The 57,671-nt window shown below is 48.6% G+C and carries 59 protein-coding genes and 4 tRNA genes (2 of these 63 running past the window's edge); 38 read left to right on the top strand and 25 right to left on the bottom strand.

The window, feature by feature from the left end; translation table 11 throughout:
- The 13 genes from H1A11_RS13475 to H1A11_RS13535 all read left to right on the top strand — a co-directional run.
- On the top strand, positions 1–305 hold the 3' portion of the coding sequence (locus H1A11_RS13475; RefSeq protein ID WP_025833211.1) for a malate dehydrogenase. Its footprint begins 697 nt before the window's first position; only the last 305 of its 1,002 coding nucleotides appear in the window; the start codon falls outside the window, past its left edge; its stop codon occupies positions 303–305.
- A 135-nt stretch (positions 306–440) separates the two neighbouring features.
- Positions 441–513: transfer RNA gene (locus H1A11_RS13480), tRNA-Phe, on the top strand.
- Positions 514–528: 15 nt separating this feature from the next.
- Positions 529–601: transfer RNA gene (locus tag H1A11_RS13485), tRNA-Pro, on the top strand.
- A gap of 403 nt (positions 602–1,004) precedes the next feature.
- A complete protein-coding gene (gene argR, locus H1A11_RS13490) occupies positions 1,005–1,478 on the top strand; it encodes an arginine repressor (RefSeq protein ID WP_005825113.1) in 474 nt (157 codons plus the stop codon).
- A 35-nt stretch (positions 1,479–1,513) separates the two neighbouring features.
- Positions 1,514–2,071 carry a GNAT family N-acetyltransferase gene (locus H1A11_RS13495; protein WP_005825115.1) on the top strand — a complete coding sequence of 186 codons (558 nt, stop codon included), beginning with the start codon at positions 1,514–1,516 and terminating at the stop codon, positions 2,069–2,071.
- A gap of 13 nt (positions 2,072–2,084) precedes the next feature.
- Positions 2,085–3,290 (top strand): argininosuccinate synthase, encoded by a 1,206-nt coding sequence (locus H1A11_RS13500; RefSeq protein ID WP_181757337.1) that lies wholly within the window; start codon positions 2,085–2,087, stop codon positions 3,288–3,290.
- Positions 3,291–3,509: a PspC domain-containing protein gene (locus H1A11_RS13505; RefSeq protein WP_138344618.1), complete on the top strand. Its 219-nt coding sequence runs from the start codon at positions 3,291–3,293 to the stop codon at positions 3,507–3,509.
- Positions 3,502–4,470, top strand: coding sequence for an N-acetyl-gamma-glutamyl-phosphate reductase (argC, locus tag H1A11_RS13510; RefSeq protein ID WP_005825122.1), 969 nt, complete (start codon positions 3,502–3,504; stop codon positions 4,468–4,470). Before H1A11_RS13505 ends, argC begins: the two co-directional genes overlap by 8 nt.
- Positions 4,471–4,476: 6 nt before the next feature.
- The gene (locus H1A11_RS13515; RefSeq protein WP_117600277.1) at positions 4,477–5,598 is read left to right on the top strand and encodes an aspartate aminotransferase family protein; all 1,122 of its coding nucleotides are present in this window, start codon (positions 4,477–4,479) and stop codon (positions 5,596–5,598) included.
- Between the two features lie 46 nt (positions 5,599–5,644).
- Complete coding sequence (gene proC / locus H1A11_RS13520; RefSeq protein WP_181757338.1) at positions 5,645–6,418, top strand: pyrroline-5-carboxylate reductase; 774 nt, start codon at positions 5,645–5,647, stop codon at positions 6,416–6,418.
- A gap of 72 nt (positions 6,419–6,490) precedes the next feature.
- A complete protein-coding gene (locus tag H1A11_RS13525; protein ID WP_016272528.1) occupies positions 6,491–7,045 on the top strand; it encodes a helix-turn-helix domain-containing protein in 555 nt (184 codons plus the stop codon).
- A gap of 7 nt (positions 7,046–7,052) precedes the next feature.
- On the top strand, positions 7,053–8,708 hold the full coding sequence (locus tag H1A11_RS13530) for an AMP-binding protein (protein WP_138344620.1): 1,656 nt from the start codon (positions 7,053–7,055) through the stop codon (positions 8,706–8,708).
- A 219-nt stretch (positions 8,709–8,927) separates the two neighbouring features.
- A complete protein-coding gene (locus H1A11_RS13535) occupies positions 8,928–10,178 on the top strand; it encodes an acyloxyacyl hydrolase (protein WP_181757339.1) in 1,251 nt (416 codons plus the stop codon).
- 348 nt (positions 10,179–10,526) lie between these two features.
- Here the strand turns inward: H1A11_RS13535 and H1A11_RS13540 are convergent.
- The 7 genes from H1A11_RS13540 to prmC form a co-directional block, all read right to left on the bottom strand.
- Positions 10,527–10,610, bottom strand: a tRNA-Leu gene (locus tag H1A11_RS13540).
- Positions 10,611–10,630: 20 nt separating this feature from the next.
- Positions 10,631–10,703: transfer RNA gene (locus tag H1A11_RS13545), tRNA-Gly, on the bottom strand.
- A 102-nt stretch (positions 10,704–10,805) separates the two neighbouring features.
- The gene (gene argH / locus H1A11_RS13550; protein ID WP_131225538.1) at positions 10,806–12,146 is read right to left on the bottom strand and encodes an argininosuccinate lyase; all 1,341 of its coding nucleotides are present in this window, start codon (positions 12,144–12,146) and stop codon (positions 10,806–10,808) included.
- Between the two features lie 28 nt (positions 12,147–12,174).
- Positions 12,175–12,585 (bottom strand): SRPBCC family protein, encoded by a 411-nt coding sequence (locus H1A11_RS13555; protein WP_117958816.1) that lies wholly within the window; start codon positions 12,583–12,585, stop codon positions 12,175–12,177.
- A 93-nt stretch (positions 12,586–12,678) separates the two neighbouring features.
- On the bottom strand, positions 12,679–13,317 hold the full coding sequence (gene pyrE / locus H1A11_RS13560; RefSeq protein WP_057258820.1) for an orotate phosphoribosyltransferase: 639 nt from the start codon (positions 13,315–13,317) through the stop codon (positions 12,679–12,681).
- A gap of 82 nt (positions 13,318–13,399) precedes the next feature.
- Positions 13,400–13,879 (bottom strand): regulatory protein RecX, encoded by a 480-nt coding sequence (locus H1A11_RS13565; protein ID WP_181757340.1) that lies wholly within the window; start codon positions 13,877–13,879, stop codon positions 13,400–13,402.
- Positions 13,876–14,712 carry a peptide chain release factor N(5)-glutamine methyltransferase gene (gene prmC, locus H1A11_RS13570; RefSeq protein WP_131225539.1) on the bottom strand — a complete coding sequence of 279 codons (837 nt, stop codon included), beginning with the start codon at positions 14,710–14,712 and terminating at the stop codon, positions 13,876–13,878. The genes H1A11_RS13565 and prmC overlap by 4 nt, the downstream gene beginning before the upstream one ends.
- Positions 14,713–14,786: 74 nt before the next feature.
- On the opposite strand from prmC, the gene ribD reads away from it, so the two are divergent.
- The 11 genes from ribD to H1A11_RS13625 all read left to right on the top strand — a co-directional run bounded on the left by ribD (position 14,787) and on the right by H1A11_RS13625 (position 26,618).
- Positions 14,787–15,842, top strand: a complete 1,056-nt coding sequence (ribD, locus tag H1A11_RS13575; protein ID WP_057258828.1) for a bifunctional diaminohydroxyphosphoribosylaminopyrimidine deaminase/5-amino-6-(5-phosphoribosylamino)uracil reductase RibD — start codon at positions 14,787–14,789, stop codon at positions 15,840–15,842.
- A 134-nt stretch (positions 15,843–15,976) separates the two neighbouring features.
- Positions 15,977–17,341 carry a DUF6242 domain-containing protein gene (locus H1A11_RS13580; RefSeq protein ID WP_119961423.1) on the top strand — a complete coding sequence of 455 codons (1,365 nt, stop codon included), beginning with the start codon at positions 15,977–15,979 and terminating at the stop codon, positions 17,339–17,341.
- A 5-nt stretch (positions 17,342–17,346) separates the two neighbouring features.
- Positions 17,347–18,081, top strand: a complete 735-nt coding sequence (locus tag H1A11_RS13585; RefSeq protein ID WP_138344702.1) for an isoprenyl transferase — start codon at positions 17,347–17,349, stop codon at positions 18,079–18,081.
- A 52-nt stretch (positions 18,082–18,133) separates the two neighbouring features.
- Positions 18,134–20,773 carry an outer membrane protein assembly factor BamA gene (gene bamA / locus H1A11_RS13590; protein ID WP_131225540.1) on the top strand — a complete coding sequence of 880 codons (2,640 nt, stop codon included), beginning with the start codon at positions 18,134–18,136 and terminating at the stop codon, positions 20,771–20,773.
- Between the two features lie 48 nt (positions 20,774–20,821).
- The gene (locus tag H1A11_RS13595; protein ID WP_005834752.1) at positions 20,822–21,337 is read left to right on the top strand and encodes an OmpH family outer membrane protein; all 516 of its coding nucleotides are present in this window, start codon (positions 20,822–20,824) and stop codon (positions 21,335–21,337) included.
- A 128-nt stretch (positions 21,338–21,465) separates the two neighbouring features.
- Positions 21,466–21,972 (top strand): OmpH family outer membrane protein, encoded by a 507-nt coding sequence (locus tag H1A11_RS13600; protein ID WP_005834750.1) that lies wholly within the window; start codon positions 21,466–21,468, stop codon positions 21,970–21,972.
- Positions 21,973–22,081: 109 nt separating this feature from the next.
- Entirely contained in the window at positions 22,082–22,921 is an 840-nt protein-coding gene (murI, locus tag H1A11_RS13605; protein WP_005834749.1) for a glutamate racemase, read from the top strand.
- A 75-nt stretch (positions 22,922–22,996) separates the two neighbouring features.
- Positions 22,997–23,236 (top strand): DUF2007-related protein, encoded by a 240-nt coding sequence (locus H1A11_RS13610; protein WP_005825154.1) that lies wholly within the window; start codon positions 22,997–22,999, stop codon positions 23,234–23,236.
- The gene (gene proB / locus H1A11_RS13615) at positions 23,226–24,305 is read left to right on the top strand and encodes a glutamate 5-kinase (protein ID WP_087332249.1); all 1,080 of its coding nucleotides are present in this window, start codon (positions 23,226–23,228) and stop codon (positions 24,303–24,305) included. Before H1A11_RS13610 ends, proB begins: the two co-directional genes overlap by 11 nt.
- Positions 24,306–24,372: 67 nt before the next feature.
- A complete protein-coding gene (locus tag H1A11_RS13620) occupies positions 24,373–25,620 on the top strand; it encodes a glutamate-5-semialdehyde dehydrogenase (RefSeq protein WP_117965568.1) in 1,248 nt (415 codons plus the stop codon).
- A gap of 44 nt (positions 25,621–25,664) precedes the next feature.
- Complete coding sequence (locus H1A11_RS13625) at positions 25,665–26,618, top strand: acetylornithine carbamoyltransferase (protein ID WP_138344622.1); 954 nt, start codon at positions 25,665–25,667, stop codon at positions 26,616–26,618.
- A gap of 140 nt (positions 26,619–26,758) precedes the next feature.
- On the opposite strand, the gene H1A11_RS13630 is transcribed toward H1A11_RS13625, so the two are convergent.
- From H1A11_RS13630 to rpmH, 7 genes are all read right to left on the bottom strand, one after another.
- Positions 26,759–27,145, bottom strand: a complete 387-nt coding sequence (locus H1A11_RS13630; RefSeq protein WP_117965661.1) for a rhodanese-like domain-containing protein — start codon at positions 27,143–27,145, stop codon at positions 26,759–26,761.
- A 13-nt stretch (positions 27,146–27,158) separates the two neighbouring features.
- Positions 27,159–27,827: a NigD-like C-terminal domain-containing protein gene (locus H1A11_RS13635; protein ID WP_117965571.1), complete on the bottom strand. Its 669-nt coding sequence runs from the start codon at positions 27,825–27,827 to the stop codon at positions 27,159–27,161.
- Between the two features lie 4 nt (positions 27,828–27,831).
- Positions 27,832–28,986 carry a 1-acyl-sn-glycerol-3-phosphate acyltransferase gene (locus H1A11_RS13640; RefSeq protein ID WP_181757341.1) on the bottom strand — a complete coding sequence of 385 codons (1,155 nt, stop codon included), beginning with the start codon at positions 28,984–28,986 and terminating at the stop codon, positions 27,832–27,834.
- A 12-nt stretch (positions 28,987–28,998) separates the two neighbouring features.
- Positions 28,999–29,979 (bottom strand): D-alanine--D-alanine ligase, encoded by a 981-nt coding sequence (locus H1A11_RS13645; RefSeq protein WP_117965576.1) that lies wholly within the window; start codon positions 29,977–29,979, stop codon positions 28,999–29,001.
- Positions 29,976–31,046 carry an RluA family pseudouridine synthase gene (locus tag H1A11_RS13650; protein WP_005834741.1) on the bottom strand — a complete coding sequence of 357 codons (1,071 nt, stop codon included), beginning with the start codon at positions 31,044–31,046 and terminating at the stop codon, positions 29,976–29,978. The genes H1A11_RS13645 and H1A11_RS13650 overlap by 4 nt, the downstream gene beginning before the upstream one ends.
- Before the next feature lie 53 nt (positions 31,047–31,099).
- Entirely contained in the window at positions 31,100–31,747 is a 648-nt protein-coding gene (locus H1A11_RS13655) for a PASTA domain-containing protein (protein WP_117600267.1), read from the bottom strand.
- Between the two features lie 169 nt (positions 31,748–31,916).
- Complete coding sequence (gene rpmH / locus H1A11_RS13660; protein ID WP_004292199.1) at positions 31,917–32,078, bottom strand: 50S ribosomal protein L34; 162 nt, start codon at positions 32,076–32,078, stop codon at positions 31,917–31,919.
- Between the two features lie 194 nt (positions 32,079–32,272).
- On the opposite strand from rpmH, the gene efp reads away from it, so the two are divergent.
- From efp to H1A11_RS13695, 7 genes are all read left to right on the top strand, one after another.
- On the top strand, positions 32,273–32,839 hold the full coding sequence (gene efp, locus H1A11_RS13665) for an elongation factor P (RefSeq protein ID WP_005825176.1): 567 nt from the start codon (positions 32,273–32,275) through the stop codon (positions 32,837–32,839).
- Positions 32,840–32,984: 145 nt separating this feature from the next.
- Positions 32,985–33,974, top strand: a complete 990-nt coding sequence (locus H1A11_RS13670) for a glycosyltransferase family 2 protein (RefSeq protein WP_138344623.1) — start codon at positions 32,985–32,987, stop codon at positions 33,972–33,974.
- Between the two features lie 31 nt (positions 33,975–34,005).
- Complete coding sequence (gene radC, locus H1A11_RS13675) at positions 34,006–34,692, top strand: DNA repair protein RadC (protein ID WP_022401073.1); 687 nt, start codon at positions 34,006–34,008, stop codon at positions 34,690–34,692.
- A 349-nt stretch (positions 34,693–35,041) separates the two neighbouring features.
- Positions 35,042–35,353, top strand: a complete 312-nt coding sequence (locus tag H1A11_RS13680) for a metal-sulfur cluster assembly factor (RefSeq protein WP_117965579.1) — start codon at positions 35,042–35,044, stop codon at positions 35,351–35,353.
- 39 nt (positions 35,354–35,392) lie between these two features.
- Positions 35,393–36,157: a UDP-2,3-diacylglucosamine diphosphatase gene (locus H1A11_RS13685; RefSeq protein WP_005824878.1), complete on the top strand. Its 765-nt coding sequence runs from the start codon at positions 35,393–35,395 to the stop codon at positions 36,155–36,157.
- A gap of 41 nt (positions 36,158–36,198) precedes the next feature.
- Positions 36,199–38,055 (top strand): ChbG/HpnK family deacetylase, encoded by a 1,857-nt coding sequence (locus tag H1A11_RS13690; RefSeq protein WP_181757342.1) that lies wholly within the window; start codon positions 36,199–36,201, stop codon positions 38,053–38,055.
- Between the two features lie 99 nt (positions 38,056–38,154).
- Positions 38,155–38,367 (top strand): hypothetical protein, encoded by a 213-nt coding sequence (locus tag H1A11_RS13695; protein ID WP_008662841.1) that lies wholly within the window; start codon positions 38,155–38,157, stop codon positions 38,365–38,367.
- Between the two features lie 106 nt (positions 38,368–38,473).
- On the opposite strand, the gene H1A11_RS13700 is transcribed toward H1A11_RS13695, so the two are convergent.
- The 3 genes from H1A11_RS13700 to pta form a co-directional block, all read right to left on the bottom strand.
- Positions 38,474–39,874 (bottom strand): alkaline phosphatase, encoded by a 1,401-nt coding sequence (locus H1A11_RS13700; RefSeq protein ID WP_117965585.1) that lies wholly within the window; start codon positions 39,872–39,874, stop codon positions 38,474–38,476.
- A gap of 180 nt (positions 39,875–40,054) precedes the next feature.
- Complete coding sequence (locus tag H1A11_RS13705) at positions 40,055–41,251, bottom strand: acetate/propionate family kinase (protein WP_117965588.1); 1,197 nt, start codon at positions 41,249–41,251, stop codon at positions 40,055–40,057.
- A 21-nt stretch (positions 41,252–41,272) separates the two neighbouring features.
- Positions 41,273–42,292, bottom strand: a complete 1,020-nt coding sequence (pta, locus tag H1A11_RS13710; protein WP_117600262.1) for a phosphate acetyltransferase — start codon at positions 42,290–42,292, stop codon at positions 41,273–41,275.
- Positions 42,293–42,614: 322 nt separating this feature from the next.
- Between pta and H1A11_RS13715 the strand changes: the two genes are divergently transcribed.
- Genes H1A11_RS13715 through H1A11_RS13730 form a run of 4 tightly spaced genes read left to right on the top strand, consistent with a single transcriptional unit; the run spans position 42,615 to position 45,664 of the window.
- Positions 42,615–42,953, top strand: coding sequence for a CidA/LrgA family protein (locus H1A11_RS13715; RefSeq protein WP_117600260.1), 339 nt, complete (start codon positions 42,615–42,617; stop codon positions 42,951–42,953).
- Positions 42,950–43,645, top strand: coding sequence for an LrgB family protein (locus H1A11_RS13720; protein WP_005824898.1), 696 nt, complete (start codon positions 42,950–42,952; stop codon positions 43,643–43,645). The genes H1A11_RS13715 and H1A11_RS13720 overlap by 4 nt, the downstream gene beginning before the upstream one ends.
- 52 nt (positions 43,646–43,697) lie before the next feature.
- On the top strand, positions 43,698–44,612 hold the full coding sequence (locus H1A11_RS13725; protein WP_117600259.1) for a DUF2156 domain-containing protein: 915 nt from the start codon (positions 43,698–43,700) through the stop codon (positions 44,610–44,612).
- Between the two features lie 35 nt (positions 44,613–44,647).
- Positions 44,648–45,664, top strand: a complete 1,017-nt coding sequence (locus H1A11_RS13730) for a GNAT family N-acetyltransferase (RefSeq protein ID WP_138344625.1) — start codon at positions 44,648–44,650, stop codon at positions 45,662–45,664.
- 2 nt (positions 45,665–45,666) lie between these two features.
- Here the strand turns inward: H1A11_RS13730 and H1A11_RS13735 are convergent, their stop codons facing one another.
- The 4 genes from H1A11_RS13735 to folP form a co-directional block, all read right to left on the bottom strand.
- Positions 45,667–46,986: a TldD/PmbA family protein gene (locus H1A11_RS13735; protein ID WP_117965594.1), complete on the bottom strand. Its 1,320-nt coding sequence runs from the start codon at positions 46,984–46,986 to the stop codon at positions 45,667–45,669.
- A gap of 22 nt (positions 46,987–47,008) precedes the next feature.
- Positions 47,009–48,547, bottom strand: a complete 1,539-nt coding sequence (locus H1A11_RS13740; protein WP_117965597.1) for a TldD/PmbA family protein — start codon at positions 48,545–48,547, stop codon at positions 47,009–47,011.
- Between the two features lie 79 nt (positions 48,548–48,626).
- Positions 48,627–49,391, bottom strand: a complete 765-nt coding sequence (cdaA, locus tag H1A11_RS13745; protein ID WP_005824908.1) for a diadenylate cyclase CdaA — start codon at positions 49,389–49,391, stop codon at positions 48,627–48,629.
- Between the two features lie 26 nt (positions 49,392–49,417).
- Entirely contained in the window at positions 49,418–50,269 is an 852-nt protein-coding gene (folP, locus tag H1A11_RS13750) for a dihydropteroate synthase (protein ID WP_117965599.1), read from the bottom strand.
- A gap of 184 nt (positions 50,270–50,453) precedes the next feature.
- On the opposite strand from folP, the gene murF reads away from it, so the two are divergent.
- The gene (gene murF / locus H1A11_RS13755) at positions 50,454–51,752 is read left to right on the top strand and encodes a UDP-N-acetylmuramoyl-tripeptide--D-alanyl-D-alanine ligase (RefSeq protein WP_117600254.1); all 1,299 of its coding nucleotides are present in this window, start codon (positions 50,454–50,456) and stop codon (positions 51,750–51,752) included.
- Positions 51,753–51,754: 2 nt separating this feature from the next.
- Here the strand turns inward: murF and H1A11_RS13760 are convergent, their stop codons facing one another.
- Entirely contained in the window at positions 51,755–52,138 is a 384-nt protein-coding gene (locus H1A11_RS13760) for a VanZ family protein (RefSeq protein ID WP_005824913.1), read from the bottom strand.
- A 103-nt stretch (positions 52,139–52,241) separates the two neighbouring features.
- Here H1A11_RS13760 and H1A11_RS13765 point away from each other — a divergent pair, with 103 nt between their 5' ends.
- Together H1A11_RS13765 and H1A11_RS13770 are read left to right on the top strand one after the other, a co-directional pair.
- A complete protein-coding gene (locus H1A11_RS13765) occupies positions 52,242–53,609 on the top strand; it encodes a sodium-dependent transporter (protein WP_117600253.1) in 1,368 nt (455 codons plus the stop codon).
- 6 nt (positions 53,610–53,615) lie between these two features.
- The gene (locus H1A11_RS13770) at positions 53,616–54,566 is read left to right on the top strand and encodes a helix-hairpin-helix domain-containing protein (protein ID WP_117965602.1); all 951 of its coding nucleotides are present in this window, start codon (positions 53,616–53,618) and stop codon (positions 54,564–54,566) included.
- 62 nt (positions 54,567–54,628) lie between these two features.
- On the opposite strand, the gene H1A11_RS13775 is transcribed toward H1A11_RS13770, so the two are convergent.
- From H1A11_RS13775 to H1A11_RS13785, 3 genes are all read right to left on the bottom strand, one after another.
- Complete coding sequence (locus H1A11_RS13775) at positions 54,629–55,288, bottom strand: ABC transporter ATP-binding protein (RefSeq protein ID WP_117600251.1); 660 nt, start codon at positions 55,286–55,288, stop codon at positions 54,629–54,631.
- Between the two features lie 64 nt (positions 55,289–55,352).
- Entirely contained in the window at positions 55,353–56,063 is a 711-nt protein-coding gene (locus H1A11_RS13780; protein WP_117600250.1) for a ThiF family adenylyltransferase, read from the bottom strand.
- 1 nt (position 56,064) lies between these two features.
- Positions 56,065–57,671, bottom strand: partial view of a cation:proton antiporter gene (locus H1A11_RS13785; protein ID WP_117965605.1) — the 3' portion only. It continues 523 nt past the right edge of the window; only the last 1,607 of its 2,130 coding nucleotides appear in the window; its start codon lies beyond the right edge, outside the window — the gene reads right to left on this strand; its stop codon occupies positions 56,065–56,067.

Consider the following 57,671-nt stretch of genomic DNA (forward strand, 5'->3'; position numbering starts at 1 on the left):
CTTCCTTCCAGAGTCCGGCATACGTCTCTATCGAAATGATAGCTGCAGCGATGGGTGGCAAACCGTTCCGCTGGCCTGCCGGTACATATGTACACAGCCACGGCTTCGACCACATCATGATGGCAATGGAAACTGAAATTACCAAAGACGGTGTACACTACAAGGAACTGAACGGCACACCCGAAGAAGAAGCCAAACTGAAAGAAAGCTATGCCCACCTCTGCAAACTTCGTGACGAAGTGATAGAAATGGGAGTACTGCCTGCCATCAAAGACTGGCACAGCATCAATCCGAATATCGACTGATTTCTTCGATAGCAAGTGATTCTCAAAAGTAAGATGCCTCGCTCTATGGAGCGAGGCACCTTTTTAAGATATTTTTCCTCAAAAAGCCTTGCGGTATAAAAAAAACTCTTTATCTTTGCACCCGCAAACGAAAAAGGTGCCATAGCTCAGTTGGTAGAGCAAAGGACTGAAAATCCTTGTGTCCCCGGTTCGATTCCTGGTGGCACCACTTTTCAAAAACAATCGGAATGTAGCGCAGTTGGTAGCGCACTACGTTCGGGACGTAGGGGTCGGGCGTTCGAGTCGCCTCATTCCGACAGAAAAGGCTTAGCTTTTAGAAGTTAAGCCTTTTTTATTTCATCCCTCCTCTCCTCCGGTTTCCCGACCATAAGAGAGAGGGGGGCAACGTAACAATCTGAGACCAACGTAAAAACCTGAGGGATTTTATTTCTATGCATATAATTTTTGTACAGTTTTTGATTGAAAGGGTGTCAGATTTGACAATTGCATATCTATTCTATATTATATCAACATTTACCAAAGACATACGGAAACAATCTCCAATAACGTAAAAGAACAAACAAGACTCCAACAAAGAGAACAAAAACAACATATACAGTACGCCCGATGTATAAAAAGAATAAAAAAGCTCTCATTTTTGCATATTATTTCCGAAATAATCCCTAATTTTGCACTACTCTTAGAATAATTATACAGAAAATGAAGAAAAAAGCCAATCGGTTAGACGCCATCAAGATGATTATCTCAAGCAAAGACGTCAGTTCTCAGGAAGAACTGTTGCAAGCTTTGAGCAAGGAAGGCTTTGAACTGACACAAGCCACCTTGTCACGCGACTTGAAACAGCTGAAAGTAGCGAAAGCAGCGAACATGAACGGTAAATACGTATATGTGCTGCCCAACAACATCATGTATAAACGTTCGAACGACCAGAGTGCAAGTGAAATGCTGATGACAAGCGGATTCGTTTCACTTCAATTTTCGGGCAATATTGCCGTCATCCGTACCCGGCCCGGATATGCCAGCAGCATGGCCTACGACATCGACAACCGAGAGTGTCCCGCCATTCTGGGTACCATTGCCGGAGATGACACCATCATGCTGGTGGTGCACGAAGCAGCGTCACATGACGAGGTACGCAGCTTCCTATCGCAAATCATCCCGAACATTAAATGATAGATAACAACAAAAAACAAGAAATTAAATAAGAAATGGATTCGAAACAAATTGATGTGATGGTGGCTGACGCCTCACATGAAGTTTACGTAGACAAGATTTTGGATACCATCCGGGAAGCTGCCAAGGTACGCGGAACGGGCATCGCAGAACGCACACACGAATACGTAGCTACTAAAATGAAAGAAGGAAAGGCCATCATAGCCTTGTGTGGAGATGATTTTGCCGGTTTCACCTACATAGAGAGCTGGGGTAACAAGCAATATGTAGCAACCTCCGGTTTGATAGTACACCCCAAATATCGGGGACTGGGGCTGGCAAAACGTATCAAGACCGCTTCTTTCCGCCTGGCACGCCTACGCTGGCCTAATGCTAAAGTTTTCAGTCTCACCAGCGGAGCTGCCGTCATGAAAATGAATACCGAGCTGGGATATGTGCCCGTCACCTTCAACGAACTGACCGATGACGAATCGTTCTGGAAAGGTTGCGAAGGCTGTATAAACCATGATATATTGGTAGCTAAGAACCGTAAATTCTGCATTTGCACAGCAATGCTTTACGACCCGAAGCTGCACGAAGAGGATAAAATATAAAAATACTAAGGATATGGAAAAGAAGAAGAAAGTAGTAGTCGCATTCAGCGGAGGTTTGGATACCTCGTTTACGGTGATGTATCTTACCAAAGAAAAAGGGTACGAAGTATATGCAGCTTGTGCCAATACGGGCGGTTTCAGTGCTGAACAGTTGAAGACAAACGAAGAAAATGCCTACAAGCTGGGCGCCAAAGAATACGTCACCCTCGACGTGACGCAGGAATACTATGAGAAAAGCTTGAAATACATGGTATTCGGCAATGTTTTGCGTAACGGCACCTATCCTATCTCTGTAAGTTCCGAACGTATCTTCCAAGCATTGGCCATTGCACGCTATGCCAACGAAATCGGCGCGGATGCCATCGCCCACGGTTCTACAGGTGCGGGTAACGACCAGATTCGTTTCGACATGACTTTCCTCGTCATGGCTCCGGGCGTGGAAATCATCACGCTGACACGCGACATGGCACTGAGCCGTCAGGAAGAGATTGATTATCTGAACAAACACGGCTTTGCCGCCGACTTCACCAAACTGAAATACTCCTATAACGTAGGTTTGTGGGGCACTTCCATCTGTGGTGGCGAGATTCTGGATTCCGCGCAGGGATTGCCCGAAAGCGCCTATCTGAAACACTGCACCAAAGAGGGCAGCGAGCTGTTGCGCCTCACTTTTGAAAAAGGTGAGCTGAAAGCCGTGAACGACGAGACATTCGACGACCCCATCAAAGCCATCCAGAAGGTAGAAGAGATTGGTGCGGCATACGGTATCGGCCGCGACATGCACGTAGGCGACACGATTATCGGTATCAAAGGCCGCGTAGGTTTCGAAGCTGCCGCACCTATGCTGATTATCGGAGCACACAAGTTCCTCGAGAAGTACACTTTGAGCAAATGGCAACAATACTGGAAGGACCAGGTAGCCAACTGGTATGGCATGTTCCTGCACGAAAGCCAATATCTGGAACCAGTAATGCGCGACATCGAAGCCATGCTGGAATCCTCGCAACGCAACGTAAACGGTACGGCTATCCTCGAACTTCACCCGCTCTGCTTTTCTACCGTAGGTGTAGAAAGCAAAGATGACCTTATGAAAAACAAGTTTGGTGAATACGGTGAGATGCAGAAAGGATGGACGGCAGAAGATGCCAAGGGCTTCATCAAAGTAACCTCCACAGCACTGCGTGCTTATTATTCAAATCATAAAGACGAGAAAATCTAAATGACCGGCAGGAAGCAAAAACTGACACGTCCCCGGACTGGAAGGATGCTTTCAGGCATATGTGCAGGACTGGCAAACTTTTTCGGACTCGATGTCTCATTGGTGCGTATCGTCTATACGTTCGCCACGATCTTTACTGCATTTGCAGGCATACCCATATACATTATAATGCTAATTGTTATACCACAAGAACCAAATAGATATTATCGAAATGATTAAAGTAGGAATCATCGGCGGAGCCGGATACACGGCAGGCGAACTGATACGTTTGCTGCTCAACCATCCGGAAGCGGAAATCGTTTTCATAAACAGCTCAAGCAACGCCGGCAACAAAATTACCGACGTACACGAAGGACTGTACGGCGAAACAGACTTGGTATTTACCGACCAGCTCCCGCTGGAAGAAATCGACGTACTCTTTTTCTGTACGGCACATGGCGACACGAAGAAGTTCCTCGAAAGCCACAACGTGCCCGAGGAACTGAGAATCATCGACCTCTCCATGGACTACCGCATAGCCTCTCCCGAACACGACTTCATCTACGGCCTGCCGGAGCTGAACCGCCGTGCCACCTGCAAAGCGAAGCACGTAGCCAATCCGGGCTGCTTTGCCACCTGCATACAGCTGGGGCTGCTACCGCTTGCCAAACATCTGATGCTGAATGATGATATCATGGTGAACGCCATTACCGGAAGTACCGGCGCCGGTGTGAAACCGGGCGCCACGAGCCACTTCAGCTGGCGCAACAACAACATGAGTGTCTACAAAGCTTTCGAGCACCAGCATGTGCCCGAAATCAAGCAATCGCTCAAACAGCTGCAGAACAGCTTTGATGCGGACATTGACTTCATCCCCTACCGCGGCGACTTCCCGCGCGGCATCTTCACCACCATTGTGGTGAAGACCAAAGTGGCCCTGGAAGAAATCGTCCGCATGTACGAAGAATATTACGCCAAAGATTCCTTTACCCACATCGTGGAGAAGAATATCGACCTGAAGCAAGTGGTAAACACCAACAAGTGCCTCATCCATCTGGAGAAGCACGGCGACAAACTGCTTATCATTTCCTGCATCGATAACCTCCTGAAAGGCGCCAGCGGACAAGCTGTCCATAACATGAATTTAATGTTTAACCTGGAAGAGACCGTAGGTTTACGGTTGAAACCTTCTGCATTCTAAAAAAAAATGAATTTATTCGACGTATACCCTCTCTTTGACATCAACATCGTCAAAGGAAAAGGCTGCCATGTATGGGACGAGAACGGTACCGAATATCTCGACCTCTACGGTGGCCATGCAGTCATCTCAATCGGACATGCACATCCACATTATGTAGAGATGGTGAGCAATCAAGTTGCTACGTTAGGATTCTACTCAAACTCAGTAATCAACAAGCTGCAACAGCAAGTGGCAGAGCGTTTGGGAAAGGTCTGCGGCTATGATGATTACTCACTCTTCCTCATCAACAGCGGTGCCGAAGCCAATGAAAACGCCTTGAAACTCGCCTCTTTCTACAATGGCCGTACCCGTGTGATATCCTTCTCAAAAGCATTCCACGGACGTACCTCACTGGCGGTGGAAGTAACGAACAATCCTAAAATCATCGCTCCCATCAACAACTGCGGGCACGTCACCTACCTCCCGTTGAACGACATCGAAGCCATGAAGGCCGAATTGTCCAAAGGAGATGTCTGCGCAGTGATTATCGAAGGCATACAAGGTGTAGGCGGCATCCAACTGCCGACAGACGAATTCATGCAGGCTCTCCGCCAGACTTGTACGGAACACAACACGGTCTTGATTCTCGATGAAATCCAAAGCGGCTACGGACGCAGCGGCAAGTTCTTCGCCCATCAGTACAACGGCATCAAAGCCGACATCGTCACCGTGGCAAAAGGCATCGGCAATGGTTTCCCGATGGCAGGCGTACTCATCAGCCCGATGTTTACACCGGTATACGGGCAACTTGGAACCACTTTCGGTGGAAACCACCTGGCTTGCAGTGCCGCCCTTGCCGTACTGGACGTCATAGAGCAAGAAAAACTGATAGAAAATGCAGCGCAAGTCGGTGACTTCCTGATGACAGAACTGAGAAAGTTCCCGCAAATCAAGGACGTTCGAGGACGAGGACTGATGATAGGACTGGAATTTGAAGCCCCCATCAAGGTACTGCGCCTAAGACTGCTGAAAGAGCAACATGTATTCACCGGCGTAAGCGGTACGAATGTGCTCCGCCTGCTGCCGCCTCTGTGCCTCAGCATGGACGAAGCAAAGGAATTCTTGAAACGCTTCAAGAAAGTTCTTTAATTTATCTACCTTTGCCAACAGACAACTCTTTTAACAACAAGAAAATATGAAAATAGCAATTATCGGTGCCGGAAATATGGGAGGCTCCATCGCCCGCGGGCTGGCAAAAGGAACAATCATCCCTGCCGGTGACATCATTGTCTCCAACCCCACCCAGAACAAGCTGGACAAACTGAAGGCAGAATTCCCCGCTTTGCAAGTGACTAACGACAATCAGGAAGCAGTGACCGGTGCAGATATGATAATCTTTGCCGTGAAGCCATGGCTGATGAAACTTGTGGTAAAGGAATTGAAACTGAGAGGCACACAGATTCTTATCTCCATTGCAGCCGGTATTCCCTTCGAAGAACTGACACACTATGTAGCAGACAAGGAAATGACCATGTTCCGCCTTATTCCCAATACAGCCATCAGCGAAATGGAAAGTATGACACTCATCGCCAGCCGCAATGCCACCAAGGAGCAGGAGCAGCTGATGCTGGACATTTTCAACCAGATGGGACTTGCCATGCTCATTCCCGAGGAAAAGATTGCGGCAACCACCGCCATGACTTCCTGTGGCATCGCCTATGTGCTGAAGTACATCCAGGCAGCCATGCAAGCCGGCATTGAAATGGGTATCTACCCCAAAGACGGCATGCGCATGGTGGCACAGTCCGTGAAGGGAGCAGCCGAGCTGATTCTGAACAGTAACACACACCCCAGTGTTGAGATTGACAAGGTGTGTACTCCCGGAGGAATTACCATCAAGGGAATCAACGAACTGGAACACGAAGGATTCACCTCCACTGTGATTAAAGCTATCAAAGCGAGTATTTAATGTGCCAATATGCCAATGCCCTGCGGCGTAACGGTGTATTTCAATAACAACCCATTTAAAACAAATATAATTATGGACGAACAAATCAGACAAATAGCCGAACGCCTGCGCGGACTGCGTGACGTATTGGAACTGACTGCCGACGATATCGCCCGCGACTGTGACATCTCTGCAGAAGAGTACCGCCTGGCCGAAACCGGAGAATTCGACATCTCGGTCAGCATGCTGCAGAAGATAGCACGGCACTACGGCATATCACTGGACGCACTGATGTTTGGGCAAGAGCCCAAAATGAGCTCCTACTTCCTGACACGTGCCGGAAAAGGAACCAGTATAGAACGTACCAAGGCATATAAATACCAATCACTGGCAGCCGGTTTCATCAACCGCACGGCAGACCCGTTCATCGTGACCGTAGAACCGAAACCGGACAGCGAGCCGATACATTACAACAGCCATGCCGGTCAGGAGTTCAACCTCGTACTGGAAGGCCGTATGATGGTCAGCATCGACGGCAAAGACTTAATCTTAAATGAAGGAGACAGTCTGTACTTCAACTCCAAACTGCCGCACGGCATGAAGGCGCTTGACGGAAAGACTGTAAAATTCCTGGCAGTAATTATGTAATAAAGTTATGGTAGAAAGATTTTTATCTCAAACATCCTTCACCTCACAGGAGGACTTCATCAAGAACTTGAAGATAAACGTACCGGAGAATTTCAACTTCGGCTACGACGTAGTGGATGCCTGGGCCGCCGAGCAACCCGACAAACCCGCACTGTTGTGGACCAATGACCAGGGCGAATGCCGGCAATTTACCTTTGCCGACATGAAACGGTACACAGACATGACGGCTTCCTATTTCCAAAGCCTCGGCATCGGCCACGGAGACATGGTGATGCTGATACTAAAGCGCCGTTACGAATTCTGGTTCAGCATCGTGGCACTACACAAACTCGGTGCAGTGGTGATTCCCGCCACCCACCTGCTGACGAAGAAAGACATCGTATACCGTTGCAACGCCGCAGACATCAAGATGATAGTCTGCGCCGGCGAAAGCGTCATCACCGACCATATCACGGCAGCCATGCCGGAGTCTCCTTCTGTGAAACGCCTCGTAAGCGTCGGGCCGGAAGTTCCCGAAGGATTCGAAGACTTTCACAAAGGTATCGAGGTTGCCGCTCCTTTCGTGAAACCTGAACATCCGAATACGAACGATGACATCTCCCTGATGTACTTCACCAGCGGCACTACCGGAGAGCCCAAAATGGTGGCCCACGACTTCACCTATCCGTTGGGACACATCGTCACCGGCAGCTTCTGGCACAACCTGAAAGAGAGCAGCCTACACCTCACCATTGCCGACACCGGTTGGGGAAAAGCCGTGTGGGGCAAGCTCTACGGACAATGGATTGCCGGCGCCAACGTATTTGTATACGACCACGAGAAATTCACTCCCGCAGCCATACTGGAGAAGATACAAGATTATCACGTCACGTCGCTTTGTGCGCCGCCCACCATCTTCCGATTCCTCATCCACGAAGACCTCACGAAGTACGACCTATCCAGTCTGGAATACTGCACCATCGCCGGAGAAGCATTGAACCCCGCCGTATTCGAGACCTTCAAGAAGTTGACGGGCATCAAGCTGATGGAGGGATTCGGACAAACCGAAACGACCCTTACCGTTGCCACCATGCCGTGGATGGAACCGAAACCCGGCAGCATGGGATTGCCCAATCCGCAATACGACGTAGACCTGATAGACCACGAAGGACGTTCCGTGGAAGCCGGTGAACAGGGACAGATTGTAATCCGTACCGACAAAGGCAAACCGCTGGGATTGTTCAAGGAATACTACCGCGATGCCAACCGCACCCACGAGGCATGGAACAACGGTATTTACTACACGGGAGACGTAGCCTGGAAGGACGAAGACGGCTACCTCTGGTTCGTAGGCCGCGCCGACGACGTCATCAAAAGCAGCGGCTACCGCATCGGTCCGTTCGAAGTGGAAAGTGCATTGATGACCCACCCAGCCGTAGTGGAATGTGCCATTACCGGTGTGCCCGATGAAATCCGCGGCCAAGTGGTAAAAGCTACGATTGTATTGGCAAAAGAGTACAAGGCACGCGCCGGAGAAGAGCTTGTCAAGGAGTTGCAGAACCATGTGAAGAAAGTGACGGCTCCCTACAAATACCCACGTGTCATCGAATTTGTTGATGAGCTCCCCAAAACCATCAGCGGGAAAATCCGCCGGGTGGAAATCCGGGAGAACGACCAGAAATAATGCTCGCCACCCAGCATCCGAATCATAAGACAGCATCCGGGTGAATGAATAAGGAGGGGGTAAAACCGAAGTCGGCCATTTTATTGACGATTTCAGTTTTACCCCCTCTTTTTACAAATAGTTATCTCATTGTGAATGTCAAAAGGATAAAAAAACTATATTTGCACGAAATTAAACTTCACTTGGAACATTTATAAACAAGAAAGACCGACACGGCATATGAAAAATAGAATGCAGATATGGAAAATACTGGCTTTCTTAGGAGCGGGACTTTTCTTGTCTGATACAATATACGCCCAACAATGGACATCCGATAGCCATTCGGAATACAAACGGGACACACTCCCTTTCTCACAGCGCTTCATCCACAGATTAGGCGTAGAAGGGCGTGCTGGCTATATTTTTCAGACCAACCCTTTTCTGGAGTACTCCAACCACCAATACAAGCCCATGAAAAATGCCTATGCCGGCCATCTGAAATACTCCTTCCAGCTCCGTCCCCACACCGTTGCCGACCAGGCTTATATAGGAGCCTATCAAGGGATTGGAGTCGGCTATTTCAACTTCGGCAATCCGGAAGAGCTGGGCAACCCGCTGGCGGTCTATCTGTTTCAAGGGGGACGTATCGCCCAATTCAGCCCCCGCATATCCTTGAACTATGAATGGAACTTCGGCGCATCGTTCGGCTGGAAACCCTACGATGAATACGACAACCCGGAGAACCAGATTATCGGCTCGAAAGTGAATGCTTATCTCAATGTGAACCTCTACTTAAAGTGGGCACTCTCCCTCAAGTTCGACCTGATGATAGGAGCTACCGGAAGCCACTTTTCCAACGGAAACACCCAATATCCCAACTCCGGTCTGAACACGGTGGACTGTAAAGTGGGGCTGGTATATAACTTTAACCGCAGAGCGGATGAGCTTGCCCAGTCATGGCAACGCCCTATCGTTCCTCCATTCCCCCGCCACGTCAGCTACGACCTGACTTTGTTCGGCTCCTGGCGAAAGAAAGCAGTGGCCCATGAAGGCAGTAGTGGCCAGGTACCCGCACCCGGCACTTACAACGTGTTCGGTTTCAGCTTTGCACCCATGTACAACTTCGGCTATAAATTCCGCGCCGGTGTGGCGTTGGACGGCGTATACGACCACAGTGCGAACATGAAAGAATCGTACGAAGAAGAGAACGGCTTCTATACCCCGCCTGCCAAAAAGCAGATGGCGCTGGGCTTATCTGCCCGCGGAGAGTTTGTCATGCCTTACTTCACGGTAGGTATCGGTCTGGGAGCCAACGTTCTGCACGGCGGCGGTGACATGAAGTCTTTCTATCAGATTCTTGCCCTGAAAATAGACGTAACACGCAATTCGTATCTCCATATAGGATATAACCTCCGGGAATTTCATGAGCCCAATTATCTGATGTTGGGTATCGGCTATCGGTTCAATAACAAACGCCCCAAGCTGTTCTGAACAATAAAGAGGAGGCTATTTATATAGATTCTTTTATTTCATCTGCAAGCACATATTAGCAAGTGCCACGCGCATATCATCTACTATATATTATAGTTAGTTTGTTAGTTCACAGCGATGAACACTTTGTTCAAGTATAGAGAAACAGTTTGTTCCAATAAGGAAAAACAGTTTGTTTTCATATGATGAAACGAAATGTTTTGTTAAGGGAAACACTTTGTTCGCCATAATGAAACAACTTGTTCTATTAAGGGAAACACTTTGTTCGCTATAGAGAAACGGTCTTTCATATCAAGAGCTTATAAAGAAAAAGCTCTGCAAATCAATGATTCACAGAGCTTAATCGAGTACTCGAAGCGGGACTTGAACCCGCACAGCCGCAATGGCCAAAGGATTTTAAGTCCTTCGTGTCTACCATTCCACCATTCGAGCATCCTAAAAAGGGAAAAGAGAGCGGAAAACGAGACTCGAACTCGCGACCCTAACCTTGGCAAGGTTATGCTCTACCAACTGAGCTATTTCCGCATTTGGAGAACGGGTGCAAAGATAAACAGTTTTCCCGTTTCTGCCAAATTTTTTTTTATAAAAGTACAGTACTCGCAGCGGGACTTGAACCCGCAGAACCTTTTACCTGCCCAGCAACTCTTTCTCTGCAGCTTGCATGGTCTCAAAATTGAAACCATCTACCACTTTCTGCATCAAGGCAGAGACTTCATCGTTGCAAAGGTTTCCGATACTGCCTTCATGGGTATGATGTACCTCTTTGCTGTGCGAGAAGTTTCCGGCTTCAATATCCAGTCCCACCTTCTTGTAGGCATCGCGGAAAGGCATCCCTTCACGTGCCAAGCGGTTGACTTCCTCCACACTGAAAATAAGCAGATACTTGTCATCATCAAGAATATGTTCGTTCACCTTGATTTCATTCATAATGTAAGTCGTCATCTGCAGACAGTCTTTCAGTTCCTGAAAAGCAGGCAGGAAGACCTCTTTGATAATCTGCAAGTCACGGAAATAGCCGGAAGGAAGATTGTTGGCTATCATCATAATCTGCTGGGGAAGGGATTGCAGTTTGTTGCACTTGGCACGCGTCAGTTCAAAGACGTCCGGGTTCTTCTTGTGAGGCATGATGCTGGAGCCGGTAGTGCAATCGTCCGGCAGCTTCACAAAACCGAAGTTCTGACTGTTGAACATACATGCGTCAAAAGCCAATTTCGATATGGTTCCGGCCACACTGGCAAGGGCGAAAGCTACATTACGCTCCATTTTGCCACGCCCCATCTGGGCATACACTACGTTGTAGTTGAGGGAATCAAATCCCAAAAGACGGGTAGTCATCGTACGGTTCAGCGGGAACGAGGAACCGTATCCCGCAGCAGAACCCAAAGGATTGCGGTTGCACATCTTGAAAGCTGCCTGAAGGAACATCATATCGTCCACCAGGCTCTCGGCATATGCCCCAAACCAGAGTCCGAAAGAAGATGGCATGGCTATCTGCAAGTGTGTATAACCCGGCATCAGTACATCCTTGTAGCGTTCGCTCTGCATAATCAGCACATGGAACAATTGTTCCACAGCCTCCGCCACTTCCTTTATCTCTGCACGGGTAAAGAGCTTCAAATCGAGCAACACCTGGTCGTTGCGCGAACGTCCGCTGTGTATTTTCTTACCTATATCACCCAAGTTGCGCGTCAGCATAAGTTCCACTTGTGAGTGAACGTCTTCCACTCCCTCTTCTATCACAAATTCTCCACGCTCGGCCATCGCGTAGATTTTCTTTAATTCGGCCAGCAATTGCCGCAGTTCTTCCTTCGTCAACAAGCCAATGCTTTCGAGCATCGTGATGTGCGCCATGGAACCCAGCACATCGTGCTTTGCCAAATAAAGGTCCATTTCACGGTCACGGCCTACCGTGAAGCGTTCGATATCCTTATTTACCTGAACGGATTTTTCCCAAAGTTTCTGAGCCACGTTGTTTCTAATGATTAATGATTAATGATTAATATTGTATCATCGCCAGCATATCTGCCATCTTCTCCAATCCTTCCTGCAAGGGTTTCTGCACCATGGCCTTCATAAACGGATTTATATCCATGCCGATGGTCAGCTTCATCTTGCATTCGGTTTCAGTGACGGGTACAATCTGTATCCACAAATTGAAGGGCAGCGGTGAAGTGGTTGTTGCAAACTTGATACACTTGCAAGGTTCCTTCTCCACAATCTGCAACGTAATCTTTCCCACGGGAGCCACCTCTATCGTCATGCTCTCCGCATCAAAACTCAAGTTCTTCACTTTGTCTTCAGGCAGACGGTCTTTCACCTTCTCCAGATTGCTCAAGTCGGAAAGCTTTTCATAAACAGCTTCTTGTGAAGCCGGTACAACTTTCACTCCACTCTCAAATTTCGTCATAATCAATCGTATTCAAAAAGAAAAAAGAACTATCCGGACAGAATCTATCCGAATGGCTCTTTTATCCATATTAACATTTTTACAAATAAGTTCTTATTTCCCGGACTCCCAATGTGCAGGGTCTTTACGCCATTCATTCAGAGTCTCCACATCTTCTTCCTCGATATAGCCCGTACGCAACGCCACTTCCATCACAGCCTCGTAATTGGTCAGCGTCACCAAAGGCACTTTGGCATCCTTGAAGGCCTTTTCGGCAACCGGGAAACCATAAGTATAGGCAGCCACCATGCCGATGACCTCACATCCGTCACGGCGGATAGCCTCTACAGCCTTTAAGCTGCTTCCACCCGTAGAAATCAAATCTTCCACGACTACCACCTTCATGCCGGGACGAAGTTCACCTTCAATCAGATTCTCCAGTCCATGGTCTTTCGGAGTGGAGCGTACATATACAAACGGCAGGTTCAATGCATCGGCCACCAAGGCACCTTGCGGGATAGCCCCCGTTGCCACACCGGCAATGGCATCCACCTGTCCGAAACGTTCCAAAATCAGACGCGTAATTTCAATCTTCACGAAACTACGGAGAGAAGGATAAGAAAGGGTTTTGCGGTTATCACAATAAAACGGAGACTTCCATCCGGATGCCCAAGTGAACGGGTTAGCCGGTTGTAGTTTAATCGCTTTTATCTTCAGCAACTTCTCTGCAAACAATCTTTCTAAAGTTTTCATAGCAAAACTAATCTATATATGATAAATATGGCGCAAAAATACGGAAACAGAATGAGAATAAAAAAGAGAAAGCCGATAATTTTCATTCGGAGTAGTCATTTTCCTCAGAAACCTCTATGCAACGACATATATCCTTCATTTCGAACCCTCTGCTCAAGGCAAAACGCACCAATTTGCCATTCAACTCATACTCACTTTCGGCACGGACGCTTTTACGCTTTGCCACCAGCAGCTTCTGCAGGACGGCGTGGTATTCCTCCTCATCAATCTCGTTCAAATAGAGCCAATAGACAGATGAAGATATCTTTTTCAACTGGAGCGCCTGCCCTATCTTCATCTTGCCCCATTTGGCAAAACGGTATTTGTCGTTGATGAAAGCGCGGCAGAAGCGCTCTTCATCAATGTACTTCTCTTGTTCCAGACGGTTGATGATACGGTCTATGGCATCATAGGCAATGCCCCAGCGTTGCAGTTTCTCCGCAATCTCCGCCCGGCAATGCTCGGCAGTGGAGCAATATGCCGCCACTCTGTTCAAAGCTTCAGTTTCAGTTATTTCTATCATCGTTCTGCAATTACGTACCGGTCGTTGCCGGAAATATCTTTTCGGATACGGACATTCGTATAGCCTTGCTTGCGAAGCATCGAAGCGACAGCCTCTCCAAATGCCCGGTTGATTTCAAAATAGAGTCGGCCGCCGGCCGTCAGCATGCTCCGTCCCAGTTCACCTATACGCCGATAGAAACGGAGCGGGTCGCTATCTGGAACAAACAAAGCCCGTGAGGGTTCCCAGTTCAAGACGTTTGGTTCCATATCCCGCTTTTCTGTTTCCGTAACATAAGGCGGATTACTGACGATTACATCAAAACATTCACCCTCAACCGGTTGATACGTCAGGACATCACGCTGTACAAATAGCACGGAGGCCTGCAAAAGGTGGTTATTGTCGCCGGCTATGGCAAGAGCTTCTCCGGAAATGTCCCAAGCTGTTACTTCCGCCTCCGGCAACTCCTTAGACAAAGTGACGGCAATACACCCGCTTCCGGTGCCAATGTCGAGAATACGGGAAACCGGAGCGACTTCCTTCAGCATCCTCTCCACCAGTTCTTCCGTTTCGGGACGGGGAATAAGCACCCCCGGAGCCACCCGAAAAGTACGCCCCAGGAAACGGGAAGTACCCTGCACATACTGTATGGGCTCAAAATTGCACAGACGGGAAAGAATGCTTTCCAATTCCCTTTCATCGTTTGGAGATAAAATCATATCTTTGCCCAGGTAATAGTCAATATTACCCTGACCAAACATTTCACAGCAGACAATACGGGAAAGATTGGCCGCCTCCCGGGGAGGGTAGCATTCCTGCAAAGCACTGCGGATATGTGAAACGGTTACATTCATTCGGGGTCCGGTTTTATTCGGGCTGCAAAAGTAATCATTAATTTTGATTATTCAACCAAAAGGTAAGCAAGGATATGAATTCAGAAGAAGAGAAATACATGCTGCGATGTATCCAACTGGCACAAAACGGGCTATGCAATGCAGCACCCAACCCGATGGTGGGGGCGGTAATAGTATGTGACGGGAAAATCATAGGCGAGGGATACCATGTGCGCTGTGGAGAAGCCCACGCCGAGGTCAACGCCATCCGTTCCGTGAAAGACACGTCCCTGCTGAAACGTTCCACCATCTATGTCAGCCTGGAACCGTGTTCGCACTATGGCAAAACTCCTCCTTGTGCAGACCTCATCATCGAGAAGCAGATTCCACGTATCGTCATCGGGTGCCGGGACCCTTTTTCTAAGGTTGCGGGCCGGGGCATACAGAAACTGAAGGATGCCGGACGTGAAGTTATTGTCGGAGTGCTGGAAACAGAATGTCGGCAGCTCATCCGCAGGTTCATCACTTTCCATACTTTGCGACGCCCCTACATCACCCTAAAATGGGCGGAATCTTCTGACAGATATATCGATTACTCCCGCACGGACGGTAAACCAGTTATCCTCTCCAGCCTGCTGACTTCGATGCTGGTACACAAGAAACGGGCAGAGCACAGTGCCATATTAGTAGGTACCCGTACGGCTGAACTGGACAATCCCGGCCTGAATGTCCGCCATTGGTACGGCTGTTCACCGGTACGTATCGTGCTGGACCGGCAACAAAAGCTATCCCCCAACCTTCACCTATTTGACGGTAGCGTGCCGACCCTCGTTTTTACAGAAGCCCCGCACGCTCCGCTACCGAATGTAGAGTATCTGCCAGTCAGCGACTACCGGCGGGATGTACTCCCCGAAATCATGGAAACGCTGTATACACGCGGATTACAATCCCTTTTGGTAGAGGGTGGCAGCCAAACGCTCCAATCCTTCATTGATGCCGGATTGTGGGACGAAATCTTTGTGGAAGAAGCTCCGTACCTTCTTCATTCCGGCGTCAAAGCACCCGAAATCAGTGACGGATATCCATTTGCAACAGAGTATTCTTTTGGCAGGAGTTTTCGCCATTATACGGCCTCAAGAAACAGTCAATAGCCTCATTTCAGGGCTTTTTTATCGAGAAAAAGGGGGATATTATCTATAATTTTATATAAAACTTCCCCGTAAAGCTGTTTATAGAAAAAAATGTTCCTATTTTTGCAACTTGTAAATAAACACTAACTTTCAAAATGAGAATAAAGTTTCTATCAGTAATTGTGAGTTTTCTTATTGTGTCATTTGCTCTAAGTTCATGCCTTGACTCTGACGACAATTATGAATTCAGCTCCGATGCTACTATACATGCTTTTGGTATCGATACCATACATGGCAAACATTACAAATTTACAATTGACCAGCTCAATAGACTCATCTATAACAGAGACTCATTGCCTGTAGGTTCAGACACCATCATTGACCGTATTCTGATTGATACTATGACCGTTACCGGTTGGATAACTTCAGGCTCGCCTACCGACACGGTATTCGTCATATCGGACTCCGTGGATTTGAGACCCGCCATGAACAACGATGCCGGCATGCTGTTCAAAGCACATGCCGCCGACGGCGTTACAGTCCGCGAATATAAACTGAAAGTTAATGTACATCTGCAAGACCCGGACTCACTCGTTTGGACAGACATGCAGAAAAGAGGAAATGTATTCTCCAATACCATCAATTCAGGTCAGCAAAAAGCGGTTGTACTGGGAGACGAACTATTTGTCTACACTTCCAACACTACTGCTTACAAGACATCGACTGCGCCCGATAAATACAACTGGAGCAAAGTCAATGTCAGCAACCTCCCCTCAGACGTAAAGCTGACATCTGCCGTAGAGTATAACAGTGCGCTTTATATGGTTACAGAAAGCAAAAGAGTATTCAGTTCCACCAACGGCGCCGCCTGGACAGAAGTCACTACATTGGGAGACAATGTTATAGTCCTCATCAATGGTTTCTCCGACCGGCTCTCGGGTATTGTGGAAATCAACGGAAAGCAATATTTCAACATCTGTAAAGACGGAAAGAATTGGGAAGCGGAAAACACTGCTGACAACCTTATCCTTGAAGAAGTCCCGGCAGGATTCCCTACCGAAAACATATCCACCACCCAGACCAGCACCGGCAATGGTGTAGAGAAGGTGGTTCTGGCAGGAATGCCGCTAGCCAACGAAAAAGAGACAACACCTTGGTTCTCATTGGACGGCAAAGGTTGGGCAAGCCTGGCCAACACCATGTATGACACATATTGTCCCGGCATGGACAACCCAGCCATCATGTACTATGGCGGCATGTTCTATTGCTTCGGAGGGGAACTTGACGCTATCTACAGCTCCATCACCGGCATTGCATGGAGCAAGACAGAAACCAAATTCCTGTTACCCCAGGAATTCAAAGGAAAAGGCGCGTACTCCATTATAGTGGAACCGACAAAAGACAAAACTGTGGCCCCGGCAGACAAACGGGACTTCATTTGGGTGATATTCGGCGGTAACGGCACCAAAAATGAAGTATGGCGCGGACGTCTTAACAGATTGGGCTTCGAAATACAATAATAATGATGTCATATAAGGAAGAAATCGATCTAAACCGGATACCCCAGCACGTGGCGATTATCATGGACGGTAACGGACGGTGGGCCAAGCAGCGTGGACACGAACGCAGCTATGGACATCAGGCCGGCGCAGAGACTGTGCACGTCATTGCAGAGGAAGCCGCTAAATTAGGAGTCAGATACCTTACTTTATATACGTTCTCTACCGAGAACTGGAATCGTCCGTCGGACGAGGTAGCTGCCTTGATGGGGCTGCTCTTCGACTCCATAGAGGAAGAGACGTTCATGAAGAACAATATCAGTTTCCGAGTAATAGGAGATATTGAAAAACTGCCAGTCAACGTACAGCAACGGCTCAACACTTGCGTGGCACACACCTCCCACAACACGGGAATGTGCCTGGTGCTGGCATTGAGCTACTCTTCCCGCTGGGAAATAACGGAGGCTGCCCGGCAAATAGCCGGTTTGGTACAGAAAGGTGAGTTGAAACCCGAACAAATCGACAGTGAGCTCATATCCCGTCATCTGACGACCCACTTCATGCCCGACCCCGACCTGCTGATACGTACCGGAGGAGAGCTCCGCCTCAGTAACTACATGCTCTGGCAATGCGCCTATTCGGAACTTTATTTCTGTGATACCTATTGGCCCGACTTCCGTGAAGAAGAACTACGCAAAGCCATATGTGACTATCAGAAACGCGAACGCAGGTTCGGCAAGACCAGCGAGCAAATCAATTAATCACCGGACACACAAATAGTAAATAGTAAATTGTAAAATAGTAAATAAAAAGATGCACTATCGTATTTTCTCCATACTCGTAACGTTTGTCTGCCTTTTCGGCTGCGCACTGACAACAGCAGCACAGGACGTAAACAACACCGATGAAACCGAAAAGCCGGTTATACTCTATTCGGGAACCCCCAAGAAGTATGAAATAGCCGACATTAAGGTCGAAGGAGCCCAGAACTATGAAGATTATGTAATTGTCGGATTGTCCGGACTATCCAAAGGGCAGACTATCACCGTGCCGGGTGACGAGATTACACAAGCTTGTAAGCGCTACTGGCGCCACGGTCTGTTCTCTGACGTGGAAATTACAGCAGACAAGATTGAAGGCGACCAAATTTGGCTGACCATTCATCTGACCATGCGTCCGCGTGTTTCCGACATACGCTACAACGGTGTGAAGAAGTCGGAGCGTGAAGACCTGGAAAGCAGAATCGGCATGATAAAGGGCGGTCAGATTACACCTAACCTGGTGGACCGCGCCAAGACCCTGATAAAGCGCTACTTTGACGACAAGGGCTTCAAGAATGCAGATGTAATCATCACCCAACGTGATGATCCAGAAAAGAAGAATGAAGTGATTGTCAACATCGACATCGACAAGAAGGAGAAAGTGAAAGTACATCAAATCACCATTGTAGGCAACGAGGCCCTCACGACCAAGAAGCTGAAGCGTGTGATGAAGAAAACAAACGAAAAGGGCAAGCTGCTCAATCTGTTCCGCACCAAGAAATTCATTGAGGACAACTACGAAGCGGACAAACAACTGATTATCGACAAATACAACGAACTGGGTTATCGTGACGCCATCATCGTGACAGACAGTATCAAGCCCTACGATGACCGCACGGTAGACATCTTCATGCAGATTGAGGAAGGACAGAAATACTACCTCCGCAATGTAACCTGGGTAGGTAACACACTGTATCCTTCCGAACAACTGAACTTCCTCCTCCAGATGAAGAAGGGTGACGTCTACAACCAAAAGTTACTTGAAGAACGTACAATGACCGATGACGATGCCATCGGCAACCTCTACTACAACAACGGTTATCTGTTCTACAGCCTCGAACCGGTGGAAGTAAACATCGTGGGCGACTCCATCGACCTGGAAATGCGTATCTACGAAGGCCGCCAGGCTACCATCAATAAAGTCAGCATCAACGGTAACGACCGTTTGTATGAAAACGTAGTACGCCGTGAACTCCGTACCCGTCCGGGCGAACTCTTCAGCCGTGAAGACCTGATGCGTTCCATGCGTGAAATCCAGCAGATGGGACACTTCGACCCCGAACAAATCCAACCCGACATCCAGCCGAGACCGGAAGACGGCACGGTAGACATCGGTTATGACCTTGTATCCAAAGCCAACGACCAGGTAGAGTTCTCCGCCGGTTGGGGACAAACAGGTATTATCGGTAAGTTAAGTCTGAAGTTCACTAACTTCTCTCTGGCCAACCTGCTTCACCCGGGTGAGAACTACCGCGGTATCCTCCCGCAAGGTGACGGCCAGACATTGACCATCAGCGGCCAGACCAATGCCAAATACTATCAGTCATACAGCGTTTCATTCTACGACCCGTGGTTTGGCGGTAAACGCCCGAATGCATTCTCCGTATCGGCTTTCTATTCCCGCCAGACCGACATCAGTAGCCGTTATTACAATTCGGCCTACATGAACAGCTATTACAACAGCTATTATAGTGGTATGTATGGCTACGGTATGTACAACTACGGCAATTACAACAACTACGAGAACTATTACGACCCGGACAAATCTATCCAGATGTATGGTCTTGCAGTGATGTTCGGTAAGCGCTTGAAGTGGCCGGATGACTATTTCCAATTCACAGCCGAGTTGTCTTACCAACGCTATGTTCTGAGTGACTGGCAGTACTTCCCGGTTACCAACGGTAAGTGTAATAACCTCAGCCTCAACTTGACCTTGTCCCGTAGCTCTATCGACAACCCGATTTATCCGCGCCAAGGTTCCGAGTTCTCGTTGTCTGCACAAATCACACCGCCTTTCTCTCTGTTCGACGGTACCGATTACAGCAAGTACAGCACCAGCAGCCAGGAAGACATGAACAAGATGCACAAGTGGATTGAATACCACAAGTGGAAATTCAAATCCAAAATCTATATCCCGTTAATGGATCCGATTACCGTTAAACGTACTCCGGTATTGATGGGACGTGTAGAATTCGGTTTGCTGGGACATTACAACAAATACAAAAAGTCTCCGTTCGAAACGTTTGACGTGGGTGGTGACGGTATGACCGGCTACTCCAGCTATGCTACAGAAAGTATCGCACTTCGTGGTTATGAGAACAGTTCATTGACTCCATACGGTTCTGAAGGTTATGCCTATACACGTCTCGGACTGGAATTAAGATATCCTTTGATGCTCGAAACAAGTACCAGTATTTATGCGTTAACGTTTGTGGAAGCCGGTAATGCATGGCATGATGTCAATAAGTTCAACCCGTTCGAGTTGAAACGTTCAGCCGGTGTCGGTGTCCGTATCTTCCTCCCGATGATTGGTATGATGGGGATTGACTGGGCTTACGGTTTCGACAAAATAATGGGTTCCTCGCAATATGGCGGTAGCCAGTTCCACTTCATCCTGGGACAAGAATTCTAAGCAATGGACGATAGACAATTATCCATCGTCAATTAAATAAATATCGTTATGAAGAAGAGTTTATTGATCCTTTTTACGCTGTTTGCAGTAAGTATAACAGCCGGTGCACAGAAGTTCGCCTTGATTGACATGGAATATATCCTGAAAAATATTCCTGCTTACGAACGTGCCAATGAACAACTGGAACAAGCCTCCAGACAATGGCAGAGTGAAGTCGAAAAGATTTCCGAAGAAGCCAAGACTCTGTACAAGAACTATCAGTCTCAGATTGCTTCCCTTTCTGAAACACAAAGAGGCAAAAAGGAAGAAGAGATTGTCGCTAAAGAGAAATCGGCAGCCGAGCTACGCCGCAAATACTTCGGTCCGGAAGGCGAACTGTATAAAAAACGTGAAAGTCTGATGCAACCCATTCAAGATGAAATATACAATGCTGTAAAGGAAATTGCTACACAGAACGGATATGCGGTAGTTGTAGACCGTGCTTCCGCATCAAGTATCATTTTTGCCTCGCCAAGTATTGACGTCAGCAATGAAGTACTTGCAAAACTGGGATATTCAAATTAATTTCATACATTTGTTTCAGAATATAGACTGCATTCAAGATTAAAAATAAGCTTGCTTATTTTGTATTGCGTTCAGTTTGCGCTATATTTGCCCCCGACGAATAATCATTCAAATAAATAATAAACATTATGCTTAAAAAAATCGCACTACTCGTAGTTATGTTCGCCCTCCCGCTGGGAGCTATGGCGCAAGCTAAATTCGCTCACATGAATTCTCAAGATGTAATCGCTGTTATGCCTGAATTTACCAAAGCCCAAGCTGACTTGGACGCCATGTCTAAAAAATACCAGGATGAAATGCAGCGTACCAACGAAGAATTCCAAAAGAAGTACCAAGAATTCCTGGCACAAGCCGACTCTCTGCCGAAAAACATTGCAGAAAGACGTCAGAAAGAGCTGCAGGATATGGCTCAACGTCAGGAACAGTTCCAACAAGAAGCTTATCAAAGTATGCAGAAAGCACAGCAAGATGCTATGGCTCCCATCTATAAGAAACTGGACGAAGCCATCCAAGCTGTCGGCAAAACTGAAGGTGTTGTCTACATTTTTGACTTAGCCCGTACCCCGATACCATTCGTAGGAGCACAGAGCGTTGATGTAACTGCCAAAGTCAAAACGCAATTGGGCATTAAATAATAGAATTATTTATGATAAAGCAAGCGCGGATAGTTTTATCCGCGCTTATTTTTTATACATTACTGAGAAATTTGAATTATCTTTGCATGGTACATAGCCTTTAGAACGCATGAAACAGACATTACCTTCTGCAGCCGGTCCCATCGGAATATTCGATTCCGGATATGGCGGACTGACCATCCTAAGCAAGATACGGGAAGTCCTTCCCCAATATGACTACATTTACCTGGGCGACAACGCACGTGCGCCTTACGGGACCCGCTCATTCGAGATTGTCTATGAGTTCACCTTGCAGGCAGTCACCAAACTGTTCGAGATGGGATGCCATCTCGTCATCCTGGCATGCAATACAGCTTCGGCAAAAGCCCTGCGCAACATACAAATGAATGATTTGCCCCGCCTCGACCCAATGCGTCGTGTGTTGGGAGTAATCCGCCCAACCGTAGAATGCATAGGGAACATAACCCAAAGCCGCCATGTGGGAGTGCTTGCCACAGCAGGAACCATCAAGTCTGAATCCTATCCGCTGGAAGTGCATAAACTCTTCCCCGACATCAAAGTGAGCGGTGAAGCCTGCCCTCTATGGGTATCCCTCGTAGAAAACAACGAGGCACAAGGTGAGGGTACCGACTACTTCATACGCAAGAACATCGGCAACCTGCTGGCCAAAGACACACAGATAGATACCGTCATTCTAGGCTGCACGCACTTCCCGCTGCTGCTGCCCAAGATACAGCAATACATGCCCGACGGCATCACGACCGTCACCCAAGGGGAACTGGTGGCAGACAGTCTGAAAGACTATCTTCACCGTCATCCGGAAATGGACAAAAAATGTACCAAAGGTGGAAGATGCGTCTACCGCACCACGGAATCGGAGGAGAAATTCACAGAATCGGCTTCTACTTTCCTGAATGAATCGATAAGAGTTGAGAGGATTGAACTATAAATCCGTCAGCATTAAACATTAAAACAAAAACATTTGTTATATTTGTAAGACAGAAACCTCTAAATTCTTACCATCATGAAAGAAGAAGATAAAAGCAAACTCGTTGAGGTGTTCACCGGTTCACCGTGGGAAGCAGAACTTGTAAAGAGCCTGCTGGGAAATAGTGATATTGAAGCTGTAACAAAAGACGGAATGGTAGTAAACGTTGTACTGCCTGCCACTGCGGTAGATGTTTCCGTTCTCGTCAATGAGAAGGACTACGAAGCCGCCATGGAAGTAGTCCGTGAATACGAAAAGAGAGAAAATGGAGATTGATTTCAATAGAATTGCTGTCAAGGTAGGCAGCAATGTTTTGACACGTCGTGACGGCACTCTCGACGTCACCCGCATGTCCGCTTTGGTGGACCAGATAGCCGAGTTGCACAAGGCCGGCATAGAAATAATACTTGTTTCTTCCGGAGCCGTTGCTTCGGGACGTAGCGAAGTGCGCCCCACCAAGAAGTTGGACAGCGTAGACCAGCGCCAGCTCTTTTCCGCTGTAGGGCAGGCCAAGCTCATCAACCGTTACTACGAACTGTTCCGGGAGCATGGAATCCCCGTGGGACAAGTGCTCACAATGAAAGAGAACTTTTCCACCCGCCGCCATTACCTCAACCAGAAAAACTGTATGACCGTAATGCTGGAGAACGGCGTCATTCCTATTGTCAATGAGAACGACACCATCTCCGTGAGCGAACTGATGTTCACCGACAACGATGAGCTGTCCGGCCTGATAGCCTCCATGATGGATGCCCAGGCACTAATCATTCTCAGCAATATAGACGGTATCTACAACGGTTCACCCGCCGACCCGAATTCTCAGGTCATCCGTGAAATAGAACAAGGCAAAGACCTCTCCTCCTACATACAAACTTCCAAATCCAGCTTCGGACGCGGCGGTATGCTGACAAAAACCAACATTGCCCGCAAAGTGGCGGATGAGGGCATCACAGTAATCATAGCCAATGGGAAGCGGGACAACATCCTCGTGAAAATAATGAAGAATGAAGAATTAAACTATACCCGTTTCATTCCATCTCCGGAACCGGTATCGAGCATCAAGAAATGGATTGCACACAGCGAAGGGTTTGCCAAAGGGGAACTGCACATCAATCATTGTGCCACCGAACTGCTCTTCTCGGACAAAGCAGTAAGCATCCTACCGGTAGGTATCACTGACGTTATAGGCGAGTTCGAGAAGGACGACATCGTACGGATTATCGACTTCGGCGGTAAACCCATCGGTGTGGGAAAAGCCAACTGTGACTCCAGCCAGGCACGGGAAACGATGGGAAAACATGGAAAGAAACCCGTAGTGCACTACGACTACCTATATATAGAATAAGCCACAGACGGATACTATCCCACAATATATATACTTGCATATTTATCACTCTATATTCAATAAAAAAATGAACTTAAACAAAACTTTTGTCGCCGTACAAGATGCCAGCCGTAACATGTTAGCGTTGAGCGACAAAGAAATCAATCAAATATTACTGGCTGTTGCAGACGCTGCCATAAACAAAACAGACTTCATTCTGAGTGAAAACCAGAAGGATTTGGAGCGTATGCCTTCTACCGACCCTAAATACGACCGCCTGAAACTGACAAAAAGCCGTTTGCAGGACATCGCTGCGGACATCCGCAACGTAGCTGCCCTCCCTTCTCCTCTGGGAAAAGTCCTTAAAGAGAACGTATTACCCAACGGATTGAAGATAAAAAGGGTCAGTGTACCTTTCGGCGTCATAGGCATTATCTACGAAGCCCGTCCCAACGTCAGTTTCGATGTCTTCTCACTCTGCCTTAAAAGCGGCAATGCCTGTATTCTGAAAGGCGGAAGCGATGCAGACTATTCCAACCGTGCCATAATCAGCGTGATACACGAGGTACTGGAGCATTTCAACGTAGATACACATATCGTAGAACTGCTTCCTGCCGACAGAGAAGCGACTGCCGAACTACTGCATGCCAACGATTATGTAGATTTGATAATTCCGCGCGGCAGCAGCAGCCTGATAAATTTCGTACGCCAGAATGCCACAGTACCGGTTATAGAGACAGGTGCCGGCGTATGCCATGCGTTCTTCGACCGCTATGGCGATATAAGCATAGGTCCATCCATCATTGCCAATGCAAAGACACGCCGTGTCAGTGTATGCAACGCTTTGGATTGCCTGATTATCGAAGCCGACAGCCTGGCTGATTTGCCCGGCCTATGCCTGCCGCTACAATCAAGCAATGTAGAGATATTTGCCGATGAACCCGCCTACCACAGTCTGCGTGACAAATATCCCGTCGAGCTGTTGAGACTTGCCACTGAAGACTGCTACGGCAGAGAGTTCCTGGACTACAAGATGGCCATTAAAACCGTGAATTCTTTCCAGGAAGCATTGGCACATATCCGGGAGTACGGTTCCAAACATAGCGAATGCATCATTACGGACGACAAGACACGTGCCGAATGGTTCTGCCGGGAAGTGGACGCCGCTTGCGTATACGTCAATGCACCGACCTCTTTCACCGACGGCGCACAATTCGGGCTCGGTGCCGAGATCGGCATCAGCACACAGAAGCTGCACGCCCGCGGTCCGATGGCTCTGGAAGAAATCACCACATACAAATGGATTGTTGAAGGTTCCGGACAGACCAGACCTTGACAGCCGAATAACAAAGATATAGATACACTAAAAAGACTGTAAATATGAAGAACTTTACTTGCGTGCAGGACATCGGTAACCTGAAGTCTGCACTGGACGAAGCATTCGAGATTAAAAAAGACCGTTTCAAATATGTGGAACTGGGACGTAACAAAACGTTGATGATGATTTTCTTCAACTCCAGCCTGCGCACCCGCCTCAGTACACAGAAGGCGGCACTGAACCTGGGCATGAACGTCATTGTACTGGACATCAACCAGGGAGCCTGGAAACTGGAGACAGAGCGTGGCGTCATCATGGACGGTGACAAACCGGAACACTTACTGGAAGCCATTCCCGTGATGGGCTGCTATTGCGACGTCATCGGCGTACGTTCTTTTGCACGTTTCGAAAGTAAGGAAGACGATTACAACGAAGTGATACTGGAGCAGTTCATCAAGCATTCCGGCCGGCCGGTATTCTCCATGGAGGCTGCCACACGCCATCCGCTGCAGAGTTTTGCCGACCTGATAACCATTGAGGAATATAAGAAGACGGCACGCCCCAAAGTAGTGATGACATGGGCTCCACATCCGCGTCCATTGCCTCAGGCTGTCCCCAACTCCTTTGCCGAATGGATGAATGCAACTGATTATGACTTTGTGATTACACATCCCGAAGGTTATGAACTCGACCCCAAGTTCGTAGGAAATGCCCGCGTAGAATATGACCAGATGAAAGCTTTTGAAGGGGCCGATTTTGTCTATGCCAAGAACTGGGCGGCCTATACAGGCGACAACTACGGACAAATATTGAGCAAAGACCGCACCTGGACAGTAGGCGAGCGCCAGATGGCCGTTACCAACAATGCCTACTTCATGCACTGCCTGCCGGTTCGACGCAACATGATTGTGACGGATGATGTGATAGAAAGCCCGCAGTCCATCGTAATCCCCGAAGCGGCCAACCGGGAGATTTCAGCAACAGTGGTGCTGAAGAGACTGCTTGAAAGCCTCTAACCAGAGGACAAGACTACTTTATTCTTTTTAGGCGCGGATTACGCGGAAAACGCGGATTCTTTTCTTAAATTTTTCCGTGAAATCCGAGTAATCCGCGCCTAAAAAGAAATTATAGCAAATGCATTTCAGCTGCACCGCTATTACTTTTCCACTTCCTTGCCCGCTTCTTCCCAACCGATGAAACCTTTGTCAAGGTCATAGATTATATATCCTTTTTTGCTCAGTATGGCAGCGGCCTTTTTACTACGCTTACCACTACGACAATATACTGCAACCGGTTTGTCCTTCTGCAGAGTGGAGTCGGCCATCGTTTCAAACGACTCATCCAGCACATTGATATTGATACTGTAGGGCACGTGTCCTTCCGAGTATTCGGCAACAGTACGCACATCCAGAAGCTGCACCTCCGGATTGGCTATCAATGTGGAAAAGTCATCTACCGAAACAGACTTGAACTGTCCCTCCTTCTGCTGGCAGGAAAAGAGGGTGGTAAAAACGAGGCAAAAGCCCGCGAACAATGTCTTCATCGAATATTTCATTTTAGTCAGGGTTATAAACAAAATCGTAAGTCTTGATGTCACCGGAATAAGTGTGCACACTGAAATGAACCATAACCTTCTGTATACCCACTGCCGCATACTGCCGCAAAGGTACGGAAGCGTAGGCACGTCTGGTATAAGACACTACCTCCTCCTTTGCGTCATGATACAGCGTCAGATATACTTCACTACACCCGATAGCAGTATCCACAATCACTTCATCCTCAACAAAATGGAACTTATGCTCACCATTCTCCTTGACTATCAGTGTCATATTGAGATAGTCGAGTCCCATCCAGATACCCAGCACATCAGTAGGGTCTGTCCTGACGCCCTCCTCGAACTTGTCAGCCGTTTGGGGAGCGACAGAAAGAACACCGCTCAAGGCATACAGCACCGCACCGGCAGTTCCATCGGCAGTTACCTCCGAAGCATAATTACTGATGACACGTACCGAGGCGTTTGCCTCTATGTTCGTCTTTGTCTTGTCCTCCACTACCGGCAAGGTTTCCCCTTCATCCGTCACAACAGACTGCAGATAGCCGTCAGCCCCCGAAAAGGCAGTCAGGAACTCCAGCTTCACGGAAGGATAATGATAATCATCATCGCCACAACCAGTCAACAGACAGGCCAACAAAGGCAAAAGCCACCAATCACAGTACTTCTTCATGTATTCATTCTTTTATAGCCGCCAGATAATTCTTCAACGGGTTGGCATACATCAGCAGCATTTTTCCGCGCAGGAAGTCCACGTCCTTATTGGGAATGGAGATACGCTCCAACTGTTGTTCTATATAGGCCGTGAAGCGCTGCTTATCCCCGGCAGTGTAATGGTCGGAAAAATCCTCCTTCCCCTCGAGAAAGTCGTGCGCCACATAATTATTGGGATACATCCGGTAGCTGGCATGAATACGTTTGTCTATCAGTGCAGACATGCGTGCAAAGAGTTCGGGCTTCGGAAGTGAACGGTCTATCTTCGCCAATTCATCATTCATGCAGGCACCCGTCTGGAAATGTACCCGCCCTTTATAGCCGAACAGTCCGGTCTGCATATTCAGCAAGTCGTCAGCCGTCGTTTTCTTATAGCCTTCAATGTCCCGTTTCAGTTGGAACTCCTGCGCTTTCAGGAAGTCGCAAGGGTCGTATTCATAGGAAATGGCAAGCGGAGCTATGTTCATTTCCATCAAGCGGTCAATGACGTCGCCTTCACCGCCTATTGCCAGCATCTTCAGCACACTGTCCTGCGTGCGGTCGTTGGAGTCCTTGGCACGCCCTTCGCGTTGTGCAATCCAGATAGACTGTTTCTTCTCACTGATGGTATAGTGCATATAGCGGGACATGCGTGCGGAAGCCTCCAGCATCTGGCGCATGGTCAACGCACGCTGCACGATGAAGGACTTGTTGACACGCACGAATTTCTTAATCCACGGATAGACAAGCAGGTTGTCGCCAATGGCTATCTCTACCGTATCCATACCCTGGTCTACCAACAGAATGGACAAGAAACCGGAATCGAGAATAATGTCGCGATGGTTGGAGACATAGGTATATGCTGCCGACTTGTCCGGCAACGCTGTATGGTCCAGAGTCAATCCATCCGTAGCCTCCTTCGCCAGCTTCCACAGAAGCCCATAGCAGAAAGTCTTCTGAAACTCCAGCTTGGTTTTACACGCGCGCATTTTCTGCGACCATACTTCAAAAGGTACACCCGGCATCACAGTATCCACTGCCTGCCGGAACGCCGCATCGGCAATCAGTTCCTCATAGACTTGAGGAAGTTCCTCATCATGATAAGGACGGATTTCATCAAATTCCACGTTCGCATTCATAATGAATAATGATTAATCCTTAAACTTGTTTTCTATAATATCTGTCATTACATCCTTCATCTCCATTCCGGCAGCGCGAACCTGCTGGGGAATAAAGCTGGTGGCAGTCATTCCGGGGGTGGTATTCACCTCCAGCAGATTGATTTTTTCCCCTTCGGTAATGATATAGTCCACACGGATAATGCCGTAGGCCCCGAGTATATCATAAATGGCAGAAGTCAGCGTCTGCACCCGGCGGGTCAAATCGTCCGAGATGCGGGCGGGAGTAATCTCGTCAGACGCACCATTATACTTAGCTTCATAATCGAAGTACTCGTTGTAGCTCACCACCTCCGTAATGGGGAACACTACGGACTTGTCTTTTGTTTTGTAACAGCCGCAGGTAATCTCGGTTCCGTCCATAAAGGCCTCCACCAGTACTTCCTGCGCTTCCGCAAATGCCTTGGCTATGGCAGGTTGTATCTGCTCTTTCGCCGTCACCTTGGTCACGCCGAAGCTGGAACCTCCCAAGCTGGGCTTAATGAAGCAAGGCAGACCGATTTTCTCCATCACATCTTCATCCGTCACCGACTGTCCGCCGCGCAGCAACAACGATTCGGCAATGCGCACACCGAAACCTTTCAGATACTGGTTGCAGGCAAACTTATCGTACGTGAGCGACGCTGCCAGTACTCCGCAACACGAATAAGGGATATGGAGCATATCAAAATAGCCCTGCAGACGGCCGTCCTCACCCGGAGTTCCGTGGATGGTAATATAGGCAAAGTCGAATGTCACTTTCTCGCCACCCAGCACGAAGCTGAAGTCATTGCGGTCTACCGGAGCCTTGGCGCCGTCGGGCAGCTGTACATGCCAGTCCAGTCCGTGCATTTCTACAATATATAAGGTATACTTCTCCTTGTCGATGAAGGAGTAAATCCCCTGTGCACTACGCAGGGAGACGTGGAATTCGGAGGTATCTCCTCCGGCTACAATAGCAATCGTGCGTTTCATTCTAATTCTCTGTTACTGATATAGCCTCTCCATTTGTCTATCAGCCGGGTCATGTCATCGGGCAATTCCGAAGTGAAGTACATTTCTTCTCCGGTGACGGGATGCACAAACCCCAGCGTCATGGCATGCAATGCCTGCCGCGGACAAGTGTCGAAGCAGTTGTTTACAAATTGTTTGTATTTGGCAAAATGGGTTCCTTTCAGGATTTCGTGTCCGCCGTAACGTTCGTCGTTGAAAAGTATGTGTCCGATGTGCTTCATGTGCACACGGATTTGATGGGTGCGTCCCGTTTCAAGGATACACTCCACCAATGTGACGTATCCCAAACGTTCAAGCACCCGGTAATGGGTGACGGCATGCTTTCCCTGGTCGTCGGGAAGGACGGTCATCTGCATGCGGTCTCTGGGATTACGGCCGATATTGCCGACAACGGTCCCTTCATCCTGTTCCACATTTCCCCAGACCAGCGCCCGGTAACGGCGTTTTGTCGTCTTGTTGAAGAACTGGTTGCCGAGATTCGTCTTGGCATCCGGAGTCTTGGCTATCACCAGCAGGCCGGAGGTGTCCTTGTCGATGCGGTGCACCAGTCCCACATGCGGGTCATTGGCATCATAATCGGGATTATCCTTCATGTGCCAGGCTATGGCGTTGACAAGCGTACCGTGATAGTTGCCATGACCGGGGTGCACCACCAGACCGGCAGGTTTGTTCACTACCATCAGATACTTGTCCTCATATACTATATCAAGGGGGATGTCTTCGGGGATGACTTCATTCTCATAGCGTGGACGGTCCATCATCACAGTGATTACATCCATCGGCTTCACCTTATAGCTGCTTTTCACAGCCTTGCCGTTCGCCATCACGAAGCCTGCATCGGCAGCCTTCTGGATGCGATTGCGCGAAGAGTTCGTCAAGCGGTCGAACAGATACTTGTCCACCCGCATCATCTCCTGCCCCTTGTCCACCACCACACGGAAGTGTTCATAGAGTTGCGCCTCGTCACCCACCGGCTCTACGTCGTCCAGCTCATCATTATCTATATCATCCGGCAATTCTTCTATCATCACGGCATTTACAATTTGACTATTTACAATTTACGATTGGAGTCAGATGTTTATCAGAACCAGGACTCATCTGCCGCAGAGTCTTCGGACAACACGGGTTCAACGGTACCTCCCACGGAATCCACTCCCAGGGAGTCTGCCTTCAAGGCGCCTCCATCTCCCACCATCAGCGTCAGCACTGCGCCGGTGGGCACTTTCTCGCCGATGGAAAGCTGACGCCCCTTATACTTCACGCCATACACCCAGTCCTTCTCACCCGGAATATACTGTATCTCGGCCAGCTTGAAGCCCGAAGCCAGAATACGCGCTTCCGCCTGCCGCAGCGAACTGTTGTCCGCCACATCGGGCACTATGTGCAGAGGGACTTCAATCGTATTGATCGTAAGATAGATGGTACGTCCTTCCTTTACCTTTTGTCCGGCTGCCGGATTATATTCGAGGATGCAGCCGGCAGGAAGAGTCTTGACATAACTGGAATCCGAAACGATGCAGACCAAGCCGCGGTTACGGAACATTTTCTCGGCTTCCTCCACTCCCATGCCCTTCACATCGGGCACTATCACAGCCTCGCCGTGGCGGGTATATATATCCAGTCCTTTCAGCACTCCGAACAGCAATCCCACTACCACAACGGCCATCGCAAGGATGTTCGCCCAGAAGAACCGGTTCTGCCGGAAAGAGAAAAAATCTTTTATTGTCATAATCGATAATGCATTATTTGGGACAAAGATACAATTTTCACCACATAGTACACGGAGTTGGCAATAGTTTTTTCCGGAGAAGCGGGCACAATACATAAGAAAAGCTGCAAAAGACCAGAATCAGTCTTTTGCAGCTCCCTTATTTCTTTAATACGAACGAGAACGACTATTATGCCTTTACTCCGTTGTATTCGTCAGAAACAGTCAGTTTCTTTCTGCCTTTAGCACGACGTGCTGCCAATACTCTGCGGCCGTTTGCTGTAGCCATTCTCTCACGGAAACCGTGTTTGTTCTTTCTCTTTCTGTTCGAGGGTTGAAATGTTCTTTTCATTACTGTATCTTGTTTTATGTTATTATTCTCACGAATTCGGGCTGCAAAAATAGGTACTTTTTTCAAATAAACCAAGAGATAACTCATTTTCTCTCAAAAGTTTTTGTGTTTTTTACCGAATTCCATTACTTTTGCACCCGCAAACCAGCACTAAAGAAGTAAATACCAATATAATAATATTAAAGACTATAAGTATGATTAATGCCCAAGACATTAAAATCGGAACTTGCATCCGCATGGACGGCAAGCTGTATTTCTGCATCGACTTCCTGCATGTAAAGCCGGGAAAAGGTAATACCTTCATGCGTACCAAGCTGAAAGACGTGGTGAACGGCTACGTTCTGGAACGTCGTTTCAACATCGGTGAGAAACTGGAAGACGTGCGTGTAGAACGTCGTCCCCACCAATACCTCTATCATGACGGTGACAACTACCAATTCATGAACCAGGAGACTTTTGACCAAATTCCCATCGCCCACGACCTCATCAACGGTGTTGACTTCTTGCTCGAAGGAATGATAGTAGACGTGGTATCAGACGCTTCCACAGAAACCGTGCTCTATGCCGACGTGCCCATCAAGGTTCAGCAGAAGATTACCTATACGGAACCGGGACTGAAAGGCGACACAGCCACCAACACGCTGAAGCCCGCCACAGTAGAATCCGGCGCCACAGTCCGCGTCCCCTTGTTCATCAACGAAGGCGAGACTATCGAAATCGATACGCGCGACGGTTCTTACGTAAGCCGCGTAAAAGCATAAGCCCTTTTGGAAATCAGGCAAATGCCCTTTTCATATCATCCCCGGTGCTCCACTTGGCATCCGGGGATTTTTCTTTCCATTTATTCATCTGCAAAGCTTAAATGATATATCTTTGCGGAGATAACCAAAACATAGAGCCATACCCATGAGATACTCCGTCATCATCCCCGTATACAACCGCCCCGATGAGGTAGACGAACTGCTGCAAAGCCTGACGCAGCAAAGTTTCAAGGATTTTGAAGTGATTGTGGTGGAGGACGGCTCCTCCATCCCCTGCAAGCCGGTCACAGAGAAGTATCAGGAACTATTGGACGTGCATTACTATGACAAGCCCAACTCCGGCCCCGGGCAGACCCGTAACTACGGGGCGGAACGAAGCAAGGGCGAATACCTGATAATACTGGACTCGGACTGCATCCTGCCCGAAGGTTATTTCCTTGCTGTGGAAGAAGAGCTGCAGCACGAAGCCGCCGATGCCTTCGGAGGCCCCGACCGCGCGCACGAATCATTCACAGACATACAGAAAGCCATCAACTACTCCATGACCTCCTTCTTCACCACCGGCGGTATCCGTGGGGGGAAGAAGAAGATGGACAAGTTCTATCCGCGCAGCTTCAACATGGGTGTGCGGCGGGAAGTGTACCAAGCCCTGGGCGGATTCTCGCGGATGCGCTTCGGGGAGGACATCGACTTCAGCATCCGAATCTTCAAGGGAGGATATACATGCCGGCTGTTCCCCGGTGCCTGGGTATACCATAAGCGCCGGACAGACTTCCGGAAGTTCTTCAAGCAGGTACACAATTCCGGGATTGCCCGCATCAATCTGTACAAGAAGTATCCGGAATCACTGAAGCTCGTCCACCTGCTGCCGGCCGCATTTACCCTGGGAGTGGCCATATTCCTGCTGGGAACGCCCTTCTGCCCGTACAGCCTGCTGCCCATCGCTCTTTATGCGCTTCTGGTATGCATCGATTCCACTATCCGGAACCGTAGCCTCAGCATCGGGCTCTACTCCGTTGCCGCCTCCTTCATCCAGCTCATCGGATACGGGACGGGGTTCCTGCGCGCCTGGTGGAACCGCTGCATACTTGGCAAGGACGAGTTCGAGGCGTTCAAAAAGAACTTTTACAAATAAGGAGGATTAGGGGTTAAGGATTAGGGATGATATGGAGAAACTGAATATCAACCAGTGGGCTGCAGAGGACCGCCCGCGGGAAAAGATGATGCAGAAAGGGGCGGAAGCCTTGAGCGATGCCGAACTGCTAGCCATCCTCATCGGCTCCGGCAATACGGAAGAAACCGCCGTGACACTGATGCAGCGCATACTCGCCGCCTGCGGCAACGACCTCAACCGCCTGGGCAAATGGGAGGTGCGGGACTTCTCCCGATTCAAAGGCATGGGCCCCGCCAAAAGCATCACCGTCATGGCATCCCTGGAACTAGGCAAACGCCGCAAGCTGCAGGAACGCTCCGGACGTACTGCCATCCGCTCTTCCGCCGACATCTACGAGCTGTTCCATCCCCTGCTCTGCGACCTTGCCACAGAAGAGTTCTGGGTACTGCTTATGAACCACGCCGCCAAAGTGATAGACAAGGTACGCATCAGCCGTGGCGGTATCGACCAGACCACCGCCGACGTGCGCAGTATCCTGCGCGAAGCCCTGCTGCAACGCGCCACACAGATAGCCCTTATCCACAACCATCCCTCCGGCAACCCGCACCCCAGCAACGACGACCGGCAGCTGACGGAACTCGTGAGGAAAGCCGCCCAAACCATGAACATACACCTGACCGACCACGTCATCGTCACGGACGGAAGCCATTACAGCTTCAACGACGAAGGATTGCTATAAATAATCCAAGTTACGGACATACTATACGAAAGACAAAAGCGGTCATAACACTAACTATCAGCACATTGTATTTACCTGCTATTTACCAGCCAATGTAAAAGCCGTTACCGCGGTATGTAAAAGCCGTTACCCTATATTGTAACGCCCTTTACCCCATATTGTAAAGACCTTTACCGCCTATTGTAAAAGGAGTTTCCCCAGGGGTAAAGGGAGTTCCCCCAGCGGGTGAAGCGTGTTTCCCCACCGTCAAACCCTTTCTGAAGTAATGAAAAGGAGGGCGTTCCTTTGCATTTTCAATTAAATTCCATAGCTTTGTTCTTTGAAAACCTATATATAAAACCCTACGAATATGACCAAATTTGAAATAGAAGAGAAAATAGTCTCCATGCTCAAGACCGTATTCGACCCGGAAATACCGGTAAATGTATACGACCTGGGACTGATTTACAAAATAGACGTCTCCGACCAGGGAGAAGCCTCCATCGACATGACGCTGACTGCCCCCAACTGTCCGGCAGCCGACTTCATCATGGAAGATGTGCGCCAGAAGGTGGAATCCATCGACGACGTTACCTCCGCCACCATCAATCTCGTCTTCGAACCCGAGTGGGACAAGGACATGATGAGCGAAGAAGCGAAACTGGAACTGGGATTCCTTTAAATCAGTTGAAAGTTCAAAGTTGAAAATGGAAAGTTGAAAATGAAGAATGTATATTTCCTCTCGGATGCTCACCTGGGCTCACGAGCCATCGAACACGGACGAACCCAAGAACGGAGGCTGGTCAACTTCTTGGACAGCATCAAGCACAAGGCATCGGCCGTATACCTGCTGGGAGACATGTTCGACTTCTGGTACGAATTCCGTACCGTAGTGCCCAAAGGATACACCCGCTTTCTGGGCAAGCTGTCCGAACTGACCGACCTGGGAGTGGAAGTCCACTTTTTCACGGGAAACCATGACCTTTGGTGCGGCGACTATCTGACCAAGGAGTGCGGCGTCATGATACACCGCGAACCGCTGACCACCGAAATCTTCGGAAAAGAGTTCTACCTTGCCCACGGTGACGGGCTGGGCGACCCGGACAAGAAGTTCAAGATGCTGCGCGCCATGTTCCGCAGCCGTACCCTACAGACGCTGTTCTCTGCCCTGCACCCCCGCTGGAGCATGGAGCTGGGACTGAACTGGGCCAAGCACAGCCGCTTGAAACGCATAGACGGGAAAGAACCCGCATACATGGGAGAAAACAACGAATACCTGGTGCTCTACACCAAGGAATACCTGAAAAGCCATCCCAACATCAACTACTTCATCTACGGTCACCGCCACATCGAACTGGACCTAATGCTGAGCAGTACCGCCCGCATCCTCATCCTCGGCGACTGGATAAACTACTTCTCGTACGCCGTCTTTGACGGCGAGAACCTCTTCCTTGAGAATTTTGTGGAGGGAGAGACGAAGCTATAACCCGCATTTCCAAACTGTTAACCATCATACCATTACCACCCATGAAACCTTTAAGACTGAAAAACATGATTGCCGGATGCCTGCTCGCAGCAGGAGCATTGCCGGTATGGGGACAATCCGGCGCCCCGACACTTGTCATCCGCATTGACGATCTCGGTGCCCTGCATTCCGTCAACGAAGCCTGCATCCAGACCTACCGCTCGGGTATTGCCCGCAGCGTGGAAGTGATGCCCGTAGCAGCCTGGTATCCGGAAGCCATCAAGATGCTGAAAGAAAATCCGGGACTGGACGTCGGCCTGCACCTCGTCATCACCAGCGAGTGGGAGAACGTGAAGTGGCGTCCGCTGACCCACTGCCCCAGCCTGACGGACGAGAACGGCTATTTCTACCCGATGATGTCCCCTAACCCCGCCTATCCGGGACAGTCCATCATGGAGCAGAAATGGGACATCAAGGAGATAGAGCAGGAGTTCCGCGCGCAGATAGAGACGACGCTGAAAAGCATTCCGCAACTCAGCCATCTGTCCGGACACATGCTCTCCACCGGTTTCAGCAAAGAAGTGAACGAGCTGGTGCAACGGCTCGCCAAAGAATACAACCTGCCGTCCATCGACCGCATGGACTCCTCCAAGGACTACCGGTTTACCTACATCGGATACGACGGCCCCAAAAGAACCGCCGAAGAAAAGGAGGCCAGCTTCATCAAAGCATTGGAGAAGTTGCAGCCGGGCCAGCGCTACCTTTTCTTAGACCACCCGGCACTGGACAACGATGAAATGAAAACCGTCTTCCACGTCGGATATGAGGACGTGGCGCTGGACCGCCAGGGAGTGACCGACCTGCTGACAAGCCCCCATGTCCGGAAAGCCATTGAGGACAAAGGCATAAAGCTGATTTCCATCAACCAACTGACCAAGGGCCTGCCCCGCACCGCCGCTACTCCGGAGCTGGACAAGGCCATGAACAGATATCTGGATGCCGTAAAGAAAGCCGGACAAGACCTGCACAGTATCATGATTGTGCAACACGGCAATGTCATTGCCGAAGAATGGATGGGCGAAGGGAAAGAGGATAAGCCTCACATCCTGAACTCCGTCAGCAAGACATTCACCGCCACCGCCGTGGGACTTGCCGCCTCCGAAGGCAGGCTGAAGCTGACGGACAAGGTCATCTCCTTCTTCCCCGACAAGCTTCCGGCAACCGTCAGCGAAAATCTGGCAGCCATGACCGTACGCGACCTGCTGACCATGAACTGCGGGCACGACACCGACCCCACCGGAACGGTACGCAAAAAGGCGGACGCCGATTGGGTGCAGGAGTTCCTTGCCTTCCCCGTGGAGCACAAGCCCGGTACCTTCTACACCTACAACAGCCTGGGAACCTACATGCTCTCAGCCATCGTACAGAAAGTGACGGGCGAGAAAGTGGTGGATTATCTCTATCCCCGTCTGTTCCGCCCGCTTGGCATCGTCAACGCCCGGTGGCAGGAAAGCCCGCAAGGCATCAATACCGGAGGCTGGGGGTTGTACCTCAAAACGGAAGACCTTGCCAAGATGGGACAACTGTTCCTGCAGAAAGGAAACTGGAACGGACAGCAGATTCTGCCCGAAAAATGGGTAAAGGAGGCATCTGCCTGCCAAGTGCCCTCACTGCCCGCCGGCATGAAACCGGAGATGCTGAAGAAAGCGAAGATGAGCGCCAAGACAAGCGACTGGCTGCAGGGCTACGGCTACCAGATGTGGCGCTGCCGCCACAACGCCTACCGTGCCGATGGTGCCAACGGACAATACATACTGGTGTTGCCGGACAAGGATGCCGTCATTGCCGTCACCGCCAACATCCCCGACATGCAGGCAGAGCTGAATCTAATATGGAAGTACCTGCTGCCCGCGCTATAAAACGTTTATTCTTATAAATGATTACAAAAAAGTGAAGGTCACCGGAACTTTTTCCCGGCATGGTTGTAGTAATATCATAACATTAAAAACATTAGCGTCATGGATGATATGATTTACAGAAACGACCCGATTGCCGAAGAGAACATAGACCCGCACGGACGTCCGGCAACGGATGAATTCGAGGAATGGAGCGAAGAGGTCTCCGAACGGACAGATACCGGATACAAGGACCAGAAAATAAAATCCGCCAAGGAACGGGAGAAACGTATCCGGGAGATGGATGAAATTATAAAGAAGGACCTTAAGGAATAAATTGACAGCCACCACAGATAGCACAGATTCTCACAGATTAGTCTCTTATACTTGATTTCAGAGCTTCCAATCTGTGAGAATCCGTGTAATCTGTGGTGACCTTTTATTATTTGTATCCGCCAGCCTTGGCTATGCGTTTCGGGATTTCCGTGTTGTCCATCTTACCCACGAACAGCTTGGAACCTGCACCTACTGCGAATACCGGCACATATCCGGCTGTATGGCCACCGCTGGTCCAGCCTACCATGGCAATCTGGCTCATCACCTTCTTGGCGGCAACGGCCAGGGGCTCAGTCTTGGCATAAAGACTTTCCTCAAACACTACATGCTTGTTCACAAATGATTCTTCGTAAGCATCACGCAGCATCTTCTCCTGCTCCCAGCTTACCGGCAGTTCTTTCCAGAAACCCATCTTTTCTGCCAGGAATTCCTTCATTTCCGGCCAGTTGATAACCTTGCGCATCTTGCGTAAGTCCGTGATGGAACGTGAAAGGATATCCTGAGACTGCTTCTGCTTGGCAAGGGCTTTCAGTTGAAGCTCGTACTTACCGGTACCCAGCCCCAGACCGCCGGTTTCATGGTCGGCAGTTACCACAATCAGCGTTTCTTTGGGATGCTTCTTATAGAACTCGTAAGCCACCTTGATGGCGTTGTCCATATCCACCACTTCCTCAAAGACTGTGGCGGGGTCGTTTCCGTGGCAGGCCCAGTCAATCTTTCCACCTTCAACCATCAGGAAGAAACCCTTGTTACTGCCTTTGGTCAGGAAAGAGATGGCACTCTCGGTAATTTCGGCCAGTGTCAGGTCGCCTTCCTGGCGGTCGATGGCATAGGGCAGGCAAGAAGGCTCTGCCCCTTCTTTCTGGATAAGAATCATCTTGTCCGCCTGGACAGACTTCGACTTATATTCGTCAAGGCCTCTTGCAACGGTATAACCGGCTTCTTCAAAGATAGGGAAGATGCTCGGAGCCTCTTTCTTGTCGACAGTGGTAGTCGGTTTCAAGAAACCACCGCCTGCATAGAAGTCGAAACCGGCTTTCGGCAGGTCGAGGGCTATCTCGTAATACATGCCACGGTCCGGCTGATGGGCATAGAATGCGGCGGGAGTAGCATGGTCCACGCTGACGCTGGTAGTTACCCCAACTTTCTTACCGGACTTTTTAGCTCTCTCGGCCACACTCTGGAGCACACTCTTATTATCGTCCATACCGATAGCGCCGTTGTAAGTCTTAACACCGGTAGCCAAGGCTGTTCCAGCAGCAGAAGAGTCAGTCACAGAGTTGGTAGCAGAGAAGGTAGTCGCCATGCTGGCAACCGGGAAAGAAGTGAACAGCAAAGGCTTTACACCGATGCGCCCTTCTTGTTCGGCCAGATACATCTCCGTACCGTTCACCTGGTTCACACCCATTCCATCACCGATGAAATAAAACACGTACTTCGCCTGCTGGGCATAGGCCATGCCGCTGGTCAGCAGTACAAAGAACAACACATACATTAATCGTTTCATAAGCAGTTCTTATTTAAAGTTATTCGGAAAATTGCCTTTATTGTTTTTAACCGAGTAACAAAGATAGCAATTTTAAAGGATTCGGAAAACATTTCGCCCCTACAAATACATTACATATTTGCAGGGGCGAAACCACATCCGGACTCCGGGAAGCCGGAACCGGGAGATATTACAGCGATATTACTTCTTCAGAATATCCATCGTGTCCGAAGCAATCATCAGCTCCTCGTCAGTGGGGATTACCACTACCTTCACCTGAGAATCTTCGGTAGAAATAACCATTTCTTCACCACGTACTTTGTTCTTCTCAGCATCCAGCTTTATACCCATGAATTCCAGGCCTTCGCATGCACCCCAGCGGGCACTTGCCTGATTCTCACCGACACCACCGGTAAATACTACGATATCCACACCACCCAAAGCAGCGGCATAGGCACCGATATATTTCTTGATACGGTAGAAGTACATTTCTTCAGCCAGGACAGCCTTCGGATTGCCGGCAGCTACGGCATTTTCCAGGTCGCGCATGTCACTGGATTCACCGAAGATACCCAGCACACCACTCTTCTTGTTCAGGAGGTTGGATATACCGTTTACATCCAGACCTTCCTTTTCCATAATGAAGGAAACAGCACCGGCATCGATATCACCGCTGCGGGTACCCATCATCAGCCCCTCAAGCGGAGTCAGGCCCATGCTGGTATCCACGCACTTGCCGTCCTTAATGGCAGTAATGGAACCGCCGTTACCGATGTGGCAAGTGATAATCTTCTTTCCTGCCGGCTCTACACCCAGGAATTCGCAGACGCGCTGTGATACATAACGATGGGATGTCCCGTGGAAACCGTAACGGCGTACACCATACTTTTCATAAAGCTCATAAGGCACGGCATATAAATAGGCATGCTTCGGCATGGTCTGGTGGAAAGCCGTATCAAATACACCAATCTGCGGAACATCCGGCAGAATAGCAGATATTGCATTTACACCCTTCAGGTTAGCAGGATTGTGGAGCGGAGCCAGGTCGTTGCAGGCAGTGAAGGCGGCAAGCACTTCCGGCGTCAGTCGTACAGACTCGCTGAACTTTTCGCCTCCATGCACCATACGGTGGCCTACGGCATTGATTTCGTCCAAAGACTTGATGGCTCCATATTCAGGGTTTGTCAAGGTGTTCAGAATAAATTCCACACCTACAGTATGTTCGGGAATATTCTTTTCAAGAATCTTCTTCTCACCGCTGGGCAAGGTGAACTTCAGGAAAGAGTCTTTCAAACCAATTTTTTCAATACCACCCTGGGCGATAACTTCCTTCCGGTCCATATCAAACAATTTGTACTTGATGGACGAGCTACCGCAGTTCAATACTAAGATTTTCATATTATATATCAGATTTAGAAGTTATTCAGCGTTCTTTTTGGCTGCAATAGCCTGATTTGCAGTAATGGCAATCATGCGATAAACGTCCTCGATGGAGCAACCGCGTGAAAGGTCGTTCACCGGACGGGCAATACCTTGCAGGATAGGACCTACAGCATCGGCATGTCCCAGACGTTGTACCAGCTTATAGGAAATATTACCCACCTCAAGACTGGGAACAACCAGTACATTGGCATGTCCGGCAATGGAAGAACCCGGAGCCTTGCTTGCACCTACTTCCGGCACCAAAGCAGCATCGGCCTGCAACTCACCATCGATGGCAATGTCGGGAGCCATTTCCTTGGCAATCTTCAATGCCTCAACCACTTTATCCACCACTTCGTGCTTGGCAGAGCCCTTGGTAGAGAAGCTCAGCATGGCAACTTTCGGATCGAGACCGGCAACTGCCTGAGCTGTACGTGCCGTACATACGGCAATCTGTGCCAATTGTTCTGCATCGGGCACCGGAGTCACAGCCACGTCACCCATCACCAGGATGCCGTTCTTTCCATATTCAGGAGCATGCGTCAGCAGCAGCATGGCACCCGAAACGCAAGTGATGCCCGGAGCAGTCTTGATAATCTGCAAAGCAGGACGAAGTACATTGCCCGTAGTGTTGCGTGCACCTGCCAACTGGCCGTCAGCATCTCCATTCTTTATAATCAGACAGCCTAAATAAAGCGGGTCGACAACCAGCTTGCGAGCCTCTTCGATGGTCATGCCTTTCTTCTTACGAAGTTCGCAAAGCAACTGGGCATATTCTTCTTTCTTAGGATGGTCTTCCGGGTCGATAATGGTAGCCTTATTGATGTTCCCCAATCCCCACTCTTTGGCACAAGCCTCTATCTCAGCAGGTTTTCCAAGGATAATCAAGTCGGCCACCCCATCAGTCAATATCTGATTGGCAGCTTTCAATGTACGTTCTTCCGTACCCTCGGGAAGAACAATTCGTTGGCGGTTTGCTTTGGCGCGCTCAACAATTTCATTAATTAATCTTTGCATGATATTTTAATTGTCTATTAAGAATCGGCAGTATGTGTTATTCACGCCGCAAAAGTACACAATTTTGCAATATCTACATTGCAAATGTCGGTCTTTTTACTGTTCAGTCCATAATTATTATATTATTTAACATTAGCTGTTCCCCGCATTCGTGTGTACGCGCACGTACCCCTCTGCAACAAACAATTACCCGTCCGGCAGGAATAACCTACCCGACTCTGCAAACGACATGAAAAAAATCAGGTTATAACGATAACAAGCAATACATAGAATACCTACCTTTGCAGCGTTTTCAACATATAACAATAGGTATTATAATAGTATGATTCGTCAATGCGCCATCCTTTTCGGATGCTTAGCTTTGGGTGAACTGATTGTTTTCCTTACAGGTATCAAGTTGCCTTCCAGCATCATCGGTATGTTGCTGCTCACCCTATTCTTGAAATTGGGTTGGATTAAACTGCACTGGGTGCAGGGTATGTCCGACTTCCTGGTTGCCAACCTGGGCTTTTTCTTTGTACCGCCCGGTGTAGCCCTCATGCTTTACTTCGATGTCATCGCCTCCGAGTTCTGGCCGATAGTAACCGCTTCCATAATCAGCACCCTGCTGGTGATTGTAGTCACCGGATGGGTTCACCAACTAACACGTAAAATCAAATGAACTTTTTAGAAAACGAATTTTTCCTATTGGCTGTCACCTTCGGGATTTTCTTTCTAGCCAAACTCCTGCAGAAAAAGACCGGCATCATGTTGCTGAACCCCATCCTGCTGACAATCGCCATCCTCATTGTCTTCCTGAAGATGACACATATCAGTTATGAGACCTACAATGAAGGAGGACATCTGATAGAATTCTGGCTAAAGCCCGCTGTTGTAGCTCTGGGCGTCCCCCTATACCTCCAATTGGAAACGATTAAGAAACAACTGCTCCCCATCATGCTGTCACAACTTGCCGGCTGCATTGTGGGAGTTATCTCTGTCGTGCTGATAGCTAAATTGATGGGGGCTTCCGACGAGATAATCTACTCCCTGGCACCCAAGTCGGTCACTACGCCGATAGCCATGGAAGTAACCAAGTCGCTGGGCGGCATTCCCTCACTTACCGCCGCCGTAGTGGTCTGCGTAGGCTTACTGGGAGGAATACTGGGCTTCAAGACCATGAAACTGACCCACATCGGCAGTCCTATGGCACAAGGCCTTTCCTTGGGAGCCGCCGCCCACGCGGTAGGAACTTCCACTGCCATGGACATCAGCCGCAAATACGGCGCATTCGCCAGCCTCGGCCTGACCCTGAACGGTATCTTCACAGCATTGCTGACCCCAACTATCCTGCGATTATTAGGGCTACTCTAACAAAATCTTCTTATTTTTGTTATCTATAATCATAACCAACTAAAAACAACGTATGATTTCATTTAAAGATATCGAATTACAAGACAAAAAACTGATTACCTCCTATACACAGAACAGTCCGCGACGGAATTGCGACCTCTCTTTCTCCAACCTATGCAGCTGGCGTTTTCTATACAATACAAAGTTTGCCATCATGGACGGCTTCCTCCTACTGAAATTCTGGGCAAACGACGAACTGGTGTACATGATGCCGATAGGCAACGGAGATTTGACAAAAGTACTGGACGCACTGGTCGAAGACGCACACCGGGAAGGAGAACCTTTCTGCCTGCTGGGAATATGTTCGGGCATGTGCTCGGAACTGGAAGCCTTCATGCCCGGAAAATTCCAGTTCACAGCAGACCGGGATTATGCCGATTACCTCTATCTGCGTACAGAGCTCGCTACGCTTGCCGGAAAGAAATTCCAGTCCAAACGGAATCATGTCAACAAATTTAAACGCACCTATAATTACGAATATACTCCCATCACTCCCGACCGCATCCAGGAATGTCTGGACCTGGAAGCTGAATGGTGTAAGGCCAACAACTGCGACCAGCATGAAGGAACGGGCAACGAACGTCGCGCACTGGTCTACGCCCTCCACAATTTTGAAGAACTGGGACTGACCGGAGGCATCCTGCATGTAGACGGCAAAATTGCCGCCTTCACTTTCGGAATGCCCATCAACCAAGATACCTTCGGGGTACATGTGGAAAAGGCCGATACCAGCATAGACGGAGCATACGCAATGATTAACTATGAATTTGCCAACCACATCCCCGAACAATATGTCTACCTCAACCGTGAAGAGGATTTGGGTATTGAAGGATTGCGCAAGGCCAAACTTTCGTACCAGCCTGCCATTATTCTGGAAAAATACGTGGCATGTCTGAAAGACGAGCCGGTGGAAGCGATTAAGTGGTGAGAGTAAGGATTAAGGATTAAAAGAATAAGGGATTGATGATGCGGGAAAAGGTAAAGAAGCTATGGAAGCTCTGTTTCAATGATAGTGAGGAATTTACTGAATTGTATTTTCGGCTCCGCTACAACAATGATATCAATATTGCCATCCAAAGCGGCGAAGAAGTGATTGCCTCCCTACAAATGTTGCCTTATCCTATGACGTTCGAAGGAGAAGATATTCATACAGCCTATATATCCGGCGCTTGCACACACCCTGATTACCGTAACCGGGGCGTAATGCACGAGCTGTTATCACAAGCCTTTGCACGGATGCTACACAATAATGTCGCCTTATCCACCCTGATACCGGCAGAGCCGTGGCTGTTCGACTACTATGCCCGCAGTGGTTATGCACCCGTATTCCGCTATGCCGAAGAGACTTTTATCGCTTCCGGCATACCGGCAGCCGATACGGGCCTTACTTTGGAAATGTCTGCCGAGTATAGTGAAAAAAGATATGAATATCTCGACCGGAAATTGCGGGAGCGCCCTTGCTGCATTCAGCATACGAAAGAGGATTTTCAGGTTATCATTGCCGATTTACAACTGGGGCAGGGCTTCGTTTGCACTTTGAGCAATGGGAAGGAAATCACGGCTTTGGCCATTACCTATCCGATAGGGAAAGCCAACTGGCGCATTGGAGAAATCGTGTCGGATACTCCCGTAACAAACACTTTACTGCTTCAACATATCTGCCAAAGCCTGAATCTCCCGTCCATCCGGGTTCTCACTCCTCCCACTACCGATAAAAGCCAACTTTTGGGCATGGCACGCATCATCAATGCCAAAACCATGCTGCAACTCTATGCTACGGTCCATCCGGAACTGGAACTCAGCATTCATCTTACTGATGAGCAAGTCAGTGCCAATAACGGTTACTACTACCTCAACAATGGTAAATGTATGAATAGTGCCAAGCGTCTGCCAGGCAGCCACTTGGCACTTACAATCGGTGAACTCACCGAAAAAATATTTGCAACATCAAGCCCATATATGAGCTTGATGTTGAACTAGCATTACAATCCGCTGAAGTCGACTCCCTCAAATACCAACGAAGGAATCTGCCATGAGCGGTTTGGTTGAGGGTCATTGCCCACAGCAACCAAGGAATTCCACAAAGCAACCATGTTACCCGTCACATTCATTTCGTTGACAGGCTGTGTCAGCTTACCGTCTTCAATAAGGAACCCCTCTATACCATAAGAGAAGTCACCGGTACTGCTATTGCTGTTACCGCCATTGAAGCCCGTAACCAAAATGCCTTGTTTAACATCTGCCACCAACCCGTTCAGGTCTTTATCACCCGGTACCAGAATCAGGCGTGAAGGCGTACTGATAGTAGGAGCCATATTCATCTTCTTACCATTGTAGGTATCGATGAAATAAGTTTTCAGCACCCCCTTATCAAAGACAGTGCGGGGTTCAGTAGCCACACCCTCATTATCGAAGTAGCGCGAACCGTTTGCACCGATGACATGCGGCTCGTCACGCAACGTGAAGAGGTCCGAAGCCACCTTCGCATCCAGCTTGTCCATCAGGAAGGAATTCTTTTGTTGCAGAGCACTGCCATACAATGCACTTAGCATCGGGCTGAGCAGATTTCCCACATTCATAGGGTCAACCACCATTGTATATTTACCCGACTTTGCTTTCTTCTGTCCCAGCTTGCGCAATACGCGTTCCAATGCCTTGGCACCGATTCCCGTCTTCGTCAATTTATCATAGAACAGAGCCGAGTCGTACCAGTAATCCTGAGGACGCGCTTCACCTTCTCCCTTAATGGATACACTGGCTGAGACAGAGAACCAGGTACTCTTCGACTCGCCTTCAAATCCGTTGCTTATCAAACGATAGGAAGAACCCTCACCATCACTATAAGAAGAATCAACCGAAATGATACGCTCATCCTTGCCCAATACCTCCTCTGCAGCAGCACGGGCAATCGCCACTTTATCATCCGGGTTGACTTCATAGAGTTTCTTATCAAAAAGCTGCAAGTCAGGCTTGCCTCCTTTATAGTAGCGTGCAGGGTCGGCCAGCATACGCGACTCATCCACCGCCAGATAGCGGGTAGACTCTATACCATTCGTGATAAGAGTTTCCAATTCTTTCTTATCCAGCCGATTGGTGGAAAAAGAGCCGAAACGTCCGTCCACATAAAGATTCAATCCCAAACCATTCTCCGTAGACTGCTGCAAACGGTCCATTTTGCCGTCACGCAGTTCAAAAGAAGAATTAGAATTTGTATATAGCACCAGTTTGGCTGCCTGGCAACCGTTCTTCAAGGCATATTCCATTGCCCATTGTGCCAATTTCTTATTGTCGTCTGTAATCATGTCTTTAATTGATAGTTGATAATTAACTTTCTCCTCCTACAGTCAGCTTGCTGACTAGTGCCGATGGCATACCGCAGGTAACGGGACAAGACTGACCGTCTTTACCACAAGTCCAAGTACCGTTGTCAATCTTATCGTTATTTGCCACCATCGTGATGTCAGCCAATGCTTTCGGACCATTACCGATGATATTTATATCCTTGACGGGCTGCGTCAGCTTGCCATCCTCAATCAAGTAACCCGACTTCACAAAGAAGGTAAAGTCTCCGGCACCGATTTGCACCTGGCCATTGGTAAACTGGTCACAATAGATACCTTTCTTCACGGTGGAGATAATGTCCGCTTCCTTCATATTGCCGGCTTCCATATAAGTGGCACGCATACGGGGGATAGGAGTATTACGGAAAGTATCGCGACGTCCGTTTCCAGTAGGAGCCACCCCATAATGCTTGGCACTGATGCGGTCGTGCAGATAACTGGTCAGGATACCTTCCTTCACGATATAGGTTTTCTGACCTTCCACACCCTCATCGTCGAAATTCACGGCTCCACGATTGAAGGCGATGGTACCGTCATCCACCACGTTGATATGCTCATCGCACACCTTCTTTCCCAAAAGGTCGCAGAAAATGGAAGTACGTTTACGGTTGAAGTCAGCCTCAAAAGCATGTCCTATGGCTTCGTGCAACAAGATACCCGAACCGCCAGCCCCCATCACGACGGGCATTTCGCCACCTTTGGGTTTCACAGCCTTGAACAAGATAGCAGTCTTATCCACCGCCTCACGTGCAATAATATCCACGATGTCATCCGTCATGAATTCAAAACCCTTGCGGTAAGAACGACCAGCATAACCGTTCTCCATCTTTCCATTCTCTTCCATGATGCAGACTGCCATAAAAGAAACCATCGGACGGTAGTCGTAATAGCTCACGCCCTCGGAATTACAGAACAGCACGTGCGATGTACTGTCAGAAAGAGAAGCCTGCACCTTACGTACACGATTGTCCAAAGAGAAAATCTTTTCGTTCAGCTTTTCTAAATAAGGTATTTTTGCCTTGACACTCACGTCCTCCCAAGGTTCAGTGACGGCATAGCGGCTTTTGGCAATTGTCTTTTCCGTCAGTCCTACAGATTTTCCGGCCTTGCCCGAAGAGGCGATACGGGCAGCAGTACGTGCAGCACGCAGCATTTCTTCCATAGTTACCCCTTCCACATAAGCATAACCCGTCTGGTCGCCTGCCAATACGCGTACGCCCATACCGAAGTCAATGTTAGCTCCACAGTTGTTTACTTTGCCGTCCATCAGAACCACACTGTTGTTGAATGTGTGTTCAAAATAAAGGTCAGCATAATCGCCGCCTTTTTCCAGAGCGGCAGCCATCACTTTCTTCAAGTCAGCCTCCGTCACACCGAAGTGAACCATTGCCGAAGCTACGGCAGACTGATTATCTGCTCCTCCTAAAGCTCCGCGTACTGACGCAGGCATAGCCAACGAGGGTACTGCCAGCGAACCTAACATCGCCAGACTTCCCGTCCGCAAGAAATTTCGTCTATCCATCCTTTTCAGTTATTAGTTATAAGATATTGTTTTTTATATCATAGTTATATGACGTAAAAATAGGAGATTTTGTCACACCTCAGCTTTCCTTTGTTAACAAACTTTCCAATTCCTCTGCATTCAGACGCAGATAGAATTGTCCTTTGTAAGCCACTGAAATGCCTCCGGTCTCCTCCGATACAATGATGGCATGCGCATCAGACACCTGGGAAATCCCCATGGCAGCACGATGCCTCAGCCCCAGTTCCTTAGGAATGTCCAGATTATGGGAAACAGGCAGGATACATCCCGCCGCTTTGATACGTTTCTTACTGATAACCATCGCTCCATCGTGCAACGGACTGTTCTTAAAGAAAATATTCTCAATCAGACGCTGGTTTATATCGGCATTGATAATCTCTCCCGTACGCACCACATCATCCAAAGGCAGATTATGTTCAATGACAATCAGGGCACCAACCTTCTGCTTCCCCATACTGATACATGCCATTACCACCGGCATGATGTCGTCATGTTCCAGCTTCTCTTTCTTGTTACCGGTGAAGAAGCGCACCAGCGCACTGGCATGCTGATGCGAGCCGAGTGTCAGCAAGAAGCGCCGTATCTCGTCCTGAAACAAAATGATAAGCGCCAGCACGCCTACACTGACCAGCTTGTCGAAGATAGAACCGAGCAATTTCATCTCCAGCACCTGCGATACCACCAGCCATATCAAGATAAACACCAGGATACCCGTAAACACATTTATAGAACCGGAGGCTTTCATCAGCTTATACGTATAGTACAGCAAAAAAGCCACTAACAGAATATCTATAAAATCTTTTATTCCAAATTCAAAAAACACGATATCGAATGATTAGGGGTTAGGGACTAGGAATTATTTCGCATAGCTTGCACAATCCGTACGGTTTCCACGGCTTCTTTCACGTCGTGTACGCGGAGAATGTCAGCACCTTTCAGCAGACAGATGGTATCGAGCACCGTAGTACCATTCAGCGCCTCCTGAGGAGTAATGTCCAACAAGCGGTATATCATCGATTTACGTGAAACACCTACCAATAAAGGCAACTCAAAAATACGGAAATCTTCCAGATGGGACAGCAATTCATAATTATGCTCTATTGTCTTTCCAAAGCCGAAACCGGGGTCCAGAATGATGTCTTTCACACCTAAGTCACGCAATTGCTGCACCTTGCGTGCAAAATACAAGAGAACCTCTTCCAGAAGATTGTCGTAATGAGGATGCTGCTGCATACTTTGCGGAGTGCCTTGCATGTGCATCATAATATAAGGCACATTCAACGCCGCAACGGTATGGAACATATCCGCATCCATCTCACCGGCCGCAATATCGTTGATGATGGCAACCCCATACTCCTCCACACACATTCTTGCCACATCCGCCCTGAAAGTGTCTACCGACACCACAGCATCCGGCTGTATCTCAAAAAGTATTTTCAGCCCCATACGCAGCCGTTCCATCTCCTCCCGGGCAGAGACATTGTCGGCATTGGGACGGGAAGAGTAAGCGCCTATATCAATAATGGCCGCTCCCTCCGAAACTATCTGTTTCACCCGGCGTACTATTTCCGCCTCTGTCTGTGTACGGCTACCGGCATAAAAGGAATCTGGAGTAACGTTCAGTATGCCCATGACACGGGGTTGAGAAAGGTCAAGCAGCGAACCGTTGACATTTATATATCGGGCAGTTGTAATTTCCATAGGCAGTCTGTTCTATATAGTACCTGCAAATGTAAACAAAAAAGTGGTTTCAAAATACATAAACTCATAAAACTGATAAGTTTTTTGCTTGTACCCGGGAAGGGAGAGGATTAAAACTATATCTTTGCACGATGGTTTACCACAGATTACACAGATTCACACAGATTGATTTAATTATAAAGTCATGAATATAACAGCTATACATCAGATATTCCTAACATGTACCAGTGTCACTACTGACAGCCGTAACTGCCCCCAAGGTTCTTTATTCATTGCACTGAAAGGCGAGTCGTTCAACGGAAATGCCTTTGCCGCCCGGGCGCTGGAAAGCGGAAGTGCTTATGCCATAGTAGATGAAGAAGCCTATGCCCCCGCAGGCGATACACGATACATCGTGGTGGAAAACAGCTTGAAAACCTTGCAACAACTTGCCAATTACCACCGTCGGCAGATGCGTACACCCATCATCGGCATTACGGGTACAAACGGAAAGACCACTACCAAGGAACTGATGTCCACCGTACTTTCGCAAACTCACAACGTGCTCTATACCTTGGGAAATTTGAACAATCACATCGGTGTTCCCCTCACCTTACTCCGCCTGCGCCCTGAACACGAACTTGCCGTAGTGGAAATGGGCGCCAGCCACCCGGGAGACATCAAGGAGCTGGTAGAGATAGCCGAACCTGACTACGGAATCATTACCAACGTAGGAAAAGCCCATCTGGAGGGATTCGGCTCTTTTGAAGGAGTCATCAAGACCAAAGGAGAGATGTACGACTATCTGCGGACGCGGAAAGAAGCTACCATCTTCATCCATAACGACAACCCCTACTTGAAAAAGATAGCCTACGGACTCCACCAGATTGCCTACGGCAGCGAGGACGAGCTGTACATCAACGGACACGTCACCGGCAATTCTCCTTACCTCACCTTCGAGTGGAAAACGGGAAACGAAAGCAAATATCACGAAGTACAAACCCAACTTATCGGTGAATATAACTTCCCCAATGCTCTGGCAGCTGTCACCATCGGACATTTTTTTGGTGTGGAACCGGAGCAAATAGATAAAGCACTGGCCGGATATACCCCACAAAACAACCGTTCACAACTGAAAAAAACAGCGGACAACACACTGATTATCGATGCCTATAATGCCAATCCCACAAGCATGATGGCTTCCATCAGTAACTTCCGGAACATGCAGGCCAAAAACAAAATGCTGATATTGGGAGATATGCGGGAATTGGGTAAAGACAGTGCCGACGAGCACCAGAAGATTGCAGACTATCTGGAAGAATGCGGATTCAAGGACGTAGCTCTTGTTGGGAAATTGTTTGCCGCCACACGCCACTCTTATCAGAGTTATCCCGATGTAACCGCACTCATCGCAGAGCTGCAAAGAGAGAAACCTTGTGGGAAAACAATTCTGATAAAAGGGTCGAACGGCATCAAGCTAAGTTCCGTAGTTGAATACTTATAATCCTATTTCATCCTTGGCCTTAAAATGAAATAGCCGACCATTGATGCAAGCACCGCTCCCGTGGTATTGGCCGCAAAATCCAGCCAGTCTCCGCCGCGGTATGTCGTGCAGTATTCTTGCAGCAACTCCACCATTCCGCTGAACAAAACGGGACAGACAAACGCCCCTGCCCATGCATGCCATAAAGGGGCGTTGTCTCTCCGGTGAGCGCGAAGAAACTCCAGCCACAGCATTCCCGACATGCCGAAATACATACAGATATGCACCACCTTGTCTATATTGGGAATCTTGCTTATTTCTGTAGAAGGCGGTTTAAAGAATGAAAGATAAATCACCGTCAGAATAATAAAAAGCGACACCGGATATTTCTTAATATAATATAGCATATACCAAATAATCAACGAACTGTGCGCAAAAGTACAGAACATTTTCTATATTTGCATGTTTTAGGTGGTATTAATAACGAATTGAAAGAAAAATCTACGTTTTATGACAAAAAGTGACAGAGCCAACTTCGGAAGCAAATTAGGTGTCATACTTGCCTCGGCAGGCTCCGCAGTCGGTTTAGGTAACATCTGGCGTTTCCCGTTTGAGACCGGGAATCACGGAGGTGCAGCATTTATCCTTGTATACCTGGTTTGCGTGCTCATTCTCGGCATCCCCATCATGATTGCAGAATTCCTCATCGGCAGGCGCTCGCGTGCCAATACAGCAAGGGCTTATCAAAAATTAGCACCCGGCACGCATTGGCGCTGGGTAGGACGTATGGGCGTACTGGCCGGATTCCTTATTCTGGGATATTACTCCGTTGTGGCAGGATGGACGCTTGAGTTTATCGGGGAAGCAGCCACAAACAGTTTTGCCGGGAAATCGGCAGCCGATTTCATCGCATCCTTCAACAGCTTTGTCAGCAACCCCTGGCGTCCGGTCATCTGGCTGGTGCTGTTCCTGCTGGCCACCCATCTCATTATTGTCAAAGGAGTGGAAAAAGGTATTGAAAAATCAGCCAAAATCATGATGCCGATGCTGTTTGTCCTATTGATAATCCTTGCCATCTGCTCTATATCTCTGCCCGGAGCAGGAGCAGGTATTGAATTCCTGCTGAAACCGGACTTCAGCAAAGTGGACGGCAATGTGTTCCTTGGAGCTATGGGCCAGGCATTCTTCTCCTTGAGCTTGGGGATGGGATGTCTCTGTACATATGCCTCCTATTTCCGCAATGATACGAACCTGCCCAAAACGGCACTCAACGTGGCCGCCATCGACACTATGGTAGCTATTTTGGCAGGATTCATCATTTTCCCTGCCGCCTTCTCTGTGGGTATCAAACCGGATGCGGGTCCCAGCCTGCTATTCATCACCCTACCGAATGTCTTTCAGCAAGCGTTCGGCAATATTCCCTGGCTGGCGATACTGCTGTCTCTGATGTTCTATATCCTACTGGCATTGGCAGCACTTACTTCCACCATTTCCCTGCACGAAGTGGTAACCGCCTATCTGCATGAAGAGTTCAAGTTCTCACGCAGCAAAGCAGCCAGATATGTGACAGCAGGTTGTATTTTCTTAGGAGTATTCTGCTCACTGTCTCTCGGTATCGGCAAGAGCTATACCGTATTCGGGTTAAACCTATTCGATTTGTTCGATTTTGTAACGGCCAAGCTAATGTTACCGTTAGGCGGTTTGTTCATTTCCATCTTCATAGGCTGGTATCTGGACAAGAAAATCGTATGGGAAGAAGTCAGCAACAACGGCACTCTGAAAGTATCCGTCTACAAGCTATTGATATTCATCCTGAAATACATTGCTCCTATAGGAATTGCACTGATTTTTATCAATGAACTGGGTTTTCTGAAATAGGCCATCATGCAGAACCCCTTCAAAGAATTCCTTTATTTCTCCCGGGGAGAAAGGCGCGGAATACTGGTTTTGATTATCGGCATCATTCTCGTCTTTCTCTCCGGGTATATTTATATATACCAAAGAGAACACCGCCCTCTCTCCGATGAAGCAATCCGGCGGCAGGCCACTGCCATGGCAGAATACGAATCGTTCATCGCATCCATACAAGAAAAGGAACAAAAATGGGACAACAGACTTAATTCTTCCTCTCCAAAACAACCGACAACCGTCTCCCTGGTCCGTTTCAATCCCAATACTGCCGACTCCGTTACTTTTTGCCGACTGGGACTGCCCGGATGGATGGCGCGGAACATACTCCGCTACCGTAGTAAAGGAGGGAAGTTCCATAAGGCAGAAAATTTCCGGAAAATATATGGAATGACAGAAAAACAATATCAGACACTCCTGCCCTATATCCACATCACTCCGGAAGACACAGAGACAAGAACCGTCCAGTTGTACAACTCTCCTTCGAGTAATAATAGCGCTGCTACTTCCCGAATTGCACCGGAAAAATATCCGGCTGGAATCCTTGTCGACCTGAACCGCGCCGACACCACAGAGCTGAAGAAAATACCAGGCATCGGTAGCGGCATTGCCCGTCTAATCATCGGTTACCGGCAACGCTTGGGAGGGTTCTACGACATCACGCAACTACAAGAAATCCATTTGGACACCAGCCAATTGCAGTCTTGGTTTTCCATCGACACCCGAGCCATCCGCCTCATCAACCTGAACCATAGTAGCATAGAGAGGCTGCGCAACCATCCTTACATCAACTTCTACCAGGCAAAGGCCTTTGTAGAATACCGAAAGAAGAAAGGCGACCTTCATAGCCTGAAACCTTTTGCACTTTACGAGGAATTCTCCGATACCGACTTAGAGAGAATCAGCCACTACATCTGCTTTGAATAACATGCCACTCTCTCAACGAGGCAAACCACCATATCGAACTTGGAAAAACCGCACTGACAGGCTCAGACCATTTTATTGATTTCCCCGTCTATCAGATGTATCGTCCGGTCGGTGAGCTGCGCCAGTCCTTCATCATGGGTTACGATAACAAACGTTTGTCCGAAACGGTTACGTAAATCAAAAAAGAGCTGGTGCAGTTCTTCCTTATTATGGGTATCCAAACTGCCGGAAGGTTCATCTGCCAGCACCACTGCCGGATGATTAATGAGAGCACGGGCCACCGCCACACGCTGCTTCTCACCTCCCGACAACTCATTCGGTTTGTGGGAGGCCCGTTCGGCAAGCCTCATGAATTCAAGAATTTCCGTAGCTGCTTCCTTGGCTTCCTGCTGTCCTTTTCCGGCAATAAAGGCCGGTATCATTACATTCTCCAAAGCCGTAAACTCCGGCAGAAGTTGGTGGAACTGGAACACAAAGCCGATATGCCGGTTGCGGAATGCGGAAAGTTCCCTCTCCCTCATACGGTTGACTTGTGTACCGTCAATAACCACTGAACCGTCATCCGGCATGTCCAACGTACCCATGATTTGCAGCAAGGTAGTTTTACCCGCTCCACTAGGGCCTACAATGCTGACAATCTCCCCTTTCTCTATCTCCAGGTCAATACCCCGTAACACTTGCAGGTTACCGAAACTCTTGGTTATATTCTCTAAATGAATCACTAGGCTATTTACAATTTGACAATTTACTATTTACTATTTGATAGTTTTCTTTCAAGTGCTATTACTATAGTCTTTTAATTACATATTCGGCCAAATAGCAGCCAAAAACTGCAGGCATGTAGCTCACTGTTCCACAGGTGGACTTCTTGTTCATCTCGTCGTCCGTCAGCAAAACGGCATTCGGGTCAGCCTGTTCAGTGCTAAAAACAACTGGAAGTTTCCGCTTTATGCCCATTTTTTGCAGACGCTTACGCACAGCCTTGCTCAATCCACAATGATAGGTATCCCATATATCGGCAAAGCGCACTTGCGAAATGTCACTCTTTGCTCCCGCCCCCATGCTGGACACAATCTTGATATGCCGCCTCATGGTTTCCACTATCAAGTGACATTTTGGAGCAAGCGTATCAATGGCATCCACCACAAAGTCATAAGCCGCAGCATCCAGCAGTTCCGGTATGTTCTCATCTTTCAGGAATACGGGCAACACTCTCAATTCCAGAGCCGGATTAATGTCCCTAAAACGTGATGCCAATATCTCCGCCTTCTTCTGCCCCAGGGTAGAATGCAGAGCCGGCAACTGACGGTTTATGTTCGTTGGCTGCACGGTATCGGCATCGACAATCGTCATCCGCCCCACTCCGGCACGGCATAGCATCTCGGCCGCATAAGCACCTACACCACCCAGTCCTACGACAAGTACATGCGCCTTGCATAGCCGTTCCATCTTTTCATCTCCCAGCAGGAGTTGTGTTCGCTGTTTCCAATCTTCCATTTTAGCTTTTCTTAAACCACTTATAGAACCATTTGCCTACCTTCTCGTAATGCTGCGACTCATTGTTGCCACGCGGATTTGAGAAGGATACCGCATCCTGCGGTTCACCCAGTTGGTCTGGATACAACACAATCAGACTATTGTTTGCAAAATATTTACTGATTTGTGCCGGCAACTTCTCGAAGGAGCTGTCATAGGAGATGGAGCCCCGACGAGCGCTGATAATCACTAACAGATGGTCAAAGTTCACTTGTCCGGTCAATATCAGTAAATCCCCCCAATCGTCCAGGCGAGAAAAGTCAGTCAATGTCTGTCCATATTTGGCTTTCACCAGCCCTTGAAGATGGGCGGTAGTCTCTTCATTGGCATAAAAATGCACCCGGCAACCCAAAGTACTCCCCAACCGACAGAAATGTTCCACCCACTTCAGGAATCCCGCCTCATACTCGGCTTTCGGAGGTACCGCCACAATCACCCGCCTGATTGTGTTAATAGGCATCAAGAATTTGGAAACCATCACCTCGCGATGCAAGCCTTTCAGCAGATTCTCCGTCAGCATACCGAAGAATGAATCCACAATATTGACCTTACGGTGCAGACCTATAATGACATCCGTTGCCGCATATTCTTTTGCCGTATGGATAATGCCCGAAGCGATATTCAAGTCGTAACGTGTGATTTGCCTCAACGGCACATCTGCCGAGGCCGTTATCATAGCAGCCTTTTCCAGATAGCGTTTCCCACGCAATTCGGCACTTTCAGAACTGCTATCGTCGTTGATGACATTCAGTGCCAACAGATTATCCCGTTGCTTCGGGTCGCGTATCACCAAAGAAAGATTTATCAGGTCTTCAATCGTATCGGGGTTGGCTATCGGAATCAATATCTTCTCCGCTTCCACGGAGCGGTTTTCTTCCAGATGCGCCTCCTCCATGGCAATCTTCCGTGCGGCACGTTCCGTAATGAACGAACTCACAACGCAAGTTACAAGAATCAGCAGGACGGTACCATTCAAAACATCATCGTTCAGCAAGCGTTCCCCATTGGGCAGAATGATGTTGTACCCCACCAACACAGCCGCCAGCGTTGCCGCTGCTTGTGCATTGCTCAATCCGTACATCAGCTCCCGTTCAATCCCTCCCATTTTATATATTTTCTGCGTCAGCCAGCAGGCAATCCATTTACCTGCCAATGCCACCACAATCATTACAGCCGCTACTTTCAGAGCATCGCCATGACCGAAAATCACATGCACATCAATCAACATACCCACACCTATCAGGAAATAGGGAATAAACAAGGCGTTGCCCACAAACTCCAGATGGTTCATCAACGGAGAGACATGCGGAATCAGCCGGTTCAAAACCAAACCTGCAAGGAAAGCACCCAGGATACCTTCCATCCCCACAAACTCCATCAATCCGGCTCCGAGGAAAACCATGGCAAGCACAAATATGAACTGCATCACGTTGTCATCGTACCTCCGGAAGAACCAACGGCCTATGCGTGGAAACAGATATACAATCAAAATACCCAGGAAGATAACCTTTATGACAAGCCATACCCAGAAGAAGCCGTCCGACTCCCCCTTGAACATACCACCCACAA

It is taken from the genome of Bacteroides sp. CACC 737 (assembly GCF_013874375.1).
Classification (GTDB): domain Bacteria; phylum Bacteroidota; class Bacteroidia; order Bacteroidales; family Bacteroidaceae; genus Bacteroides; species Bacteroides uniformis.

Excerpts from the sequence above, each read along its gene's own strand:
- argR (WP_005825113.1), top strand. The coding sequence starts at position 1,005 with ATGAAGAAAAAAGCCAATCGGTTAGACGCCATCAAGATGATTATCTCA.
- H1A11_RS13495 (WP_005825115.1), top strand. The coding sequence starts at position 1,514 with ATGGATTCGAAACAAATTGATGTGATGGTGGCTGACGCCTCACATGAA.
- H1A11_RS13500 (WP_181757337.1), top strand. The coding sequence starts at position 2,085 with ATGGAAAAGAAGAAGAAAGTAGTAGTCGCATTCAGCGGAGGTTTGGAT.
- H1A11_RS13505 (WP_138344618.1), top strand. The coding sequence starts at position 3,291 with ATGACCGGCAGGAAGCAAAAACTGACACGTCCCCGGACTGGAAGGATG.
- argC (WP_005825122.1), top strand. The coding sequence starts at position 3,502 with ATGATTAAAGTAGGAATCATCGGCGGAGCCGGATACACGGCAGGCGAA.
- H1A11_RS13515 (WP_117600277.1), top strand. The coding sequence starts at position 4,477 with ATGAATTTATTCGACGTATACCCTCTCTTTGACATCAACATCGTCAAA.
- proC (WP_181757338.1), top strand. The coding sequence starts at position 5,645 with ATGAAAATAGCAATTATCGGTGCCGGAAATATGGGAGGCTCCATCGCC.
- H1A11_RS13525 (WP_016272528.1), top strand. The coding sequence starts at position 6,491 with ATGGACGAACAAATCAGACAAATAGCCGAACGCCTGCGCGGACTGCGT.
- H1A11_RS13530 (WP_138344620.1), top strand. The coding sequence starts at position 7,053 with ATGGTAGAAAGATTTTTATCTCAAACATCCTTCACCTCACAGGAGGAC.
- H1A11_RS13535 (WP_181757339.1), top strand. The coding sequence starts at position 8,928 with ATGAAAAATAGAATGCAGATATGGAAAATACTGGCTTTCTTAGGAGCG.
- H1A11_RS13555 (WP_117958816.1), bottom strand. The coding sequence starts at position 12,585 with ATGACGAAATTTGAGAGTGGAGTGAAAGTTGTACCGGCTTCACAAGAA.
- pyrE (WP_057258820.1), bottom strand. The coding sequence starts at position 13,317 with ATGAAAACTTTAGAAAGATTGTTTGCAGAGAAGTTGCTGAAGATAAAA.
- H1A11_RS13565 (WP_181757340.1), bottom strand. The coding sequence starts at position 13,879 with ATGATAGAAATAACTGAAACTGAAGCTTTGAACAGAGTGGCGGCATAT.
- prmC (WP_131225539.1), bottom strand. The coding sequence starts at position 14,712 with ATGAATGTAACCGTTTCACATATCCGCAGTGCTTTGCAGGAATGCTAC.
- ribD (WP_057258828.1), top strand. The coding sequence starts at position 14,787 with ATGAATTCAGAAGAAGAGAAATACATGCTGCGATGTATCCAACTGGCA.
- H1A11_RS13580 (WP_119961423.1), top strand. The coding sequence starts at position 15,977 with ATGAGAATAAAGTTTCTATCAGTAATTGTGAGTTTTCTTATTGTGTCA.
- H1A11_RS13585 (WP_138344702.1), top strand. The coding sequence starts at position 17,347 with ATGTCATATAAGGAAGAAATCGATCTAAACCGGATACCCCAGCACGTG.
- bamA (WP_131225540.1), top strand. The coding sequence starts at position 18,134 with ATGCACTATCGTATTTTCTCCATACTCGTAACGTTTGTCTGCCTTTTC.
- H1A11_RS13595 (WP_005834752.1), top strand. The coding sequence starts at position 20,822 with ATGAAGAAGAGTTTATTGATCCTTTTTACGCTGTTTGCAGTAAGTATA.
- H1A11_RS13600 (WP_005834750.1), top strand. The coding sequence starts at position 21,466 with ATGCTTAAAAAAATCGCACTACTCGTAGTTATGTTCGCCCTCCCGCTG.
- murI (WP_005834749.1), top strand. The coding sequence starts at position 22,082 with ATGAAACAGACATTACCTTCTGCAGCCGGTCCCATCGGAATATTCGAT.
- H1A11_RS13610 (WP_005825154.1), top strand. The coding sequence starts at position 22,997 with ATGAAAGAAGAAGATAAAAGCAAACTCGTTGAGGTGTTCACCGGTTCA.
- proB (WP_087332249.1), top strand. The coding sequence starts at position 23,226 with ATGGAGATTGATTTCAATAGAATTGCTGTCAAGGTAGGCAGCAATGTT.
- H1A11_RS13620 (WP_117965568.1), top strand. The coding sequence starts at position 24,373 with ATGAACTTAAACAAAACTTTTGTCGCCGTACAAGATGCCAGCCGTAAC.
- H1A11_RS13625 (WP_138344622.1), top strand. The coding sequence starts at position 25,665 with ATGAAGAACTTTACTTGCGTGCAGGACATCGGTAACCTGAAGTCTGCA.
- H1A11_RS13630 (WP_117965661.1), bottom strand. The coding sequence starts at position 27,145 with ATGAAGACATTGTTCGCGGGCTTTTGCCTCGTTTTTACCACCCTCTTT.
- H1A11_RS13635 (WP_117965571.1), bottom strand. The coding sequence starts at position 27,827 with ATGAAGAAGTACTGTGATTGGTGGCTTTTGCCTTTGTTGGCCTGTCTG.
- H1A11_RS13640 (WP_181757341.1), bottom strand. The coding sequence starts at position 28,986 with ATGAATGCGAACGTGGAATTTGATGAAATCCGTCCTTATCATGATGAG.
- H1A11_RS13645 (WP_117965576.1), bottom strand. The coding sequence starts at position 29,979 with ATGAAACGCACGATTGCTATTGTAGCCGGAGGAGATACCTCCGAATTC.
- H1A11_RS13650 (WP_005834741.1), bottom strand. The coding sequence starts at position 31,046 with ATGATAGAAGAATTGCCGGATGATATAGATAATGATGAGCTGGACGAC.
- H1A11_RS13655 (WP_117600267.1), bottom strand. The coding sequence starts at position 31,747 with ATGACAATAAAAGATTTTTTCTCTTTCCGGCAGAACCGGTTCTTCTGG.
- rpmH (WP_004292199.1), bottom strand. The coding sequence starts at position 32,078 with ATGAAAAGAACATTTCAACCCTCGAACAGAAAGAGAAAGAACAAACAC.
- efp (WP_005825176.1), top strand. The coding sequence starts at position 32,273 with ATGATTAATGCCCAAGACATTAAAATCGGAACTTGCATCCGCATGGAC.
- H1A11_RS13670 (WP_138344623.1), top strand. The coding sequence starts at position 32,985 with ATGAGATACTCCGTCATCATCCCCGTATACAACCGCCCCGATGAGGTA.
- radC (WP_022401073.1), top strand. The coding sequence starts at position 34,006 with ATGGAGAAACTGAATATCAACCAGTGGGCTGCAGAGGACCGCCCGCGG.
- H1A11_RS13680 (WP_117965579.1), top strand. The coding sequence starts at position 35,042 with ATGACCAAATTTGAAATAGAAGAGAAAATAGTCTCCATGCTCAAGACC.
- H1A11_RS13685 (WP_005824878.1), top strand. The coding sequence starts at position 35,393 with ATGAAGAATGTATATTTCCTCTCGGATGCTCACCTGGGCTCACGAGCC.
- H1A11_RS13690 (WP_181757342.1), top strand. The coding sequence starts at position 36,199 with ATGAAACCTTTAAGACTGAAAAACATGATTGCCGGATGCCTGCTCGCA.
- H1A11_RS13695 (WP_008662841.1), top strand. The coding sequence starts at position 38,155 with ATGGATGATATGATTTACAGAAACGACCCGATTGCCGAAGAGAACATA.
- H1A11_RS13700 (WP_117965585.1), bottom strand. The coding sequence starts at position 39,874 with ATGAAACGATTAATGTATGTGTTGTTCTTTGTACTGCTGACCAGCGGC.
- H1A11_RS13705 (WP_117965588.1), bottom strand. The coding sequence starts at position 41,251 with ATGAAAATCTTAGTATTGAACTGCGGTAGCTCGTCCATCAAGTACAAA.
- pta (WP_117600262.1), bottom strand. The coding sequence starts at position 42,292 with ATGCAAAGATTAATTAATGAAATTGTTGAGCGCGCCAAAGCAAACCGC.
- H1A11_RS13715 (WP_117600260.1), top strand. The coding sequence starts at position 42,615 with ATGATTCGTCAATGCGCCATCCTTTTCGGATGCTTAGCTTTGGGTGAA.
- H1A11_RS13720 (WP_005824898.1), top strand. The coding sequence starts at position 42,950 with ATGAACTTTTTAGAAAACGAATTTTTCCTATTGGCTGTCACCTTCGGG.
- H1A11_RS13725 (WP_117600259.1), top strand. The coding sequence starts at position 43,698 with ATGATTTCATTTAAAGATATCGAATTACAAGACAAAAAACTGATTACC.
- H1A11_RS13730 (WP_138344625.1), top strand. The coding sequence starts at position 44,648 with ATGATGCGGGAAAAGGTAAAGAAGCTATGGAAGCTCTGTTTCAATGAT.
- H1A11_RS13735 (WP_117965594.1), bottom strand. The coding sequence starts at position 46,986 with ATGATTACAGACGACAATAAGAAATTGGCACAATGGGCAATGGAATAT.
- H1A11_RS13740 (WP_117965597.1), bottom strand. The coding sequence starts at position 48,547 with ATGGATAGACGAAATTTCTTGCGGACGGGAAGTCTGGCGATGTTAGGT.
- folP (WP_117965599.1), bottom strand. The coding sequence starts at position 50,269 with ATGGAAATTACAACTGCCCGATATATAAATGTCAACGGTTCGCTGCTT.
- murF (WP_117600254.1), top strand. The coding sequence starts at position 50,454 with ATGAATATAACAGCTATACATCAGATATTCCTAACATGTACCAGTGTC.
- H1A11_RS13760 (WP_005824913.1), bottom strand. The coding sequence starts at position 52,138 with ATGCTATATTATATTAAGAAATATCCGGTGTCGCTTTTTATTATTCTG.
- H1A11_RS13765 (WP_117600253.1), top strand. The coding sequence starts at position 52,242 with ATGACAAAAAGTGACAGAGCCAACTTCGGAAGCAAATTAGGTGTCATA.
- H1A11_RS13770 (WP_117965602.1), top strand. The coding sequence starts at position 53,616 with ATGCAGAACCCCTTCAAAGAATTCCTTTATTTCTCCCGGGGAGAAAGG.
- H1A11_RS13780 (WP_117600250.1), bottom strand. The coding sequence starts at position 56,063 with ATGGAAGATTGGAAACAGCGAACACAACTCCTGCTGGGAGATGAAAAG.